Raw genomic sequence first — 57520 nt, 5'->3', positions numbered from 1 at the left:
TCAAAACACTCTTCACTGGAAAGTTGTCCGTCGATGTATGCATGTAACTGATAGGTTTGAATTGATTTACCCATTAATTTCAATTTCTCCGTAATGGAACCACTTTGTGCTTTTGCACATCACTATTCTCTAACAAGGATCGTAACTTCTCGCGCCCCCGAGAAATTCGACTCATTACCGTGCCGATCGGAGTGGAAGTGATATCCGAAATTTCCTGATAACTGAATCCCTGCAAATCCGCTAAGACAATGACCTCTCTCTGGTCAAACGGCAATTTTGCCATCGCTTGATAAAAAGCGTCTTGCGTCTGCTTCTTAATCATTTCCGACTCGCTGCATTCAACCGAATAGTGCTGATCGATTTCCGCTTCTTCGGTCCATTCCCAACGACGATTGAAACGCATGTTATCCAAAAACAGATTTCGCATGATCTTACTCAACCAAGCGTCTAAATGCTCCAAATTGCTAATATCTTTGCGCTTTTCCAACGCTTTCAACATAGTTTCCTGTACAAGATCTTGCGCTAATGCAGGATGATGGCTCCAAGCATAGGCCAGACGATACAGACGCTCATACTTGTTTTCCAACGCTGTATTGAACCGCCTTCTCTCTTGGGATTCGCAAAACAGATCGGCAACCTTGCTCGTAAATTTCATTTACACATCACTTGTTTGAATTAATACCTTTTTTCGATACTAATTCAATTTCAGTTTTTAATGCAACAAATATTTTTTTGTAAACATATTAACAACTTACGAAATAAATAAAACTGTTGTGTAGATAAGAATTACTGGTTTAAAAAAATGGAATAAAACGCTCTACCCATTCGTTTAAGGGTTAAGCGCGCTGAATTTTGATTTACTTTCGAGGATAAAAAAACATGCTAAAAAAACAGGTTTATAAACTTTTTGGATTACTACTGGGACTCCTGGTTACGATCCCCGTCTTTGCGGCTCAAACCGAAGCACCGCTGCCTGACACCTTCGCGGAACACAAAGTCGTTCTACAAATCAGCGACGGCGATCCGTTTAAACAAACCTTGGTGCTTAATGTCGCCGGAAACTTACAGCGCTATTACGGAGCCCAAAACGTCGATATCGAAGTGGTTGCCTTTGGACCGGGCGTTCGCCTTATGTTAGATAAAAACGTCAACGAGCCGCGTATTAAATCTCTAATTGCGGGGGGCGTGCGCTTTACAGCCTGTGCCAATACACTCAAAAACTTCTCTTCTAAACTTGGACATGAACCCAAAGTCATGGAAGGCATTGCCATTGCTCCGGCCGGAGCGGGCAGAATCCTGCAACTTAATGCTGCCGGTTGGCAGATTTTGAAACCTTAACAATCCCCCGAGGTCACTATGAAATCAATAAAACCTTACCTGATCGCTGTTTTCATGTTGCTATCGGCTATCCTGACAATCAACAGCGCCAATGCCAACGAACGCTACGGACATCAAAAAGTGGTGTATCACATTAACTACGACGATATCAAAAAACAGTCTTCAACCCTACGCAACATTCAAAACCATATCAACGCGGTCGGTGTAGACAATATTGATATAAAAGTCGTGCTCCACGGTAACGGACTATCTCTGCTACTCAAACCCGAAGCTTTGAAAAACGTGCCTAAATTCAAAACGGCCAACGCCACTTTGGAAATGGCTCAAAAAATCGACCAACTCAAAATGCAGGGGGTCACTTTCAACGTTTGCGCTAATACCTTAAAAGGTCGAAACGTCGATTTCGAACGCGACCTTTACGATGCCAAGAAAGACGATATCGTTCCTAGCGGCGTTGCCGAACTTGCCTACCTTCAAAGCCAAGGCTTCTTATACCTAAGACCTTAATTTAATCAAACAGACCAAATATAAAATCTCTTAAAAAAGAGAAGAGGATACTTATGCTAAACAAAACCTATAAACTCAAAAAAACCGCGTTATTGATCGCATTAGCCGGCGCCTTGGGCGCTCAATCCGCCCAAGCCGCAAACTGGCTGATGATCCAAGGAACCGAAAAGGATCACCAGGCACCAAGAGCCAAGGTCTGGGGGTTTGTACAAGCGGAATACCAACAAACCGACGATACTAAACTTACCGCCGGTCCTTATGCCGGAAAATCAGCCGCATTCAACCAGATGGCACCTCAATTGGATACCTCTCAAGGCTTCAACGTCCGTCGTGCACGTATCGGAGTCAGAGGCGGAAATTTCCCGCTGGATGAAAAAGTGAATTACTTCCTACTTACCGAATTCGGGAACAATGGTATTACGACCGGTGGTGACGCTTCTCAAGGTCAGTTAACTGATGCCAGCGTCACCCTTAACCACATTCCCGGCGCAAGAATCCGAGTGGGTCTATTCAAAACTCCGGGTGCGGAAGAAGGGCTTCAAGGTATCCCGGTATTCAACTATGTCAATTTCAGTAACGTAACCGATCGCCTATTGTTGGAACGTTATTTCGACAACTCTACCGGCAATACGGGAAGAAGCGCACCGGTCGGTGCGTTCCGAGACACCGGGGTGGAAGTCTTTGACGCTTTCAGAGTCGGTGAGTGGGAGCACAGTTATGCCGTTATGCTAGGTAACGGTAATGGTTTGGCATTAACGGACAATGATAAACATCAGGATCTGTACTTGTATGCCTCTACGGAAAAGATCTTCAACAATACAACCGGTCCAAGAAGACAAGGGTTGAAATTCTTTGCTTGGATGCAGGACGGGAAACGTACCTTGGATGATGTGGGGACCGTAGACCGAAAACGTACCGGACTGGGTACAACCTATTGGGACGGTAAATACCGGTTAGCGGCCGAATACATTACCGCCGACGGTATGATTTACGGTGGAACCAGCGGCGCCGGATTACCTTCCGACGGTGCGACATTCAGTGTCTTTCCCGACCAAAAGGCGGACGGATATTATGTCGATCTAGGGTATCGAGTCATGCCTAATCTGGAATTGAACGTACGCTACGACAAACTCGACAGCGCAACCAAAACCGATGCCGCATCCAATACCAATCAAGACAAACATCGTGAATTCCAGACGACCACATTAGGCGCACAGTACTTCTTCAACAAGAAAACCTCATTGAGAGTCAACTATGAGATTCGTTCGATTGAAGCGCCTGACGCCCCATCTACGGCTCCGGTACACGATATTCTGGACAGTGTGGACAATCGTGTTTCAGCACAAATCAGCTTAGTCTTCTAAGCCGTTAAACCTCTTTTTTGCGTTGTTAGGTTGGTACTCCGAAAATCAACCACCTTGCCCTTGCTTAATCAGCAAGGGCTTTTTTATGCCTAAAAGAATCTAAAAATTACGCTGCTATGCCGCTGTGACGTAACAAAGCTTCAATTTTCGGTTCGCGTCCTCTAAAGGCTTTAAACAAAACCATCGGATCAATCGAACCCCCTGCTGCCAAAATCGTATTCTTAAATTTGGCACCCGTTTCGGGATTCAAAATACCCGTCTCTTCAAATAGGCTAAATGCATCCGCAGACAGCACTTCTGCCCACTTATAACTGAAATAACCGGCCGCATACCCACCCGCAAAAATATGACTGAAACTGTGTAACATACGAGTATATTCAGGCGGTTGAATCACGGAAACTTCCTCTCGAATTCGTTTCGCCAGTTCCAAAATATCTTCTACTTCATCCGGGCGATAGAAGCTATGCAATTCAAAATCCATCAACGCGAATTCAATCTGACGAACCATCATCATCGCAGACTGGAAACCGCGACTGGTTTTCAAAGACTCGAATAACTCATCCGGCAATGTTTCACCGGTTTGAATATGAGAAGAGATCAAATCAAGACCTTCACGCTCCCAACAGAAGTTTTCCATAAACTGGGACGGCAACTCCACCGCATCCCACGGAACGCCGCTGATACCCGAGATATCCAAATGCTCCATTTCCGTCATTAAATGATGAATCCCGTGACCGAACTCATGGAACAGAGTTGTAACTTCATCGTGTGTCAAACAGGCCGGTTTGTCCGCAACCTGCGGCGTGAAGTTGCACACCAAATAAGCGACCGGCTTTTGTAACGCACCCGCAGAATGCTTCCAACGGCTCACCGCAGAATCCATCCAGGCACCACCTCGTTTATTTTCTCGCGCATAAAGATCCAGATAAAACTGACCCACGACCTCATCGCCCGCATCGACTAATTCAAAAAAACGAACGTCTTTATGCCATACCGAAACACCCTCTTTCTCTCGAACACGAATATCAAACAGTGTTTCGGTAATCGTAAATAAACCATTCAATACGGCCTTAACCGGAAAATAGGGACGAAGCACTTCTTGCGACAACGATAAGCTAGCCGCTTTTAATTTTTCGGAAACGTAAGAAACGTCCCACGGCTGAAAATCTTCTATTCCGTATTCATCCTTGGCAAAGGCTTTTAACGTTGCCAATTCCTGTTCTGCCTGGGGTTTGGATTTAACCGCTAAATCGCGTAAAAAACCTAATACCTGATCGGTGCTCTGTGCCATCTTGGTGGCTAACGAGTAGTCGGCATATTGTTCGAATCCAAGCAAATTAGCCAATTCATGACGCAGTTTTCTAATTTTTTCTATATTTTCCGAATTGTCATACTCGGTATTATGAGCCTGATCCGAAGCGCGTGTTCCGAATGCGCGATACACTTCGGAACGCAATTCACGTGAATCGGCATGCATCATCACCGCTATATAGGAAGGAAAATCCAACGTTACCAACCAACCTTCAAGCCCTTTTTGTTCAGCTAATTGTTTCAACAATCCCATGGCGTTTTCAGGCAAACCGGCCAATTCTCGTTCATCAACAATATTTTTTGACCAGGCTTGTGTGGACTTCAAAACGTTATTGCCGAACTGACTGCTTAACTGTGACAACTGTTGTGAAATCGTTTGATACTGAGCCTGCTTTTCAGCAGGTAGATCAATCCCGGAAAGTCGAAAATTTCTTAATGCATTTTCGATAACTTTCTTCTGAGCCAAAGAATAATCTTTGAATTCTTCACTATTAGCGATTAACGTGAATTTCTCGAACAGACCTTTATTCTGCCCCATTTCAGTGTGATAGGCGGTGACCTTTTCAAGACATGCTGTATAAGCTGCATGCCATTCGTCGCTGTTTTTTACCGAATCCAAATGCCCTATCGGTCCCCAGACGCGCTCGAACCGATTATCGATTTTCTCTAAAGGCTCAATGAAGTTTTCCCAAGTCGGTATTTCATCCAAATTAACCAAACACGCCACTTGTGCACGATTCTCTTCCAACAATTGATCTACTGCAGGAACGATATGTTCCACGTGAAACATATCGAATTTTGGTAAATCTGTAATATTAAGTAGCGGGTTTGAATTAACGTTTTGGGACATAATGAATGTTCTTTTGATTGGTTTAAATAGATGCATTATAGCCTAATCGTGGTCACGCCTAAATCCCAACACGAATAAGGGCCGCCTAGTAATCGATTAAATCGAATTAAATTAATAACAAGGAGAACAAAAGATAGAAATATGGGCAATGGCAGAATAGACAGACCACATCAAAAACATAAATTATTTGCTAAACTGGTTTCCATTAAACATCCAAAAAACGATCTATAACGGAACAATATGAAGACTTTTCAGACTGAAATCATCCTCACCAACCCTAACAGAGGAACCTATAACATCACTCAAAAAATTGAAGCCGCTGTTAGAGATTCCTCTATCAATACAGGCTTGTGCCATGTCTTTATTCAACACACTTCGGCATCGTTGATTATTACCGAAAACGCCGATCCTAGCGTTCGACAAGACATTGAATATTGGATGCAAAAAACGGTTCAAGACGGCGACCCCCGCTACCTGCATAACTATGAAGGGGATGACGACATGAGTGCACACATACGCTGCATGATTACCGATATGAGCCAAACCATACCGGTCAGTAACGGACGACTTAACTTAGGAACTTGGCAAGGACTGTTTCTTTACGAACACCGAACCGGTCGTTTTGACCGTAAGCTGATTATTACCATTCAAGGCGAATAAAAAATAACGAAAAGCAATGGGTTATTTAGGTAAATAACCTAAGTTGCGCATACACTCTTCATAAGGAATCAGACGCTCCCCTTCGGTATTGGTCAAGCTTTGTTGACCGGAAGCCAAGCCACGGCAATAGGCTTGATCTTGGATAAATTGTTTCTCGTTTTGGCCGACTTTATTTACAAAATGATGAGAAGTACAAGCTGCTAATGCCAAAGCTATCGAAGCCAATCCTGAAAAAATCACTGTCTGTTTCATACGTCCTTCCCTGTCGAATAAAATCCAATCGGCTCAATCGCCGATTCACATATACATCATAACCAAAATTTAAATTCATCAATGACTGCAATAAACATAGCATAGCAAATTTAAACTATCGATTATCCGAAATACCGAAACACTTAATATTTATAAAATTGATGTCATTAAAATATCTTAAACGCCCCTTAAGTCTTTATGAAAATAATTATCGTTTTCGATTCTTTTTATCCATATAATAACCATAAAATATAAATGGTCGTGTTAAGCAACGGGTTTGCGATTTCACGCTAAAATTTCAAATTATGAAAAAATCCTTAAATAAATGCCTCATAACGGCATTTTTTCTATTTTTCCTGCCAAGTGCATTACTTGGCTCCTGGAAATCGCCTGAAGGCCACTTTAAAGCGGTCGGTTTTTTAGAGAATTGGCCGAATTTTGAAAAAACGGCAGGTGTCGATTCCGAAACCACCCATTTTCTTATGAGTGACTTTCGAGCCAAAACCGAACGTTTTGAAAAAAACTGGAAATTCGAAATCGATTATCAAATTCAAGGGTTAAAAGGTGAAACCATTTCACAACAAAGACAACTGACTTCCGACGATTACGATTTTTTTGATTTGGATCAGAAACAGCTGTTTAATTTAACCGCATCGATTGTTAACCGAGACGATACATTTATTTACCACCGCATCGATCGACTCTCTGCAACCTATCAACAAAGAAATTATTCGGTCAAAATCGGAAGACAAGCAATTCGTTGGGGAAACGGTCAACTATTCAATCCGTTGGATCACTTCAATCCATTTGCGCCCAATAGTATCGATACCGAATATAAACCGGGAACCGACATGGTCAGCGGTCAATACTTAACCGAATCCGGAGATCAATTGGATTGGATAATCGTCCCTAGACGCAACTTGGATAATCGTGAACTCGATATCGACGAAAGCGCCTTCGGCATTAAGTGGTTACACTATACGGATAAACTGGAATTACAGGGGATTCTCAGCAAAGAAGCAAACGAATGGCTATTAGGGGTTGAGCTAACCGGTAATTTATTCAACGGCCTGTGGAACATGGATTGGTTAAGTGCCTACAACACCGATTACCAAGCGTTCAATAACAGTCTAGTCGCCAATTACCATCAAGCCTGGAAATCTTCGGCCACAATACAACCGGCTTCATCGAGTATTTTTACAATGGTTACGGCGAAGCCTCGTCACAACCTTATCTAAACCAAATCAACCCGATTCTATGGAATAAAATCATTAATAATCAATTATTTGTAATCAATCAACACTACATGGACATGGGGATGACCATCGAGATGACGTCTAAATTAAGTTTAGGACCCAACCTCATCGTCAACCTACAGGATCATAGTCAGTTGTGGAGCCTTCACGGTAATTATTTACTCAATAACCGCAGTCAAATTCTATTCGGTTTACAGTTGACTCAAGGCGATACAGGCTCCGAATTTAACGGCTTATATCTGACGGAAGAAAAGCATCAGATCTCGGCTTACAGCCACTATGCATACCTGCAATTCAATACCTATTTCTAACTTAATACATTACTTGAAGTCGTAGTTTCTGGCGTCGGGTTATTCGCTAATTGTAGTCGTGCAATTCGTTTAGACAAAGTATGCAGCTGTTTGAAACCGTCAACCAACTGCATCTCGTAACGAAAAACGGTCAAACGTTCTTCATTGGGCTGAAAACGTTTAATTTGATGAGCCAGCGCTTCTTGAATAAGATGATCAATTGTCGGTTTAATGGCAATAACCGCCATGGCGGCCTCGGAATCTTGTTTATAGATACTTTGCATTGCATTCTCAATCGCTTTCCCGACTTCGGAAGTCAATTGTCCGACCAGGTTAATCATGGTTTCACTCGGTTTTATCTCATTCTCAACCATCTCGTGGATCACGTTCATCATGTTAGACTGCAATGTTTCCAGCATCGATTCCAATATATTCAAAACATTCATCAACTTAAGGTATTCTTTCTGCTCTTCGGCCGACATGGCGCTTTGTCCTGCGCGACCTAAATAACTTAATATTTGGCTTTGATAAGAACGTAATCGACGAATCGTTAAATCTTCCCTCGATAATTTATCGATATTAGGCGACGGGATTAAACCGACCAGACGTTTATAAAATAAGCCTTGCTGCTTTTGATAATGTTCCAGCTCCATAGCGACCGCTTTCATTGCCAGAGCCGGCGTCATAATCAAGGCTTCATCCAAAAACTCCGGTTTGAATTCGGCCGCGCCTTTCTCTTCCGATAAAACGGGAACCAATTTGTTTACAATCCATAAAAAAACCGGGATCATCGGCAGAAAAACGATCAAACTAATTAAATTAAACAACGTATTTGCGTTGGCAATCTCTCGTGGTGTATTTTCGGCCAATAACATCATGACTTCGTTTCCGGCATATTCATGTGCAGAAATCATAGTCGCAAAATACGCCAGCTCAGGAATAAACGGCAACCAGATCAGTACCCCTAAAAGGTTAAATTGCACATGAATCAAAGCGGTACGTAACGCCTCTCTCGACTTGCCTATTGTCGCCAACATCGCCGTTACCGTCGTACCGATATTTGCACCCATCGCCAATGCAATCCCGGCAGGTAAAGTTAAAAACCCGTTACCGGCCATAACAATCACAATGGCAATCGTTGCAGAAGAGGATTGCACCAGCGCCGTAAAAACCAAACCGATCAAAATACCCAAAAAAGGGTTTTGCATTTGCTGCATCAATTCTAAAAACGGTTCGTAGTTTCGCAACGGTGCCATACCGACACCCATCAGATTCATGCCGAAAAACAATAAACCCAATCCCATAATAAATTGCCCGATCGCAATTTTATTTCTTAATTTGGCTAAAAACTCGATCAAAAAACCCACTGAAACCATTAAAAGAGCAAAATTTTCTATTTTAAACGCCACAATTTGTGCCGTTACCGTTGTCCCTAAATTTGCCCCCATAACCACACCGGCCGCCTGTCCTGCCGACATCAAACCTGCGGAAACGAAACCGACCGTTAAAACGCTGGTTACCGATGACGATTGAATTACTGCGGTCACGCCCGCTCCGGTAATCGCCCCCATCACCCTATTGGTCGTCAACTTGGACAGCATCAGTTTCATCTGATCCCCGGCGATAATCAACAAACCTTTGATCATCTTATCCATGCCATATAGAAACAGAGCTAAACCGCCAAACAACTCCATCAACATAGCAAACCAGTTCAAACTTAATGGCGAACCTTCATCTTGAGAAAACGAATTTGTTGAATATAGCCCGACAATCAACAATAAAACCAACAAACCTGTAATTCGTTGAAATAGGGAAAAAGAGGTATGACGTAATTGAATCCAAGACATAACGGACACTCTTGAATGGATGAATCTCCTCATGATAAACCATTAAGTACAAAAGGAAATAGCGTTACCCTGCCAACATCCAAATCAAATGTTTAAAAATGAGAATGTCTTAACCTTAAAATATGATTATTTATTAGCGTTATTCCAAAAAAAAGCCCCGCAAATGCGGGGCTTTTTTATTCTTCCAGCTTAGATAAAAATTAAAAAACGAATGCCGCTTTATTCTTATCCATTTTATATGTCCAAGGAAGACCCGCGTTTTTCCAACCATTTACAACGCGCTGACCTTTATTTTCACCTGACTTGGCTTTATCGCCTTCAAAGCCTTGCCAAGCACTCCATACATTGGTGTAACCATTTTTAGCCATCAAGTCCGTCGCTTTAGCCGAACGGTCTCCTGAACGGCACATCAAGATAATTTTGGTGTTTTTACCATAGTTAATACCGGTCTTTTTCATTAGATCTTCAACTTGTCCAACAAAACCGGAATTGAATTGACGCTTATAAGTTTTTTTCTTGTCATCCCAATCTGAATAATCGTAAGTGATGTAAGGAACGTTACCATCGATCATGTCTGTATAGCCTACAAACTGAATTTCGTAAGGAGTACGGATATCAACAAATAAAACCTTATTCCCCTCTGTTTTTTTAATGTCATACACTTCTTTTGGGCTTAAATAATGGTGAAGGATATCACGCTTTTTTTCAGGTAATTTTGCTTCAATTGAAGAGGAATCCGCCTTCACATCGACAGAAGCATACACTGAAGTGCTTAATAAGCCTGCCGTAATAAATAAAGCCGGTAATAACATACGTTTCATTCTTAGTACTCCTACACTTGATTAAAAGAATATAAAACGATTCGATTATATTAACTAATACTTATTTTTTCTTATTAAAAATTTTATGGACATAATAGAATTATTAATTGTAGGGATATTTCTATAGAAACAGATGTTTTAATTGAAAATAAGACCGCCAATTCGTCCAGGTAATCGGCGGTTTTTGTGTTTCACGTGAAACACAAATAGCGGATTTTATTCATTATTTATCCGGGGACACAAGGGTCATCCCTGCTATGGATTTAATACCGGTCTTTGCAATGCAAACTGGTCTTGAATGGTCGAATAATCATTGCCACCCAATTTTCCAACCGCATTCAAACCTTTGGAATCAATCATTCCATTAGCATAAATATCATCGTCGACGTAAAATCCGACGACATCCAACAACATCATTTTGCCGCCGGCAGGCTGTTCCGAAATCGTAACCACTTCTCTTAAACGACACTCGTAACGGACTTTCGCCTGTTTGACGCTAAGCGGATTCACATGATGACTTTCAATCGGTTCGATACCCACCGCCTCGAATTCACTGATTTGCTGAGGATAATCGGCACAACTGGCATTCATCATCTCCGCTAACTCCGCGCTAACAACGTTAACCACACATTCCGACGTCTGCTTAAGATTCACCAATGTATCTTTGTCGTGCCGATCACCGGGATTGACCTGAGTCACACATAAAACAGGCGGGTTACAACTGACAACGGTAAAGAATGAATAGGGAGCCAAATTATCGACCCCTTCTTCACTGCGGGTACTGATCCAGGCAATCGGCCGGGGAACAACTCCGCCGACCAAAAGAGGATAGATTTGCTGAGTACTCAATTGCGAACTTTCAATAAACATTTAACACCTTCCTAAAATAAATTTTGAATGCTGTTATTTGAGTATAAGTACCTGTTTATTGCAAATCGATTAAGCTTGATATCATAAAAATGTAACAGGCTTCGTCCGGGTTGAAAATTGTTCTTAAAACCCGGCTTTCAAACCTTTTAACAACGCCAATAACATTGCAGTGACAGAGTCTTCCGCCATAGCAACACCGACTGTTTTGGTTTGATTCTGTTGAAGATAAACATAAGCCATCGCACGGGCGTTTTTACCTGCCGAAACATCATCGATCAAATGCAATGCATGCTCGGCATAATCGATAACATCTACCGACTGCCCGGTACGTTTTTGCCAAGCGTCACACAAAGCACTGATGGTACCGTTGCCGATCCCTTCCCACTTCTCGCCATCGATCTCAATGCAAAGTTTTTCCTGGTCACCGACACGGTCCAACTTGTAATGATCCAATTGAATATCAGACTGCTGAAGGCCGTAATGCACTTCAAACGCGGCATAAAGCTCTTTATGGCTAATCACGCCGCCCTGCTCTTCGGCCAATGCCTGAGCCACTGGTGCAAAATCCAACTGCATCCACTTAGGTAGATTCAAACCGTATTCCTGAGCCAATACAAATGCGGAGCCCGCTTTGCCGGACTGACTGTTAACTCGAATAATCGCTTCGTAATCGCGACCGACATCCTTTGGATCGATCGGCAAATAGGCCACATTCCAAGGGGCATCAGGCTGTTGTTTCAACAAACACTTGCGGATTGCATCCTGATGACTACCGGAATATGCGGTATAGACGACATCTCCCACCCAAGGATGACGAGGATGAGTTTTGATTTGAGTCACTTCTTCAACCACCGGAATCCAATCGTTCGGATGCGAAAGATCCAATTGCGGATCGATCCCTTCACTGAACAAATTCATTGCCAAGGTGACGATATCCATATTCCCGGTACGTTCGCCGTTACCTAACAACGTTCCTTCAATACGATCGGCTCCGGCCAATAAAGCCAATTCCCCCGCTGCTACGGCACAACCGCGGTCGTTATGAGTGTGAATCGAAATAATCGCCGACTCTCGATTCGGTAAATGCGTAATAAAATATTCGACCTGATCGGCAAAACGATTCGGAGAAGTGCTTTCTACCGTTGCCGGAAGATTCAAAATGCATTTATTCTCCGGCGTCGGCTGCCAAACATCCATTACCGCCTGACAAACTTCAACAGCATAATCGGTTTCCGTCTGCGAAAAACTTTCCGGCGAATACTGGAAAACCCATTTCGATTCTGGATTGGTCTCGGAAGCTTTGATTGCATATTCCTGAACCCATTTAGCGCCCTGAACCGCCATTGCTTTGATTTCTTCTTTAGACTTCTCAAAAACATTTTCGCGCTGTACGATCGACGTGGTGTTATAGACATGCACCACCGCTTGTTTAACGCCTTGTAACGCTTCATAAGTGCGGGCTATCAAATGCTCACGCGCCTGAACCAAAACTTGAATGGTAACGTCGTCCGGAATTAAATTTTCTTCAATCAAACGACGGGTGAAATCGAATTCAACTTGGCTGGCCGACGGAAAACCGACTTCAATGGTTTTAAACCCCATCGCCACTAACTGTTTCCATAACGCTAATTTTTGGTCGACCGTCATCGGATTGGCCAACGCCTGATTACCGTCGCGCAGATCAACGCTAACCCATATCGGTGCCTGGGTTAAAAAATTGTTCGGCCATTGACGATTTGGTAATTCCGGTGTCGGTGTACGATGGTATTTATTGGCATTCATTGTCGATTTCATTGGTTTAAACTCTTCCGTGCATCATTGCAGTTCTTTATTGCAAATTATTGTACAAATTAGGCCGCCGAATTTTATTGCAAACTATTCTATAAATTTAACTAAATACACAACTTTATGCTTAAATATAATCAAATTAAGCAATATAAATTCAATATGGTGCAATATGTCATTAAATTATTCGAATTCTCTTGATCAATACGATAAAGCCATCCTTAATGCCCTCCAAAACAACGGTCGATTGAGCAACCAGGAAATCGCCGATCAAATAGGCCTGTCTCCTTCTGCTTGTCTGCGACGTTTCAAATCACTTGAAGAATCAGGCATCATTCTCGGCTACCGTACTCTATTGGATGCTAAAAAACTGGGATTGGATTTGATGGCGTTAATCCATATCTCGATGGATAAACACACTAAAGAACGTTTTCAGGAATTTGAAACCAAGGTTCAAGCCCTGCCGAACGTATTGGAATGTCTGTTGTTAACCGGACAGACTGCCGACTATCAACTGAAAGTGGTGGTAAAGGATTTAGAAGCTTACCAAGATTTATTATTGAATCACGTCACTCAGATTGAAGGTGTAAGCGGCGTACACACCAGTTTCGTTTTACGAAAAGTCATCGATAAAACCGCCATCCCGATCTGATATCCAAACCAAACAGGGTTTCCGGTTTTATTTTGGCGTTTTACACCTTATCGATTTTTATATATGATTGAATGAAATCTAAAAACATTTGAAAATCATAATGATAACTTCCAAAAATAGCGCCAAAGCCATTATTTTCAAAGACCGGAATATATTGTTGATCAAAAAACAGTATGAAGACGGACGGGTAATTTATACTCTGCCCGGCGGCACTCAAGAGCCGGGAGAGACCCTTGAAAATACGGTTGTCAGAGAAGTATTTGAAGAAGTGGCCGCGGAAGTCAAAGTAAACGGAATGGTCAACCTATACGAACATAGCCGCCCTTCTAAAAAACAACCTGACGTAACCAAACATAAAGTCGAGTTTGCATTCTTATGCGAGCTTAAAGCACCCTACACGCCACAAAATGGTCATCACCCCGACCCACATCAAGTTTCGGTAGAATGGATCGATCTAGACAGCTTAAAGGCTTTAACGCTTGATCCTAAACAACTACCTGAAGTACTACAACGGATAAAACTGCCGGATAATCCGGTTTATCTCGGTTATATTCAATAAATTCAAACTCAACAAGACTCATCTGATTTATAAAAAATATAAAAAAAGCGGCATTTAAAGCCGCTTTTTTGTTTGCCAAATATCCTAAATTAGAATAATTCGGCATTCAGCATCATATGTACCCAAATACTGGCGAAATATCCCAATGCGATCACCGGCGTCCACTTCAAATGATTGAAGAAAGTGTACTGGCCTTTGGATTGTCCCATCAAAGCCACACCGGCGGCGGAACCGATCGAAAGCAATGATCCCCCGACACCGGCGGTTAACGTTACCAACAACCATTGTCCGTCAGCCATATTCGGATTCATCGTCAATACCGCAAACATCACCGGAATGTTATCGACCACCGCCGATAAGAAACCGACCGCTACGTTGGCATAAGTTGCACCCCATTGGTTATACATAACATCGGAAGCCAACGACAAATAACCTAAAGTACCCAAACCGCCTACAGCCAAAATAACCCCGAAGAAGAACAGCAAGGTATCCCACTCGGCGCGTGCGATTTTGTTGAAAATATCAAACGTAACCGGTCTGGAATTACCGTGAATCGTTCCTTCCCCTTCATTCCCGATTTCATAGGAAACCTCACCGGTTTTCTTAAGGTAATAAGCGAAAAACTGCAGGTAAGCAAGTCCCATCATCATTCCCAATACCGGCGGCATATGCAGGAAGTTATGCATAGAAACCGCAGTCGCGATCGTAACGAAAAACAGGAAAATGATGCGTTTTGCCCCGCGACGCATAGAAATATCTTCTTCTAAAGCTTCCGGTTTTTCTTTTGGAATAAAGAACATCATGAACAAAGCCGGAACCGTAAAGTTAACCAAAGCGGGTAAGAACAGGTCAAAAAACTCATTAAAATGCAGAAGCCCTTTCTGCCAAACCATTAAGGTTGTGATGTCACCAAACGGACTGAAAGCACCGCCGGCATTAGCGGCAATAACCACGTTAATAAAGCCCAGACTAACGAACTTCGGTGAATTGGCGCCAACCGCTAAAATCACCGCCCCCATCAATAATGCGGTTGTCAGGTTATCTGCAACCGGTGAAATGAAGAACGCCAGAAAACCGGTAATCCAAAACAATTGTACGTAAGAAAAACCTTTGGAAACCAACCAACCGCGCAAAGCACCGAATACTTGACGTTCTTCCATCGCGTTGATGTAGGTCATGGCAGCCAAAAGGAATAAAAACAGTTCCGCAAATTCCAGAATATTATGTCTGACCGCCTCTTCTGCAGCGTTTGGCATTCCATTCTGTCCCATTACATAAGCTATGATCGCCCAAATTAACCCCGCGGCCAAAATGACCGGCTTGGATTTACGTAAATGGGTAAACTCCTCGGTCATAACTAAAAAATAAGCAACGATGAAAATTCCCAAACTGACGAAGCCGGCCCAATGAACAGTGAAATCGATAGAATGAGCGGTTTCACTGGAAAAAGCGAAACCTGGCAGGATCATTAACAAACCGGTTAACGCCATTTTGAATACATTAAACATTACTTATCCCTAATCTTAAAATCGGTACAATACAAATCAATTGTTCTTTATTCTATATAAATTAAACTTAATTTAATATTTAAAAAACGATTGATTAGCGCCAGAAATCAACAAGGAAACACAATGAAAGTCAAACTACTTAAAAAAGAGTACGAAATTTTTGCCCCTTGGGAAAAAACCTTCAATAAGGTCGCCACCCCTTTCGAAGAATTTCTACATAACCAAACCACCACCGGTCTGGTTTTAATGGTCATGACCGTCATTGCTTTGATTCTTGCAAACAGTCCGTTTGCAGAAACCTACGCACATATTTTCCATACCCATTTTACGGTCGCTTTAGGCGAATTCGCCATTGATCATACTCTTCACCATTGGATCAACGACGGCTTAATGGCAATCTTCTTCTTTTTAGTCGGCTTGGAAATCAAACGAGAAGTACTTGTAGGAGAACTTTCGGATCCAAAAAACGCCGTATTGCCGATTGTTGCGGCTTTAGGCGGTATGGTCTTCCCTGCCTTGATCTTCTACTCGATTACACAAGGTACTCCGGCCGAAAGCGGTTGGGGAATTCCGATGGCAACCGATATCGCTTTCGCCATTAGTGCTTTAGTACTGCTAGGTAAACGCGTACCGGCGGCTTTAGTCACTTTCTTGGTCGGCTTAGCAATCGTTGACGACTTAGGTGCCGTTACCGTCATTGCATTGTTCTATACCGAACAGATCAACATCCCTTACTTATTAGCCGCTTTCGCATTCTTTGGTGTTTTAATCAGTTTTAACCGTTTCGGTATCCACAGTCCTTTACCTTATTTCATCATCGGCGGGTTAATGTGGGCTTCCATGTTAGAATCCGGCGTGCATGCGACGATTGCCGGGATTCTGACTGCAATGACGATTCCCGCCAAACCTAAATTCAATCCGTCGTTTTTCCACGAACATATGGACACATTGGTTCATGCTTATAAAAACGAGGAAAAGAACGATCCAAACCATCAACTGTGTGACAATCAAAAATCGATCGTCAGACAAATTGAAAAAGGCGCACAACGTGTACAAACTCCTTTAAACCGTTTGGAACACGACCTACACCTTCCGGTCGGTCTAATCATCATTCCATTATTTGCTTTGGCCAATGCCGGTATTGCTTTAAATTTCTCCGAAATGGGTAGTCTTTTGGCGCAACCGGTCACTCTTGGAGTTATGAGTGGTTTGGTTTTAGGTAAAGTGATCGGTATCGCCGGAGTTTCCTGGTTAGCGATTAAATTAGGCTTCGCCAGATTGCCAAGCGGCTCGACTATGAGCCAACTATTTGGCGTTTCCTTCCTGGGAGGAATCGGTTTTACCATGTCGATCTTTATTGCCGAACTGGCTTGGGATACTCCGAACGATATGCTGCTGGGCGCAAAAACCGGGATCCTCGTTGCTTCACTAGTGGCCGGTTTATTCGGTTTTCTTTGGTTGCGTTTCGTAGCTAAATCAGCCGATACGCCAAACTAAAATAAATAATCTTCAATAAAAAACCAGGCATTGCCTGGTTTTTTTATGTCCAAAATATTCAAAATAAAATCGATTTACTCGAAATTGAAATCGTCTAACTTCGGTTGTGGAGGATTTCCGTCGTAAATTAAATTAGTTCGATATTGCAAGTAACTCTCACGCAAGAAAATATAAGGATCCGGCTGACTTTTAAGTTCGTCGATCAACGGCACCGTTTTTGTATAAGAGATGAAAGCATCTCCTAAAAAAATCGCATTGCGGTTAATGTCATCGTGCAATAAATCATAAGCAGGATCATAACTGCTATCGACCACTTTTCCGAAAAGACTGCGGGTGGTGTAAGGTCCTAAAAAAGGCATCATGATAAAGGATGCTTCATCCCAAACGCCCCAAACATAAAGCGTCTGACCCAAATCTTCTTTTTTCAGTTCCAAACCGGCCGGCGTTGCAATGTCCAATAAACCTAAAAGTCCGAAAGTACTGTTTATGGTAAACCGCATCACCCCTTCCAGTCCTTCTTGTACTTTGCCTTGCAGAAAACTATTGGTGAAATTAAGCGGCATGGTGAGGTTACTGAAGAAATTACTGATGCCGGTTTGTGCCGGTTGAGGTACATAATTCAAATACGCTTTGGCAACCGGTTCACCGATCATGTCATGAAATCCCATATTGAAAGCATAAATCTGACGATTAAAAGATTCATAAGGGTCTCTTGAATTCATAGTCGGTGCATTAGTTGATTGGGTTTTTGATGGAATATAAACCAGATCTTCTTCCCAGCCAGCCGAGACGTTTGAACTATTCAATACAGATAAAAAACTGAAAGAAAAAATGAGTAGCTGTCTTTTTATATTATTCATTTGAGTTTGATCTCTAAATGCCTAAGTAAATAAAATAATTTAAAAAATCTTACGGGGAAGAGATTGTACAAGGAATTTGCACTTCCAATAGAGATTGTTTAAAGCGTTCTAATATTTCTTTTCTAGGGAAGCTCTTACGCCACGCTAGGGCAATCTTTCTTTTAGGGACAGGGTCAGATAAGGTTTTAATCGTAAAGAGAGCTTCATCGCGTTCTGAGAGCGAACTACAAGGAAAAATAGAAATACCTGCACCCGAAGCGACCATATAACGAATGGTTTCCAATGAACTGCCTTCAAATGTTCTTTGTAATCGATCACTTTGATAATTCAGATGCATCAGGTTAGGAAACGCTTCGATGACTTGATCCCGAAAACAATGTCCGGCACCCAATAATAGAACCGTTTCATCTTTAATTTTTTGTAAAACGATATGTTCTTTGGTTTTATCTAATGGATGGTGTTTGGGGACGATTAATTTAAAAGGTTCTTCGTAAAGCGGAAACGTTTCAATATTAGGTTCGTCAAAAGGCAAAGAAAGAATAACCATATCCAATTCCCCGCTTTGTAACTTTTCAGCTAAGACATGGGTAAAGTTTTCTTCGATAATCAATGGCACATGCGGTGCGTGTTTATGAAAAATGGGAATTAATTTAGGAAGTAGGTAAGGCGCTATAGTGTAGATAGCCCCAATCTTTAATTCGGATGAAAAATCGCCTTGGGCTTCTTTGGCGAGTTGTTTAATATCTTTGCTATGTTCAATGATTTCTTCTGCAATAGCAATGATTTTTTTACCGATAGGCGTAATTAGAACATCTTGTTTACGTCTTTCAAATAAGATGACTCCCAATTCCTCTTCAAGCTTTTTAATTGCGACACTCAACGTAGGTTGACTGACAAAGCAGGTTTCCGATGCTTTACGAAAATGTTTTTCTTTTGCTACGGCAATGATGTATTTCAATTCATTTAGTGTCATTTTGAATGATTCTTAGTGGATTAAAGTTTACTTATTAAATATATATATTCTTTTTTATATATTCTTTCTTTTTATTCTTCTTATGTTAATAGATACTGTTGATAAAAACGAATTATTAAAAGATATCAATCTATTAGCTTGTTAATAGGGTGTGCGTATACTACCAAATAAGTGACGTGGATAAGTGTGTGCGTTTTGTGGATAAAAATTTAAGTTAAGAAAAAATACACACTTATCCACAAAATATGACAAGTTATTCACTTTGTTATTGGCTTGTGGATTGGTTGGCGATTCTTGATAATAGCCTAATCTAAATTAGATGCCATTTACATAATGATTAGGATTGATAACGGATGCAATATTTTTTACCTCAAGCAGATTTGTTAACGCTTTTTCAATCAAGACGAACCTGTTATCAATTTGCTTCTGTTGACCTTTATCCGGTAGATTCCAAAGCATTGGAAAACTGTTTGGAAGCGGCTCGTTGGGCACCAAATCATAAATTGACCCAACCTTGGCGCTTTTGGCAGGTAGGTACGAACAGCCGAACGGTTTTGGCGGATATTTATGCTGATAATCGAGCTCAAAAGAAATCACATGATCCTGATAGCTATGAAAATGTTTATCAAAAGGCATTAGAAAAGTTCGCCGCTATTCCTGAAATCATTTTAGTCGGTCAGATTTTGGCGGAAGATCCTGTCATTCAAAAAGAAGATTATGCCGCTTGTGCCTGTTCAATTCAGAATTTTCAATTAATGGCTTGGAATCAGAATTTAGGCGTTCAGTGGAGTACAGGACCCATTTTAAAGGATCCTAGAACCTATCAATTGTTAAAGATCGATCCTAATAGGATTGAGCTAATTGGCGCTTTGTATATCGGACAACGTCATCCGGACTGCGGTACGCCGAATCAAAAAAGAAAGCCGCTTGAAGAAATTCTGATTCAATTGGATTGATTAGAAATTTAAAAGTTCTTCATCGTGCAACGGCGAATCTTTGTCTTCTTGTAGAGAGCTTCGGATGCTCTTTTTGAATAAAAGTTTATTTTGAACGGCGTCAGGAAGATCGGTAAAACGAATCAGATCCTTATCAATCAGCAGGTCGATCAAATCCTCGATAACACGTACCATGCTTAAATCAAGATTATCGAGAACGGTTTTGATCATCTCCTCACTGTTAGGAGAATTTTTTAAGAATTCTTTAAGTTGAGGGTCAAATAGGCTGATTTCTTCCAGATTTGGAGCGGGGGCAAAATCGATTTCAATGATTTCACCTTCGGTATTGCGTCTTATGAAGATCATAATAGGATCCTTATTTTTAATAACTCTGGTATTACGACAGCCGGTTTGATTTCAATTATGAATCAGTCTTCAATTTCAGACAATACATTACCCAAAAGTTCGGTTAAACGATCGTTTTGTGAATAGTCGACAGGACAATCGATAACGGTAACGGTATTGGCCTTTAAAGCTTGCTGTAAGGTTGGTAATAATTGTTCCGCCGATTCTATACGTACGCCTTCGGCTCCAAAGGATTTGGCGTAGGCGACAAAATCCGGGTTGGTAAAATCGATGTGGGACGAGCGTCCGAAACGACGATGTTGTTTCCATTCGATTAGTCCGTATTTACTGTCGTTCCAGATTAAAATGACAATCGGAGTATTGCAGCGTAAGGCGGTTTCAATCTCTTGGGAATTCATCATGAATCCGGCATCGCCGGTAACGGCGACCACGGCTTTGTCCGGATAAGCCAGTTTGGCGGAAACGGCGCCGGGTACGGCAATACCCATTCCGGCGAAACCGTTCGAAATAATACACGTATTCGGCAAATCACAACGGAACATGCGCGCCATCCACATTTTGTGCGCCCCAACGTCGCAAATTGCGATATCGGCCTTTTTCATGGCGGTACGCAGATCCCAAATAATTTTTTGAGGTAGCATCGGCCAATCGTCACTGGTTGAGCAACGATTCATCTCATTAATCATGGCATCCCGTAAAGGAAAGTCTATTAAGGTGTTATGTTGCGGTTCCGGAAGCAGTTCGCCTAATGCCGACAGGTTACGACCGATATTTCCGATCAGTTCGACTTCCGGAATGTAGCTGTGGTCGACTTCGGATTTTTTAGTGTCGATATGAATGATTCGATGATTGCGTTTCGGGTTCCAAAGGTGAGGGTGGTATTCAACCATATCGAAACCGACACAAATCACGACATCGGCGCGAGCGAATCCACCGTTTTCGTAATCCCCTTTTTGTAAGCCCGCTGAACCCATCGCCATGCCGTTTTTAAAGAACGGAATAACGCCTTTAGCCATAAACGTGTTTACGACCGGGATGGAGTGTTTTTCGACGAATTCTTGAAGATCATTGCCTGCTCGAGCTCTTACCGCGCCATTACCGACCAGGATTAATGGGTATTTCGCATTTTTAATCAATTCCGCCGCTGTTTGAAGCAGTTCATGGTCGGCTAAGGTCAAACGGTTGGCGCTGGTCGGCAACGGCACTTCATTGGTTTCCATTTCGGTAATATTTTCCGGTAGGTCAATAAATGTGGCTCCCGGTTTTTCAGCTTCGGCTAATTTGAATGCTTTGCGAACGACTTCCGGAATCGTTTCCGGTTCCAATACTTGGGTGGCATATTTGGTGATGGGTTTAAACATGCTGACCAAATCCACTACCTGATGGGATTCTTTGTGCATACGAGTGGTTGCGGCTTGACCTGCAATTGCGACTAGCGGAGCATTGTCCATATTAGCGTCCGCCACACCGGTGACCAGGTTGGTTGCCCCCGGACCCAAAGTGGATAAGCAAACGCCGGCACGTCCGGTTAAACGACCGTAAACGTCAGCCATAAAAGCAGCGCCTTGTTCGTGACGGGTCGTGATGAATTTAATTTTGGAGTCTAATAATGCATCCATGATGTCCAGGTTTTCTTCACCTGGAATTCCAAAAATATATTCAACCCCTTCATTTTCCAGACATTGAACAAATAAATTAGCCGCTTTCATGGCATCACTCGCTTTTTATATTTTAAAAATTATGAATCAGGAGTAAAAATAACAGGAGTTTCATAAATATGAAATTGTTTCTTTCGAGTTGATGTATTTTTACTGTGCTTCAGAAATAAAAAAAGGGGTTATACCCCTTTTTATAATATTGGTATAGGCCGGGTTTAACGTTCGGTTAAATAATCCACGACTTGCCACATTCTGGTTTGACTGTGGGACATAGGAACATCGGTGATATATTTACCGTTGACGATAACGGCAGGAACACCGTCAATACCATAAGATTTAGTTACTTTCATTGCATTACGAACGAGTTGATCAACTTTAAAGCTATTAAACGTCGCTTTAAAATCCTCTTCTTTAACACCGAATTGAGTGAAGAATTTAGCGATTGCTTCAACCGTAAACAGAGGCTTTTTATCTTGATGTAATGCGGTAAAGAATGGAAGGTGAGATTGTTTTAGTACACCCAGTTCTTTAGCGGTGTAATAAACTTTGCCCATAAAGATCCAATTTGGGTTATTCAAAATGGCCGGAACCTGTTCGAAATCGACGTCTTTCGGTTTGGTTTTAAGCCATTCATGAATACTTGGTTCCAAATGAAAACAGTGCGGACAGCCATAGTAAAATACTTCCGTTACCTGTTTTTTATGTGGAGCAATAGAAACAGGCTGAGCCGTTTTTTTATATTCTACGCCTTCTTCAAAACCAAAATCCTCTTGCGCCGATGCGGCACCTGAAAATAGGACGATAAAAGCGCTAGCTGCCAGTGTTTTTAACCAAGTTCTGCGTAACATGTAAACCTCTAAACTAAATGGAATCGTTTTAAACGGTCCTGATTACAGAGTACCGTATGAGTGTAGACCGGATAAGAACATATTAACGCCTAAGAAAGCAAAGGTCGTTACAAGCAATCCTATCAAAGCCCACCAAGCCATTGGCGTTCCACGCCAACCTTTGCTCATGCGGATATGTAACCATGCAGCATAGTTTAACCAAACGATTAATGCCCAGGTTTCTTTAGGGTCCCAAGACCAGTATCCACCCCAAGCTTCGGCTGCCCACATCGCACCTAATACAGTGGCGATGGTGAAGAAAGCAAAACCGAGAGAAATGGCCTTATACATTAGGTCATCCATCAATTCTAAAGAAGGCATGCGTTTAACAAAGCCGCTTTCCGGATTCTTTTGCGCGATTTTTGAGGTAATCAAATAGGCTAATCCGACCATTGCTGCGATCGAGAAAGTACCGTAACCGATAAAGTTGGCTGGAACGTGAATTTTCATCCACCAGCTTTTCAGGGCAGGTACCAAAGGTTGGATGACGTGAGCCTGTTTATCGAAAGTGTACCAAAGGATAAAAGCAACGGCGGCACTGACGACCAGCATGACGAAACCACCTAAAGTACGGGTTTTATATTTTTGTTCGTAGTACAAATAGATCAAAGCGGTAATTACAACGAACAGAATAAATACTTCGTAAAGACTGCTGACCGGAATGTGTCCGTAATCGACGTTAATGATGTACGATTCGCGCCAACGAACCATCATTCCGACCAAGCCAAAAACCGCTGCACTCCATACCATTGACGTCGCGACTTTGCCGGTGAATTCCGACTTTTGGTAAAGAGCGAAAAAGTAGGTAACCGTCGCCAATACAAACAAGGCGTTCATCCACATGATCGCCGATTGGCTGGAGATTAGGTATTTCAGGAAGAAAGCTTGTTCATTAGCACTGATGACATTACCGTGAGATTGATAAGTGTAAATGGCTAACAGACTCAATAGGGCGACGGCAACGGCGGCAGGTTGGAAACTGCGCCAGGTCACGCCCAGCCAGATCAAGCCAATGGTTGCGCCGGCCAATATACTGTCTTCATAGTAGTCCATTAAGGCGCCGTATTGGTTCCAGCCGATTAAACTACTGGCAATGACAAAAATCGCCCACACAATGTTTCTTAAATCAAAGTGCTTTTTTTCTGATGAATTGAATTCATTCGTGACGCTGTTAGTGTGCATGGTTTTTTACCTTTAATCTGTTTGTTTATTAACGGGCTGTCGAATTGCTTCAACTAACGCATTAAATTCAGTTTCGGTTTCCGGTAAAGGCTTTTTATCCCTACCAGCCACAGTGATTTCAGTTGATTTTGCTTCGTTCGAATCGTCGGATTGTTTGCTTCGAATGTTTACCCAAATGCGTTTCTGGCGCACATAGAACAAAAAGAAAACACCGATTATAAGCATTGCACTACCAAAATAAACCACATCTTTACCAGGTGATTTAGTGATTTGGAGGCCGGTTGCTTGAATTTGTTTGAATGATTTCATTTCAAAATACATCGGCGGTCCGAAGTGCGGCAAACTGTTCAAAGCATTTAAAGCATCTTCAAACCAACGTTTGTCGAAATCGGAAATGTCTTGATCTTGAACGACTTTTTTACCTTCTTGTTGTAGAGTGTTCAGGTAAAGACTTTGAAGGGCGAAACTGGTTTGACTGAAGTAGTAGTCGGACACTTTTTCGCGTTCTTCTTTCGGTACGTTTTTATTAACGAATTGAGTAATTCCGTCAAAACCTTTGGATCGGAAAAGACTCAATAATTGTTGCATTAACCTGATCTGCAATTCATAGGTTTTCTCTTCAACCTGATCGGTTTTCGGGAACGATTGAGTCAATATCTTCGCGCTCTCGACCGGATTGTTGACTAGAGCCAGGAATTTGAAGAAACGATCTTTCTGTTTATTACCGTCCGCCGGAATAAACAGGTAACGGAATGGTTCGCTGTTCATGGTGCGCACGCCGGTCATAAAGAACCAACGTCCTTCTTGTAAACTCGGCATCATATAGCTGTCGTATTCCCAAGCCTTACCTTGTTCGTTACGTACTTTGAAGACCATAGAAGGGCCGTTGTTATGGAATTTCTTTCCAGTCGCGGCTTTTTCTTCTTCGGTGGCCGGAACCATGTTAAATAGACGGAAGTCGTTGATTTCAACATTAAAGCGTCCGACAGGCGTTTTTAAAGGTTCGGTTTTGTTAACGGAGGTTTTTAGGTCAATCGCATTTTCAATCGGAGAAAGTAGGGGATGCACTTTTAAGTTTAAGATTGACCCGCCGTCTCCGAAAGAAGATTGGTAAATTGCATAATTTTTATAGTAAAGAGGGTGGTTAACCGCAATGGTTTGGACAATTGGTTTATCCAATTCGGGTGCCGTCAGAATCAAATCGCTTTCGAAAGATTTAGGCATTCCCGTATCGTAATATTCGATGCGGAAATCTTTGACCTCTACCGTGAATGGTAGTTTTTGAACGAGATATCCGTCTTCATAAGGTAAAAACAATACATCGGTTTTTTGTCCTTCAGGGACATTAACCGAACCACGGAAAGAGAGGTTTTCCGGCCCCATCCAAGCGGTTTGCGGTACTTCATCCAAAGAAACCGTACGAGTTTCGGGAATTAAATTTCCGGATAATTCACGGAATTTAAGCAATAAATTACTGTCTAACAAAGCGCCGAGACAAATGACGATTATGGAAATATGAGTAAAGAAATAGCCTAAACGGTTCCATCTTCCTTTCAATCCGGCGACGGTAACACTGCCGTCGTCTCGATGGTGAGTTTTAACTTTATAACCGTTTTTGCTTAACAGCGTTTGGGCGTGTTGCAGTTCGGCTTCCGCACTGTAATTGCTTTCGAAAGTCGTATGATTCGGCTGATGTTGCAGAGCGGTTAGTGAAAGTTTTTCGCTGTATTGTTTGATGTCTTTGATGAAAGTGGGCGTATTGCGGGTGACGCAGACACTGGTTGAAAGCAGTAAAAACAGCAGAACCAGAACAAACCATGCGGCTCCGTAGACGTGAAATAAACCGAGCGAATTAAATACATCCGACCAGAAAGGACCAAACTTGATAATGTAGTCTTGAGTGGTTTCATTCTGTTTTAAAACCGTCCCGATTACCGAAGCGATAGACAACATTACCAATAAGGTAACCGCGAGATTCATCGACCCCAAAAAATCGACAAGAATTTTATTCTTTTTAGGGCTTGGTGGAGGCGTTTTGGAGATTTCTGTTTGAGTCATAAGTTCTGCAATTTTTGATATTTTAAACGGACATGGCAAGCCAATTTAACCGCTAATAAATTATTTAAAAAATAGTGTAGAGTATATACTTATGAAAACCATTGATAAAGTATTAAAGATTCTTCTATGCAACACCCTTTGTATCAAAAAGCTACTTACCTAAAAAGTGTTCCGACTCTTGCTTTATGCCCTGAAGATATCGGGTATGAAGTGGCATTCGCAGGTCGTTCTAATGCGGGTAAATCAAGTGCTTTAAATGTAATTACCTCTCAGAAATCGTTAGCGCGAACCAGTAAAACGCCAGGGCGCACCCAATTAATCAATTTTTTTGAATGTGATCCGGAACGACGTTTAGTCGATTTGCCAGGTTACGGTTTCGCAAAAGTAAATATCAAAATTAAACAAGCTTGGGAAGCCGGGTTGTCGGAGTATATCGAGAAACGTCAGTGTCTTAAGGGGTTGGTTTTGTTGATGGATTGTCGTATGCCGCCGACCGAGATTGATATCGTGATGTTGGACTGGACTCTGGATTTGAAATTGCCGGTGCATATTCTTTTAACTAAATCGGATAAGCTTAAAAAGGGACCGGCCAAGGCCAGTTTGTTGACATTGCAGAAGTTATTGAAAGAAGAGTATCCTCATGCCACGGCACAACTTTTTTCTTCCTTGAAAAAGGAGGGGTTGGTGCAGGCGTGGAATAAATTGGACGAATGGATGGCTTATGAACGTCCGTCTAAAAAAGAGAAAAAAGAGTCGGAATAAGACAAGCGGATTTTTCGATATTAAAAAGGCCTCATAAAGAGGCCTTTTTAATAAATAACGATGGTTAAAGTCGATTTAGAAACGGTAACCGGCTTTGATAGAGTAAGTGCCGTAATCGCCGATTTGGTTATAACCGAGCATAACATCCATAAACAGTAAGTTGACGTTTAAGCCAGCCGACAGTTTCATTAAAGAAAGATTTTCGGTTTTCAGGTTGACGCTCGAGTTGCTATTGGCCACCTCCGGATCAACGCTGGAAAGAACCCAACCGATTCCTGCATAAGGGGTCAAGTTTGCAAAGCCTTTTGATATTCCAAAATCAACGCCGTAGCTATTAAAGTTTAGGGCATCAATACCTGAAGCTTGGGCATAGTTTCCGCTTACGGATACGGCCGGTTGGGTCGTCCCGCCTTCAAGAATGGCGTAACGGACTTCGGCGCTCCAACTTGAAGCGCTACTGTCCGAAAGGATATTGTAGTTAAATCCGATATCAAAACCGCCCGGCAAGCCTTTTAAAGCATGAAGGCTGTACATCGGTAACAGATCTTTATTGCGTTCGGTTTGATTGGAAAGTTTATAGCCGGTTTCTACAAAATTAAGTGACGCGCCGACATCAAATCCCGTAACTCCCATATATTCGGCCGGGAACATGGTTTTATGACCGAAAACATTGGTTACGCTCTCGGCAAACTGTTCAAAATCATTTTGTGAGGCGAAGTTTAACGTTTTAATGTTGTTGTCGGCCAAGCTGTTAAAAGACAGGCCGAATAAAGCGGATGCCAATACAGTTTTATGTAATTTGGAAAGTTGGACGTTCAAAACAGACTCCTAAGTAAAAATTATTATTGGCATAAATATACCGTATCTTTTAAACGATAATGACGATTTTTATTGAAGAATCGTCTCTTGTTTAATAGAAATTAAAAGGGAAATTAATGTGCTTCGTCCCAGTTTTTACCCTGACCGATATCGACGATTAGAGGCACTTTCAACTCTAAAGCCGATTCCATTAATTCCTTAATGTGCGGTTTGACCGCTTCGATCTGGTCTTCCGCGACTTCAAATACCAATTCATCGTGTACCTGCATAATCATTTTGATGTCGAACGGGCAGGTTTTCAGCCAGTTTTCTATGCGAATCATAGCGGTTTTGATGATATCGGCCGCGGTGCCTTGCATCGGTGCGTTGATGGCGGTGCGTTCTGCATACTGGCGGAGTTGGCCGTTACGTGCATTGATGTCGGGCAGGTAAAGGCGACGTCCCATCAGGGTTTCGACGAAACCGTTGGCCTTGGCGTTTTCCTTGGTTGTGTCCATGTAGGTCAAGACGCTGGGATAACGGGCGAAATAAAGGTTGATGTATTCCTGGGCCAGACCTCGGCCGACATTCAGTTGCTTTGCCAGACCGAAAGCGGACATGCCGTAAATCAATCCGAAATTGACTGCTTTTGCGCTACGACGCTGTTCGGAGGTGACCGCATCCAACGGAACGCCGAAAATTTCCGCAGCGGTTGCTTTATGGATGTCTTTACCTTGTGCAAACGCGTTCATTAAACCTTCGTCACCGGAAAGGTGCGCCATGATTCGTAATTCGATCTGCGAGTAGTCGGCAGCGATTAATTGATGGCCGGGTTCAGCAATAAAGGCCTGACGAATACGACGGCCTTCGGTTGAACGAACCGGAATGTTTTGCAGGTTCGGTTCGGTTGAAGACAAACGTCCGGTAGAAGCGACCGCTTGCTGATAGGAAGTATGTACACGACCGGTTTTCGGATTGATCTGTTTAGGCAGAGAATCGGTATAGGTTGATTTAAGCTTGGCCAGACTACGGTATTCGAGAATCAGGTTCGGCATTTCATGGCCTTGTTCAGCCAATTCCGCCAAAACCGGTTCGGCGGTGGAAGGTTGACCTTTAGGGGTCTTTTTGATGGCCGGTAAACCAAGATTTTCAAACAGAATCACCTGTAATTGTTTGGAGGAGTTGAGGTTAAATACTTCTCCTGCAATTAAATGTGCCTGCTGTTCCAGCTGACCGAGTTTTTCGGTGATTTCGACACTCTGGGCAGCCAGCATTTCCGTATCAATTAACACGCCGTTGCGTTCCATGTGCGCAAGAACCGGTAAAAGCGGCATTTCAATATCGGTAAACACCTGTTTTAAGCTGTTTTCTGCTTCCAGTTGCGGCCAAAGTGTTTCATGTAGCTGCAAGGTGATATCGGCATCTTCGGCGGCGTAAGGTGCGGCGGTTTCGATATCGATCTGGTTGAAGGTCAGCTGTTTCTTGCCTTTTCCTGCGATCTCTTCGAAATGAATGGTGCGGTGGTTCAGATATTTCAGCGCCAAATCGTCCATGTTGTGACGGGTGGCGACGCTGTTCAAAGTGTAGGATTCAAGCATGGTATCGAAACGAATACCTTGCAGATCGATATTGTGGTTTTGAAATACATGCCAATCGTACTTGAGGTTTTGACCGCATTTAGCAATATTCGGATTTTCCAGAATCGGTTTGATTTTTTCCAGTACTTTGGCTTGATCAAGTTGTTCGGGAGCCCCTTCGTAATCGTGGGCTAAAGGAATATAGCAGGCATGTCGAACTTCGTTTCCGGTGACCGCAAAGCACAGACCGACGATTGTTGCTTCCATGGTATTAAGCGAGGTGGTTTCCGTATCGACGGCAATTAATTCGGCATTTTGTAAGCGTTCGAGCCATTGATCGAACTGAGCTTGGGTGAATACCGTCTCGTAGGGTTGTGACTCTTTCAGGGAAGATGATGCGGGTTCTGATGACGAAACGGCGGCCTGAACCGGATTCTTTCTAGTTAGGGTTTGGCTGTGCGCTTTGGCTCCGTTCGATTTGGAAAATGGCGCTTCACCCTGCATGACTTGGTTTAGCCAGGTTTTGAACTCGTATTCGGCAAACAGTTCCTGAAGTTTTTCCAGATCCGGCGGCTGACGGTTGATGTCTTGCAGGTGCACCGGTAGATCGCAATCGGTTTTAATGGTGGTCAGCTCACGGGAAAGCGCGAGTTGTTCCAGGTTATTGCGCAGATTTTCACCGATTTTTCCGCCGATGCTGTCGGCGTTTTCAACCAAGCGGTCGATGGTTCCATGAGCGTTTAGCCATTTGACGGCGGTTTTTGGGCCGCATTTTGGAATCCCCGGAATATTGTCCGCGGTATCGCCGACCAAAGCCAAGTAGTCAATAATCTGATCGGCGCGTACACCAAATTTTTCGACGACGGTTTCTGGCGTTGAAAGGCTGTCGTTCATGGTATTGATCAGAGTGACGTGTTCGTTGACCAATTGTGCCATATCCTTATCTCCTGTGGAGATCAGGGTGTCGTGTTTGGCTTCGGTGGCTTGTTGGGCGAGGGTGCCGATGACATCATCGGCCTCGACGCCTTCGATTACCAGAATCGGTAACCCTAATGCCTTGACGATTTCATGCAATGGTGCAATTTGAGAACTGAGTTCTTCCGGCATTGGAGGGCGGTGGGCTTTGTACTCGGTATACAAGTCGAGACGAAAGGTTTTACCTTTGGCGTCAAATACGACCGCCATTTTTTCCGGCTGATATTGGGAGAGTAGTTTTCCCAGCATATTAATAACCCCGAAAATCGCTCCGGTTGCCTGTCCTTTGGAATTGGTCAGTGGCGGCATGGCATGAAAAGCTCGGAACAGATAGGAGGAACCATCCACCAAAATAAAAGGACTCTCCGGATTGGTGATTAGTTGCACATTCGATTGGGTCATTTGTTTGCCTGTTATGGTAAAATTATTGAATCATTTTACCCAATAACGAGACTTTACTCTATGTCTGTCTATACAGTCGTTGAAGAACCCCAGCTTATCGAATTTTTAAAGGATTACGAAGTCGGGACTTTGGAATCCTTTGAAGGCATCAGTGCCGGTATTGAAAACACCAACTATTTTGTGAATACCAGCTTGAATGGGGAAACCAGACGATTTGTACTTACCATCTTTGAACATCACACGTTTGAAGAGTTGCCGTACTTCTTGGATATTATGGCGTTTATGGCGGAACATCAGATTCCTACCGCCCACCCAATCGCAACTCTATCAAACGGTTATTTGAAAGAACTGTACGGTAAACCGGCTGCACTGGTCGAGCGTTTGACCGGTAGCGGCGTGGAAGATCCTTCTGTTGTTCAGTGCGGAGTTATGGGCGAACAGTTGGCCCGTTTTCACCAGGCGGGCGCCGATTTCAAAGAAAATCGTGCCAATGACCGTGATCTGAATTGGATGAAAACCACCTATACGCAAATTGAAAGTTATTTGCCGGAAGACGAAAAGCAAATGATTGCGGAAGAACTGGCTTATCAGTCCGGGATTGATTGGGCACATCTGCCTAAAGGCGTGATTCATGCCGATTTGTTCTGCGATAACGCGTTGTTTGACGGTGATAAGCTGTCGGGCATTATCGATTTGTATTATGCCTGTAATGCGGCATTCCTTTACGATCTGGCGGTCATGGTGAACGATTGGTGTCGTCTGCATACCGAAAATCCGTTAGAGATTCATTTTGACGAAGAACGTGTGGATGCCATGGTCTCGGCGTATCAAAAACAGCGCCCATTAAGCGACGCCGAGCAAAATACTTGGCCGGCGGCATTACGTTTGGCTGCTTTGCGTTTCTTCTTGTCACGTTTGAAAGACAAGCACATTCCTCGAGAAGGTGAGATGACCCAGATTAAGGACCCAAAAGTCTTTAAGCGCGTCTTACGAATTCATCAACAATCCAATTAAATTTAAACCGAGTGAGCCTGCTTAAATTTTAGTCAATTTTTTTGAGTTGCTTAAGAAGGTTTGGTTTAAATGATGTTCAAGCCGATAACAGAAGATGATTATTTAGTGAATAAAAGCAATTTGTTAAAAGCAGTGAGCATTCTGCAGGGTGGTGACGTGGTTGCTTACCCTACCGAAGCGGTCTATGGCTTGGGTTGCGACCCTTTTAATCAGCAAGCAGTGGAAAAACTGTTTCACGTGAAACAGCGCCCGGTGGAGAAAGGGGTGATTCTGGTTGCCGCTTCCGTAGAGCAGATTTTGCCTTATGTGCAGTTGATGCAAATGCCGTGGGAGCAGGAGGTGTTGGCATCTTGGCCGGGCCCTGTGACTTGGGTGTTGCCATTAAAGCAGTCAATGCCGGAGTGGGTTACCGGCGGGCGGGATACCGTGGCGATAAGGGTGTCTGATCATCCAATCGTACAGCAATTGTGTCAGGCGTTTGGGCAGCCGATTGTTTCCACCAGTGCTAATCTCACCAATCAACCTCCGGCCAAGTCGTGTGACGAGGTGGTCGAAATCTTCGGAGAGGAACTGTTTTGTTTGCAAGGCGCACTTGGCGGGTTGGAAAAACCCACCCAGATACGCGATGCGCAAAGCGGGCAGGTTCTTAGATAGCAGAGTGTTTTAGACCGGTTCAGGCCGACGGGTATTAACCCCGTCTGGCTGCAAGATAAAGCGGCTCGACTTTTTTAGCGTATTTTTTCAAGTCCTTGATTCGGGTATCGTGAGACGGATGCGTGCTTAAAATTTCAGGCGTACCGTTACCGTTGGCTTTACTCATTTTTTGCCAGATATCAACCGCTGCATAAGGATTATAGCCGGCACGTGCCGCCAGTTCGACACCCATCCGGTCGGCTTCGGTTTCGTGAGTTCGGCTGTTAGGAAGTGTCAGGGTGACATTTAGAGCCATTGCCGTCAGATCCAAGCTGGGTCCTTGAATGCCGGTGAAAGCTTGCAGAGCGGCTAATCCAACTTGAGTCAATTGAGCCTGAGACGCTCGTTCGCGACCGTGTTCCCGTAATGCGTGTGCCATTTCATGACCCATAATTGCTGCAATTTCATCATCGCTAAGCTTGAGTTTTTGAATGATTCCGGTGTAAAAAGCGATTTTTCCGCCAGGCATACACCAAGCATTTAACTGGTCGGATTTAATCAGGTTAACTTCCCAATCCCAACGGGGTGCATCGCTTCTAAATATACCGGTTTGCGGAATCAAACGATTGGCGACCGACCGAATCCGCTTGAGCATAACCGGATCGGTATTAAGCGTCTTCTTTTCACGCGCTTCTTTCAGGATGGAATCGTAGGCTTGCACCGCACCGGTGTTCATCTCTTGTTCGGAAACCATCATTAATTGCTGGCGCTCGATTCCCACGGCACCTTGTTTGGTGGTTTGAGTACCGACGACACAGGAAGTGAGGGTAAATAAGCTTAAGCTTAGAAAGAGGGGTTTAAGTAATTTCATAGCAATTTATCAGTTTGATCCAAATACTTTTTTAAGCAGTTCCGTGGTTTGTTTAACCGGGTCTTTACGGATACTTTCTTCTTCTTTAGCGAGATATAAAAACATACCGTCCATTCCTTTTTCGGTGACATGGTTCAGTAAGTCGGCTTTTACATCCGGAACAAAAGGCATGCTTTTGTATTGGTCGATGACTTTATCGTAAGCGGCTACGGCACCGACGCTATTAAGTGTATTTTCGATGATCGGACGCATCTTCTGTTTTAAATCATCGCTGGTTTTCGATTTAAGGTACTGGGTTGCCGAGTCTTGCGGACCATTATAGATGGTTTGTACATCGGCAAAAGTCATGCCTTGGATGGCTTTAAGGAAAAGATCCTTGGCTTCCGGGGTAGCGGCTTCGGCTGCACGGTTGAGTTTGAGTTCTAGGTCATCCATTAAGTTTCCCATCCCGACTTGACCGAGCAGGGATTGCACTTTTTTCAGGCTGTCGGGGAGCGGGATATGAATCGCCTTATCGGCATTAAAGCCGTCTTTTAAGCTAAGTTGTTTGACGACCGCTTCCGACCCTTGGCTGAGAGCTTGTTTAAACGCCTTGCTCAACTCTTCACTTGATAAGCTTGAGGTTGCTGTGGTGGTTGTTTCGGCCGGTGTTTCGGTTTGCGTACCTTTTAACAGTTCCAAACCTTGCTCCCACCAACTGCTTTGGGCAACGGTACAGTAGCTTAATAATAGAACCGCAAAAGTTGCACTATAGGTTTTTTGTAGCGTCATTGCATTACCTCAAAATGGACGGGTCAAGAAAAGTTCTGACACCATAAGCGATAATCATAGTTTTTCGAATGCTTGAATACAAGTTAAGTTGATCGCTTTGTGGGTTTTTACGCTGCCGGGAATTCCTTATGAATATGCCTGTTTTCAGGTTAAAATAAACCTTAATTGTAACGAATAAAACGATGGAAGAAGAGTCATGGCAGACACTCAAGTGAATATTGAAGCGGTTAAGAAGTACCTTTTAAGCCTACAGGATGATATTTGTCAGCAGTTGGCGGAAGAGGACGGGTCTGCCGAGTTTATCGTTGACGAATGGCAGCGAGAAGAAGACGAAGGGATAATGGGATTGACCGGTGGCGGTCGCACACGCGTTCTTGAAGGCGGCGAAGTGATCGAGAAGGGCGGCGTCAACTTCTCTCATGTGCGCGGTAAAACATTGCCCGCTTCGGCAACGGCACACCGTCCTGAATTGGCCGGTCGTTCCTTTCAAGCATTAGGTGTTTCTTTGGTGATTCACCCGCGTAATCCTTATGTACCGACTTCACATGCGAATGTACGTTTGTTTATTGCCGAGAAAGAGGGTGAAGCACCGGTTTGGTGGTTTGGCGGCGGATTCGATTTGACGCCTTATTATCCATACGAAGAAGATGTGGTCTATTGGCATTCACAGTCAAAAGACGCTTGCGATCCATTTGGAGAAGAGATTTATCCCAAGTATAAGAAATGGTGCGACGAGTATTTTTATTTGAAACATCGTAACGAGACCCGCGGTGTTGGAGGATTGTTTTTCGACGATTTGAATTCGGATACGTTTGGTTGGGATTTTGAAAAATGTTTCGCTTTTATGCAGTCGGTCGGAGACCACTTCATTAAAGCTTACCGTCCGATTGTCGGTCGTCGCAAGTCGGTTGAATACGGCGAACGTCAACGTGATTTCCAATTGTATCGACGCGGTCGTTATGCCGAATTCAATTTGGCGTTTGACCGCGGAACGATCTTCGGGCTTCAGACGGGCGGACGCACCGAATCGATTTTGATGTCGATGCCGCCAATGGCGACCTGGAAATATAACTATCAGCCTGAGCCGGGAACCGAAGAGGCAAAACTTTATGCTTATTTGACTCCGAAAGACTGGCTGGCATAACGTTTCGATATGGATAAGTTACGAGTTGATAAATGGCTGTGGGCAGCCCGGTTTTTCAAAACCCGGGGAGTGGCTCTGGATGCCGTTAAAGGCGGAAAGATCGAGTTGAACGGCCATAAGCCGAAACCGAGTAAAACCTTGTCGGAAGGGGATAAGCTTAAGATCACTCAGCCGCACAGGCAGGTTGAAGTCACGGTGTTAATCGTCAGTGATAAGCGCGGTTCGGCCGAACAGGCGCAGGCGCTTTATCAAGTGGATAATGAAGTGCTCAATCAGCGTAAACCGACGGCCGATATGGCATTGGTCGGTTATCGTGAAAAAGGTTCTGGACGACCGACCAAGCGCGATCGCCGTAAGATCGATTCATTGGACTTTTAAACCATTCTTTTTTCAGTATAAACGCTTATTCATATTTGGCCGATATTTCCACATAATGGGCATTCGATATTTTCAAACCAATGGAATGATGAAATGAAAAAAGCGATTCGAGTTTCTTTGTTAGCGGCAACCACGCTAGCGTTATCCGTCGATGCCCAGGCATCCGGTGTAGACGGAGTAGGTGTGGGTGTTAATTACGGTTTATTCGCAGGTCCGACATTCGAATTGAATTATGCGATCAACAACCAATTACAGATTCGCGGTGCTTTATCATCCGGTATGACTTTGAGTGAAACCACCAAGGATACCGATATTGAATATGATGTCGAATCCGATGGCGGCATTAACCGTTTGGCATTGGATTATCATCCGTTTGGCGGTTCGTTTTTCTTATCGGCAGGTTATGCGGTGAACAACTTTAAATTGTCGGCTTTAGGGACCACCTCTGCAGGTCAGTCGGTCACAATCGGTGATACCACTTATGACGTCGATGCCAATGTCGCTCTTAACGGCCAGCTTGATTGGGATAACGGAGCGACATTGAGTCTGGGCTGGGGCCATTCTCCTGCTAAAGGCTGGGGTGCTATGGTAGAAATCGGTGCCATCTTTACCGGAACGCCAACAGTTTCTTTAAGCGGTACCGGTACGGTTGACGCCAACGACGGAAACGGTCCTCAGGATGTCTCTTCGAGTCAGTTGGTTCAGGACGCTTTAAATAAGGAAGCGGATAAAATTCAAAAAGACGTGGGTGACTATACCTTTCTGCCTATATTGCAAGCCGGTGTGACTTATCGTTTTTAAGCAACCGAATTGATTCAAGTCTTTATTTAAAACCCCGCTTTTAAGTCGGGGTTTTTTTATGTCATTCATTTAATGGTTTTGGTGATTATCAGTAAAAATGTGTAAACTGGATTCCATGTTGTGCGTCCGGTCTACAAAGGAGTGATAATGGTCACATATACGGTTGTCTATGATGCCGGGAAAACCGAAATTTTTGAACAGGAAATCAAGCCGTTTTTAGCGGAAATGGACTGTAATTTTGTCGCTTTCGATCTTAAATCATTTCCGGAGTTAGATCCTCAAACCCGGGTTCTGGTTTGGTTGGGTGATGAAGATTTGTATCGATTTCTTCCGCACGCTTCAGAGCAACAGTGGTGGATCGGGTTTTTGCCTCATCCCGATATGAATCGGGTTTATCGTTCGTTTGATGTTCCTCAAAAGGCCGCAGATGCGATTGCCGATATTGTGGCTTCGGAAGCGCCAGTCAGCGCCGATTTGATGTATTGTAACGGGCAATTGGTTCTTAGTTCCGTGATGCTGGGCAACCCGGTGACGATGATTCCCGCGGCACGGGTGGATGAAAGTATCTGGAGTAAATTAACCCAATTGGTGGTGCTCGCTTTCAATTTGAGTAAAACCTGCCTTCTTCCTTATAAACTCGAAACCGCCAAACAGAGTGTGATCAGTACGGCCGCTCTGGGTATCACCATTGTGTATCGTCCCAGCAACAGCAGTTTTACCAAGCGTGTCGTGGGAGAAACCACGGAAGACGAGGCGAGTTTGAATGCGGTTATTCTAGCGCCGCGAAGTATTTCAGAAGTGGTGCATTTTTTATTGACCCGCGTGTTGCCCAAAACGGTCCGTAAAGCGTCGCTCTCGGATTATTTGGGGCACGTTAAAACCACCGACTTGACGGTCAGCAGCCAAACCAATATCGATTACAGTGTGGACGGAAATTTTTTGAGTGCGGAAAAAATCGAGGTTTCCGTACAGAGCGACGCTTTATCGGTTTTAAGCAGCCGTTTGCCTAAGAAACTCGATATTTGCGAACATAAAGAGTCCATTAGAGTCAGCGGCTTGCCAAAAGGCCAAGCGATCAATGAGGTGATCAACCGCCCGCTTCACTGGATTCATCACACCGATCAGGAAGAGGTTAAGGAGACTTTCGTTTCCTTAAAGGAAAATGCCCGAATTTCCGAATCTTATCTGGTTTTGATGGTGTTAGCGACGATGTTGGCGACGTTCGGACTGTTTGCCAATTCCGCACCGGTGATTATCGGGGCGATGATTTTAGCGCCTTTGATGTCGCCGATCATTTCACTTTCGATGGGGGTGTTACGGCAAAATGCCGAATTAGTCACCGTCAGTGCCAAGACGTTGTCTACAGGGGTATTATTGGCGCTGTTTTTCGGTACGTTGCTGACGTTGTTCACGCCCTTACATACCATCAATCATGAAATCGGCGCGCGTTTAAGTCCGACGATTCTGGATTTAGGTGTCGCAATCATTTCGGGTATTGCCGGAGCTTACGCGAGCGCCCGTTCCGAGGTGGCAAAAAGCTTGGCTGGTGTGGCAATTGCCGTTGCTTTGGTTCCGCCTTTGGCGGTTTCCGGGATCGGAATCGGCTGGATGGATTTAGATGTCTTCTGGGGCGCTTTTTTATTGTTTATGACTAACCTGGTCGGTATTGTCCTGGCCGGATCGGCAACCTTTTTGATTATGGGGTACAGCCCGTTCCATTTAGCTAAAAAGGGAATTCTGCTGTCTTTGGCGTTCGTTGTATTGGTGAGTATGCCTTTGGTGCTGTCGTTCACAAAAATGGTTGAAGAGCAGGGTGTGGTCTATGCTTTGGAAGGCTGGAAAACAGAAGGAATAGAGGTTAAGGACGTCAAGATTCGTAGCGGTGATCCGATGTATGTATCGGTCAAGCTGCTTTCCGATAGGTCTCTTCAGGGAGATCAGATCGATAGGGTAAAACGAAAAATGGAAGACTTATTGGGACATGAAATTCGTCTGGAAGCGACGGTTGCGGTGGTACGTTGATTCTGGCCGAAGATAAAGAAGATAAACTTTAGGCAATAAAAAACCCGCTTTATGCGGGTTTTTTTAAGCTTAATACAAGGGGTTGTAATTAAGCTTGTCCTAGCGCCGCCATAGCTGCACGTTTTTTAGCGATCAGGTTCTGGATGATTGGAGTCATCATTAGATCCATTGCTTGAACCATGTGAGAACCGTTACAAACTAAAGTATCAGGTCTCTGTAGGAAAGCACCAGGAATCTGTTCCTTGACGGCTTCAAGATCGACGTCTTGGTGGCGTACGTGACAGATGATCAAGGAATCTTCCGGTGCAGGTCCCATTGGTGCGTCAGGAGACATGGTTGAGAACGGATCCGACGTATCGATCAACGGTACACGGTGGAAATTGATGTGTGTACGGTGGAACTGAGGAACGATTGTTTCGATGTAGTCAGGCATACGCTCAAGAATGACGTCACGAACCTGCTGAACGGAATATGGACGCTCTGAAGTGTCGCGGTAGATTTTCTGCATCCATTCGATGTTGATGGACGGAGCTACACCGATACCCAAGTCGACATACTGAGCGACGTTGTGCATACCTTCTTCCGGACCGTGATCCATACGCTTAACCATACCGTGAAGACCTTCGTAGAATAAAACGTCAGTTCCTTCAGGAATTGGTTCCCAAGGTGTGAATTCACCGGATGAGAAGTTGGTGCCTAGACGAGCATTATGTTCTGCAGCTTCTTCGTCGCTGTGGATATAGTAACGACGTTTACCTGTACCGTTTTCTTTATATTCTTTGAAAAGCGCTTCAAGTTCACCGAATTCATTGGCATATTCCGAGAAGTGAGTCAGAACCGGACCACCGTTCTCTTTGGATTCAGCCACTTTCTCTTTCATTTCCGCACGGTTGTACTTGTGGTAGCTGTCACCTTCGATGATCGCAACGTTTAAGTTTTCACGATCGAAGATTTTTTCTACGGCACGTTTTACGAAAGACGTACCAGCACCGGATGAACCTGTAACGGTTACAATTGGATGTTCTACTGACATAACACAGTCTCCTAAATTAACGAAAATGACCGGGCTTGGTCATTTAAAAGTATTAATATTTTTATAGCTTTAGACTAATAGCTGGGTATTAGAAACTAAAAGCCGTTGTTTTTCAAAATTAAATTTTTGCTACGCTGACATTTTTTTAAGTCGATAAGCCGCTCTTTTAACCCGAAAATTCGCATTTTCGGATTTGGAAAATAAACGGCTGACTTAATTTAAAGCGATACTTAAACGTCCAGGTTTTCAACCTGCAAAGCATTTGATTCGATGAAATCGCGTCGAGGTTCAACTTCATCCCCCATCAGGGTTGTGAACACGCGATCGGCCTGAATGGCGTCATTAATCGTGACTTGTAACAGACGTCTTGCTTCGGCATTCATCGTGGTTTCCCAAAGCTGTTCCGGGTTCATTTCCCCCAAACCTTTATAGCGCTGGATATTCTGACCACGTTTGGCTTCATTGAACAACCAGTCGATCGCTTCTTTAAAGCTTTGAACTTCTTCGGTTTTTTCGCCGCGTTGGATGTAAGCTGATTCGGTTAATAAGCCTTGCAGTGCATTACCCAGTTCGACAATCTGTTGGTATTCTTTAGAGATAAAGAACTCGGCATCGTAAACTTGCGAGCTTAAAGTTCCGTGTTCGCGTTGTTGTAGGCGAATTTGGAATTTGGCGCCGCTGTCCATGTCGCTGGCTGGCTCGACACTGATCTGGTATTCGATCTTGTCTTTTTCGCCAACCGCTTTAAGACGAGGCAGGATTTCGCTTGTCCACTTGCCGGCTTGATCGAAGTCGTTTAACAAATCCGCATTCACGGTCGGTGATTCGATCATCAATTCCAGGAAGTTACGATTATAACGGCGCGATAAGCGGTTAATTGTGTGTACGGTTTTAAAGTACAGTTTAGACAAGTTTTCCAATGCCACACCTGTAATGCTCGGACCTTCTTTGGAAACCCACAGTGCTGCGCTGTCAATAGCGGTCTGTAACAAGTAGCTTTCCAGTTCCGCATCGTCTTTCAGATAAGCTTCCTGCTTACCTTTTTTGACTTTGTAAAGTGGTGGTTGGGCGATGTAGATGTAGCCTTTTTCAACCAACTCAGGATATTGACGGTAGAAGAAGGTCAATAACAGAGTACGGATGTGAGAACCATCCACGTCGGCATCCGCCATGATGATGATTCGGTGATAACGCAGTTTTTCGATGTTGTATTCTTCGGCTCCGATTCCGCAGCCTAATGCGGTGATCAGCGTACCGACTTCAGCGGAAGCCAGCATCTTGTCGAAACGGGCCTTTTCGACGTTCAGGATTTTACCTTTTAGAGGTAGAATCGCTTGGGTACGACGGTCACGCCCCTGTTTGGCGGAACCACCGGCGGAGTCACCCTCCACCAGGTACAGTTCTGAAAGCGCAGGGTCTTTTTCCTGACAGTCAGCCAGCTTACCTGGTAGACCGGCAATATCCAAAGCGCCTTTACGACGTGTCATTTCACGTGCTTTACGCGCCGCTTCACGTGCACGCGCGGCATCGACGATCTTGGCGAAGACCGCTTGCGCGTCTTTTGGGTTTTCCAACAGGAATTCGGCCAGTTTTTCGTTCATTGCGGTTTCAACCGCCGTTTTCACTTCCGAAGAAACCAGTTTGTCTTTAGTCTGGGATGAGAACTTAGGATCCGGTACTTTGACCGAGATAACCGCCGCTAACCCTTCACGGGCATCGTCACCCGAGATGGTCATTTTATATTTTTTGTTCAGGCCTTCCGATTCTGCATAGCTGTTCAAAGTACGCGTCAATGCCGCGCGGAAACCGGATAAGTGAGTACCGCCATCACGCTGAGGAATGTTGTTGGTGAAGCAGAAGATCGATTCTTGATAGGCTTCAGACCATTGCATCGCTACTTCAACAGTGATGTCGTCTTTTACGGTTGTAAAGTAAAAGGCCTTTTCGTGAATGACCGGCTTGTTGGTGTTAATGTAATCAACAAACGCTTTGATACCGCCTTCGAATTCAAAAATTTCATGACGGCCGTCACGCTTATCAAGCAATTCAATGTGTACGCCGGAATTCAGGAAGGAAAGTTCACGCAAACGCTTCAACAAGTAATCGAAGCTGAATTCGGTAACGTTGGTAAACGTCTCTTTACTTGGCAGGAAGCGGATTTCGGTTCCGGTTTCATCGGTGTCGCCGACCGCTGCAAGTGGAGCATCCGGTACGCCGTGCGTGTAGCTTTGTTTCCAGATATGACCTTCACGCTTAATCGTTAAAGTCAGCGTTTCGGACAGGGCGTTTACGACCGAAACACCTACCCCGTGCAAACCACCGGAGACTTTATAGGAGTTGTCGTCGAATTTACCGCCGGCGTGGAGCACGGTCATAATGACTTCAGCGGCAGATACGCCTTCTTCTTCGTGGATGCCGACCGGAATTCCTCGACCGTTATCCGAAACCGATACAGAGCCGTCTGTATGGATGGTAACGATTACTTTGTCACAGTGGCCCGCTAAGGCCTCATCGATTCCGTTATCGACTACTTCGAAAACCATGTGGTGTAAACCACTGCCATCATCGGTGTCGCCGATATACATCCCGGGACGTTTACGAACGGCATCTAGCCCTTTTAAAACCTTGATGGAGGAGGAGTCGTATTGCGTTTCTTCAGTCATAGAATTTTGTGTCTTCTTAGAGTTATTTTAAATACAAAAATATCCGGTGAATTATAGCATAGTTGACGTCTAAAGGTATGGCCTAAAAATGATCATTATTTTCCTTTTAAATCAACTAGTTATGTATCTATAAAATACGTTTATTGGTTTATTGATAACAAGAGGGTGAATTTGGCTTTTATTAAGGGGGATTTTAATAATAAAAACCAATTAAAAAACATTAGGTTATAAAAGGTTTTAATTTGATTTGAGATACGACAATCGTTTGAATATTGAGTCTAAATACTTGTCAGTATTTAAGGATTTTGTTTGTAGTCATGTTTGAATGGAGGGTAAGGGCATGAGTATGCTATTGAAGAGAAGGGATCCTTTTAAAGAGTTTAGAGAGCTGGAGCAGCGTTTTCAGGGTCTGTTTCCAAGTATTGAAAAGGCGGATGCGAATCTCGCCGGATTTTCTCCGTCGGTTAATACTCGCGAAGGCGATTACGCTTATCATATCGAAGTCGATCTTCCCGGGGTCAAAAAAGAAGATATCAAGGTTGAAGTAAAAGATAACCGGGTAACGATTTCCGGAGAGCGCAAGACCAAGGAAGAGGTTAAGGAAGAAGAGTACTACCGGATGGAAAGCAGTTACGGTAAGTTCGAGCGTAGTTTCACGTTGCCTGATAACGTGGATGCGGAAAACGTCAGCGCCTCTTCCAATGACGGCGTACTGGAAGTGGTTTTGCCCAAAAAAGAACGTAATGGCACTTCCAAACAAGTAGAGGTGAAGTAACTCTATTACTGCTTAAGGGATGTCGAAAAAGGCCGATAAAATCGGCCTTTTTTATAATTTTGAATATCGAACATCAGGCGGTTTGGGTAAATTTTCCCAAGTCGATATGCCAGATTTTAGTGGTTTCCGGGTTGAGTACCGGGATCAGCGATTCCGACGTACTGGTGATGATGTGCTGTATGTTGAGTATCTGTAAGAGCTCCAGCAGTTTCAGACGATGGGTTTCGTCGAGTTCGGCCGGAAGATCGTCGATCAACATAATCACCGGTTCGTTAACGACTTTTTCATGCAAACTCGCTTGAGCCAACAACAAAGCGCAGACAAATAATTTTTGCTGGCCTCGTGACAGGGTGTTGATGGCTTCCAACGAACCGAATTTAAAGCGGATATCGGCTCGGTGAGCACCATATTGGGTGTGCCCCATTTGCATATCCTTGTCGAAGTTCTGTTCCAACAGTTGCAGTAAGTCCGGCGCGTTTTTAGGCCAACCGGCGCGATATTGGCAAACCACTTCCTGGTGCATTTCCGGCATCAGTGCTTGGCAAAAGGTGACCAAATAGGGGGTAAGGGCTTCCAGATAATCCTGGCGAATTTGATCGATTTTAATTGCCGTATCCACCAGTTGAAAATCCCACAATTGAATCTGAGCTTTGGGTAAACGTCTTTTTAGCGCATGATTGCGTTGCTTGAGGATTCTTTGGTGGTGGCGCCATAACTGGATAAATTCCGGACTCTGGTAAAAACAGCCCCAATCCATGAATTGGCGGCGGGCTTTCGGACCTTCTTCCAATAGGCGGTGGCTTTCCGGTGTGAGTAGCTGTACCGGGAGCAAACTGGCCATTTGGATTTGGCCTTTAACGGATTCACCGTCAATTCTTAACAAGGTATTGGTGACACTTTTTTGTACCCCGAGCCTATGAATTTGATGTCGGTCATGGCTGGAAGACACTTCGGTAAAAATAGTGCTGTATTCATGGTTGTGTTCGATCAAGTGCTGGATCTTACTGCTACGAAACGAACGTCCGGTGGCCAACAACCAAATTGCCTCAATAAGTGAAGTCTTGCCCGCAGCGTTATCACCGACAAACAGGTTTAGCCCTGTGCTTAATTGGCATAAAGCATCCTGGCAGTTTCGGAAGTGCTGGATGTGCAGTTGGTTGATTTTGGTCATGCGTGGAACATTACTCTTCTCCCCAGGTGTGGTGCTGGGGATCGTTTCTTAAACTCACCGGTTCCTGATGAATCATGACGTCGATGTTGTCAAATTCATCAATCAGCGCTTTAGTGACCTGTTCGGCGATGCGGTGACTTTCTTTCAAACTAAGGTAATCGTCCAGTTCCAAGTCGAGTTGCACGAAAAAATTGGGTCCTGACTGATAAGTACGCAGATCGTTAAACCCTTTTACATTGGGGATTCCGAGAATGATCTGTTGGATTTGTTGGCGCATTTCTTCCGGCAGTTCTCGGTCAAGCAGTTGGTTGCTGGCTTCTTTGGCGATAGTGATTGCGCTGCGTAAAATCCATAGGGCGATACCGAGGGCTAAAAGCGGGTCGAGCCATTGAATGTGGCTTAACCATAAGCTCAAAATAACCAGAATGTTCGCCATGACGTCGGTTAGATAGTGGAGCGAGTCGGCTTTAATGGCGGTCGATTGGGTTTTATGAATCACATAACGCTGGAAGGCGATGAGCCCGAGCGTCATCAGCAGAGATATCAGCATGAAAATTAATCCGGTCTCCGGCGTTTTGAGCACGGAATCGGAAAGCATTCGATCTATAGAATAGAGGATCAAGTAGCCGGCCGACCCGGCGATAAAAACGCTTTGCGCCAACGATGCCAGAGGTTCGGCTTTACCGTGACCGAAACGATGTTCTTTATCCGGTGGGGTTTGCGCGATATGTACTGCCACGGCAATCATGATGGATGCCGCGATATCCAACGTGGAATCCAGCAAAGAGGCGAGAATACTGACCGATTCTGTTTGCCACCAAGCATAAATTTTAATCAGCACGAGTGTGACGGCAACGGCGACCGAGACATAGGTGGCGATTCGGACAAGGCGAGACTTATTCATAAAAATTGACGTTCGCTGGTTGGTAGTGAAACTGTATTCTAAGCCAAAACATGTGTGAGTTGGATAGAGTTCGAGCCGCTTACGGGGTTTTGAAAAGGATAAAATATTGCCGAAATAAAAGTGCGGGCGGCTCCTTGGGTCAAACGTAAGTTTGACTCAAGAAGATTGGAACGGATTGAATCAAATCAATCCGTTCTACAGACGCATCGGCATGATAACGTGCTGGCAGTGGCAGACGTCGGAATTGGATTCAATCAGGCAGCTGCTGTTGGAGTCTTTCAGCTGAATGGTCACGCAGTCTTCCTGCATCGAGTTCAGCACGTCGAGAATATAGCTGACGTTGAAACCGATTTCCATATCCGGTCCGGTGTAATCGATCGCCATATCTTCGTGGGATTCGTCCTGTTCGCTGTTGGAGGCATTAACCGCCAATAAGTTGTTATTCAGGATGAAGCGGATTCCTTTAAATTTGTCGTTAGACAGAATTGAGGCACGCTGCAACAGACTGCGAAGCAATTCGCGATCGGTTTGCACAACTTGATCGTTATGTTGCGGAATGACTCGGCGGTAATCCGGGAAACGTCCGTCAACCAGTTTACAGGTGAAAACAGTTTCTTCAAATTGAACCGTCAGGTAGTTCTTAGCCAACGAGAACTGGATCAACGAATCGTCGTCGCCGATCAGTTTCGACAGCTCCATGACTCCTTTACGCGGTAAAATTGCCTGAGTCGGATTCAAGCCGTCGATTGCCAATTCGGTCGAGCAGGTTGAAAGACGGTGTCCATCGGTCGCAACGACACGCAATGACTGGTTGTTGATGTCGAAAAGCATACCGTTCAGGTAAAAACGAACATCCTGGCTGGCCATGGCGAAGCTTGAATGTTGGATAAGCTGTTTTAACTGGTGCTGAGACATTGAGAACGACAACTCGGTCTGGGTCAGATCGATCGTTGGGAAGTCGTCTGCCGGCAGAGTCGAAAGTTTAAAACGCGAACGTCCCGCCGAAAGCGTACAGCGCGACCCTTCAAAATCAAGTACGATCGTCAGACCGTCCGGCAAAGAGCGTACGATATTGATCAGCTTGATCGCAGGAAGCGTGATCGAAAACTGTTCCACTTCGCAACTTTCCAATTCGGTCTGTGCACGTGTTTCGATTTCCAGGTCGGAAGCCGTCACCGTCAGGGTGTTTTGGAAGACGTCGAATAATACGTTGCCAAGAATCGGCATGGTTTGACGCTTTTCGACCACACCGCCGACGGTTTGCAATACTTTTAGAAGGTTTTCACGAGAAAGACTGATTTTCATCTTAAGCACTCTTTACGTTAATTTTAATTAGTTTGTGATGATTCGAATTAGGCTGTTAAAGTCTTCATCCATGCGGTGATCAGTTTCGCGCAGTTCTTTGATCTTGCGAACCGCATGTAAAACCGTCGTGTGGTCTCGACCGCCAAAGGCGTCGCCAATTTCAGGCAGGCTGTGATTGGTCAACTCTTTGGCGATCGCCATCGACATCTGTCTTGGTCGCGCAATGTTACGCGAACGTCTCTTGGACAAAATATCCGCTACACGGATTTTATAATAGTCTGCAACGGTCTTTTGGATATTTTCCAAAGTGACCATTTTCTGTTGCAAGGCCAATAAATCTTTTAAGGCTTCTTTGACCAGATCAACCGTCAGGGTTTGCTGGGTAAACTGGGCAAACGCTCCGACCCTCTTTAAAGCACCTTCCAAGTCACGTACATTACCGCGTAGACGTTTAGCAATAAAGAAAGCGACCTCATCCGGCAAAATAAAGCCGAATTCAGAAGCTTTCTTCAACAAGATGGCGACACGCATCTCGAATTCAGGCGGTTCGACGGCAATGGTCAATCCCCAGCCGAAACGGGACTTTAAGCGGTCTTCCAGTCCGTCCACTTCTTTAGGGAAACGGTCACTGGTGAGAATTACCTGCTTGTTGCCTTCCAACAGGGTGTTGAAAGTATGGAAAAACTCTTCTTGAGATTGTTCTTTATTGGCAAAGAACTGAATATCATCGATCAGCAGTGCATCCAAAGAGCGGTAAAAGCGTTTGAATTCGTCAATTTTATTGTGGCGAAGGGCGTTAACCATATCAGCCACAAAACGTTCGGAGTGCAGATAGACGACGCGCGCATTCGGATTGTCTTTCATCATCTGGTTACCGATGGCGTGCATCAAGTGGGTTTTACCCAGACCGACGCCGCCATAGATGAAGAACGGGTTGTAGGCGCCGCCTGGGTTTTCTGAAACCTGACGGGCTGCCGCAGCGGCCAGTTGGTTGGCTTTACCTTCTACAAAGGTGTCAAAGGTAAAGTTGGAGTTCAATCCGTGCTTAATCGTATTCTTGCTGCCGGTTTGGCTTGAAGCAGAGGATTGAGGTTTGTTTTTAGCTGTTGTCTTCGGACGCTCTTCCTTAATCTGTAAAGGTTGTGGTACGGTCTGTTCAGGTGATTCAATCGTTTCAATCGCGTAATCGCCGATTTCCAGTTTGACTTCCGGCGTGTTGATCGGTGCGGCGATGGCGACGGCCTGACGGATGTTGTCCATCAACTTCTTGTTGACCCAGTCCAGGATAAATGACGAGGGTGCCAGTAAACGAATAACCGAATCCTCTTCAATGGCTTGAAGGGGACGAATCCAGGTATGAAACTGTTGATCGTTCAAATCGTTTTCTAAGTGCTTAAGACTTTGGGCCCACAGTGATGACAAGAGCGTATCCTTTGTTTAAATTTTGGAACAAAACTTCCCTCACAAAATTGTGCTAAGCCGTTTTTTATATGGGGAATTTTGCTTGTTTAAACCGCTTAATCAGCAGGTTTAAAAACGTAAGGAGAAGTATAACTGTGAATAACTTTAATTCATAGCCTGATTTTGTGGATAAGTCTGTGAATCGGCTATGTGGATAACCCGTTTTTTTGTTCTGTAATTATTTGTTTTTACAAGGTATTTTGCACTTATTCAAAAATTATGAAAAAAACAGCATTTTAGCAGCGAGTATCAGAAGAAATATACCGAATCCTCGCTTTAATAGACTGACCGGAAGTTGGTGGGCCAGTTTCGCTCCGAGGGGGGCGGTAAAGACGCTGGCGATAACAATGCCGATAAAGGCCGGCCAATATATATAACCGGTGGCATAGGCAGGCAGGTCTGCTGCATTCAGTCCTCCAATCAGAAATCCGAAAGTACCGGCAAAGGCAACGGGTAAACTGACCGCCGATGAAGTAGCGATGGCCTGGTGCATCGAGACATTGTTCCAGACTAAATAAGGCGTGGTTAGGGTGCCTCCGCCGATTCCTACTAAAGAGGATAGGCTGCCGATGCCGATGCCGGCAAAGGTGTTACCTGCCAATCCCGGTATTTCCCGATGCGGACTGGGTTTCATCGCCAACAACATGTTCAGGGCGATCAACACTTCCATGGTTGCAAAGAGATATCCAAGGATATTGGAAGCGACAAACTGCGAACTCCAGCCTCCCAAAAAAGCGCCGATTAGAACGCCTATCACCAGTTGTTTGACCAGATCCCAGCGAACGGCTTCGTGACCGTGATGTGCTTTGACCGATGAGAGCGAGGTAATCAGGATGGTGGCCAAAGAGGTTCCGATGGCCAGATGGATGATCTGTTCGGTCTCTAAAAAGTAGGCGAATACGCTAGTCAGTACCGGAACGATAATCAGGCCGCCGCCGATTCCGAGCAGCCCTGCCGCAAAACCGACAAAAGCGCCGGTGATGATATAAATACTGAATTCTAGGAGAAATGTTTCTGGCATAGTCTGAATTTATTCGGTGTTTAGTTTGGTGAAAAGACAGTTATCTTATTTATTATATTGGTATAGATTTCATGGAGTATGAATTTATGGTTAAGATGGATGACGTTAACTTGTTTTTGCCGAAAAAATATTTTTTTAAAGATTCGGGTTGGCGGCACATAAAGAAATGTTCGTACTTATTGGGTAAGCGCTTCATTTTGTTAAAGGAATTATCTTGAAATGAATTTGTCTAATTTGCTAAAAATATTTGTTTTCTCTTTGATAACTCTATATAATTCCCGTTTTTTCCGCTTTCGGAATTAGAAATTAAGGACAACTGACATGAAACGTACATTCCAACCTAGCGTTATCAAGCGTGCGCGTACTCACGGTTTCCGTGCTCGTATGGCGACTAAAAACGGTCGTAAAGTTATTGCAGCTCGTCGTGCAAAAGGACGTAAACGCTTAACTGTATAATTCTGGGTGTGCTGCGATGGTACACACAGAAACCAAGTCTGGTGGGTTTATGAATTCAAATGACGAGTTTAAAGCTCACCGGGACTTATCCTCCCCTTCCCAAGAATCCAAATTCGGTTTCTCAAAATCTTCACGATTACTCTCTCCCAAAGATTTTCAACACGTCTTTAGTGATGCAGAAAAATTTGCCAATCGTCACTGGACTTTAATTGTTCGTCCAAACCAAAAAGCCTATTCAAGACTGGGTTTAGCGATTAGTAAAAAGCAATTACAGCGTGCGGTGTGGCGTAATCGAATAAAAAGAATGGCTAGAGAAGCATTTAGGTTACATAAGCAGGACCTAAATGGGTATGATATTGTGGTTTTGGGTCGCAAGGGGACGCAAGACATCGATAATAAGACCCTGCATAACAGCTTTTTGCATTTGGTTAGAAAAATTCGAAAAAGTGGTTTAAAAGACCGAATTAAAGAAGCAAAAAAAGAAGAATTAAAGGTTTAAATCATGAATATGAGATCGTTCTGGTGGTTAGCTTTAGCCTTTACGCTAACTTGGATTTGGCTTCAATGGATGCAATTCAATGCACCGACCGTTGAACAAAATGCAGCATCTGCTCAGGTAGAAAGCTCAACGAATGCTTCTGTTGCAGCGCCTACGGATGTTCCAGGAGTTAATGCGACGGCGACGCCGCATAGTACTGCGGTTCCAACTGCAAAAACGGCCATGCAGCAAGGTCAGCGAGTTCATGTCACGACCGATACGCTTGATTTAATCATTGATACCGCCGGTGGTGATATTCGCGATGCCAAGCTAATGGATTACGGCGCTTCCCACGATCCAAGTCAGCCGTTCCACATTATGAGCGATACGGGATCTTTGTTGTATATTGCCCAGAACGGGATTGCGACTCAAGCTGCGGCAAAATTACCGGCGCCGAACCATAAAGCTGTTTACCAAGTCAGTCAGGATCGTTTCGAAATGACCGGCGATACCTTGGTCGTACCGATGACCTGGGAGCAGGACGGCGTGAAAGTGACTAAGGCATATACCTTTAAGAAGGGTAGCCATGTGGTCGAGTTGACTTATAAGGTTGAGAACGCTACTGAAACGGCTTGGTCCGGTAGTTTGTATTCGCAATTGGTGCGCAACAGCTTCAACCCTGAAAGCAATTTCATGATGCATACTTATACCGGTCCGGTGTTATACGACGGAAATGCGGAAGAGAAATACGTCAAACATTCGTTCGATGATTTGAATACCCAAGCGGTTACCGGTAAAGCGGTCACAGGCGGTTGGGGTGCGATGATTCAGCAATACTTCCTGACGGCGATTATTCCGGATCAGCAGGCACAGAACTCTTTCTACGCGAAAGCGTTAGGAGATGATCGCTATGCAGTCGGTGTGGTAGAACCTTTAGTGACGGTTGAACCGGGCAGCAGCGGCGAATTGAGTTCCAGAATTTATATCGGTCCGGAAAAGCAGGACGTGCTTGCGAATATCGCACCGGGTCTGGAGTTGACGATCGATTACGGTATCTTGACGTTCCTGGCCGAGCCGATCTTCTGGTTGCTGAACCATATTCATAGTCTGGTCGGTAACTGGGGTGTGGCGATCATCCTTCTAACCTTGTTGATCAAGTTGGTCTTCTATAAGTTGTCTGAAACTTCTTACCGTTCTATGGCGCGTTTGAAGAAGTTCCAGCCTAAGCTTCAGCAGCTTAAAGAAAACTACGGTGACGACAAGGCGATCTTCCAGCAAAAAATGATGAAGCTGTATAAAGAAGAGAAGATCAACCCGCTGGGTGGTTGTTTGCCGATCTTCATTCAGATGCCGGTGTTCATCGCACTGTACTGGGTATTGTTGTACTCGGTAGAAATGCGTCAGGCTCCGTTCATGTTATGGATTGAAGACTTGTCGGTACAGGATCCGTATTACATTCTGCCGGTCATCATGGGGATCACCATGTATATACAGCAGAAGTTGAATCCTTCGGCGATGATGGACGAGATGCAGCAGAAGGTCATGAAAGCGTTACCGTTTATTTTCACTTTCTTCTTCTTGTGGTTCCCGGCCGGTTTGGTTCTATACTGGGTTGTGAACAACATTCTTTCAGTGAGCCAGCAGTGGTACATCACTAAGAAGATTGAAGCCGGTGAAGAGAAATAAGCGCGCTCAGCGCATCTAGATAGAAAAAGGGATAGAGAATGCAATTATCTTATCAGAAACCGGGTACCGACCATCCGATGTACGGCAAGGTGGAATACATCGTTGCCGACGGTATGCAACCGATTTGCTACAAGACCAAAGACGGTTATATGCCTTTGGAGAACGGATCGGCTCCTGCTATTCAAGCCTCTGCGCCTCAGAGCGACGTCGAGACCAAGCCGTTATACGTTTTGTCTTTCAGCATTAACGGCGAAGCGGAAGAGATGACCTTCACGTCCAAGAAGAAATTGGATAAGACGATCGAAGAGTTTTCTCAAAAGGGTTATGTGACGGATTTGAAAACCACGGTTTATCAAACGGTCGCCTAAGAGTCGGCTTTGACCGAACCCTATTACCAAAGCGCCCGTAAGGGCGTTTTTTGTTTGTATTATTTGTTTGGAACCCATTATGGATTTTGAAAATCACGACACGATTGCCGCAATTGCGACCGCCCCGGGAAGAGGCGGTGTAGGGATTGTCCGTGTTTCGGGCAAGCATGCCCTGCAGATTGCCGAGACCGTCCTGAAGCGGACACCTAAGCCGCGTTACGCGCATTACGGTCCTTTTTACGGTAGTCGGAATGAGGTTTTGGACCAGGGGATTGCACTGTTTTTCCCCGGCCCCCACTCGTTTACCGGAGAGGATGTGCTTGAACTGCAAGCCCACGGCGGTCCGGTCGTATTGGAATGGATTTTAAACCGAGTGGTCGAGTTAGGCGCCCGCCTGGCAGAGCCGGGCGAATTTTCCAAGCAAGCATTTATGAACGACAAACTCGATTTGGCGCAGGCCGAAGCGATTGCCGACTTAATCGAAGCATCGTCCGACCAGGCGGCACGTTCGGCATTGCGATCTTTGCAAGGGGAATTTTCGGCGCAGGTAGATCAGTTGGTTGAAGAGATGACGCAATTGAGAATCTACGTCGAAGCCGCCATCGATTTTCCCGAGGAAGAGATCGACTTTCTGTCCGACGGCAAGGTTGCCGGACAATTACGTCATATTTTAGACCGTTTGCATGCCGTCTTTGCATCCGCCCAGCAGGGTGCGCTCTTGCGAGAAGGAATGTCCGTGGTGATTCTAGGACGTCCTAATGCCGGTAAGTCCAGTTTGTTGAACGCCTTGTCGGGGCGTGAAAGCGCCATCGTTACCGACATCGCCGGTACGACGCGCGACATCGTTAAAGAAGAGATCAATATAGACGGTATGCCGTTGCACATCCTCGACACCGCCGGAGTGCGTGAGGCGACCGATCAAGTAGAACAGATCGGGATCGAGCGTGCTTGGCGGGCGTTGGATGATGCGGATCGTGTATTGGTGATGCTGCAAGCCGGCGAACAGATTCATCCGGAAGATCAGGTTATTTTAGATAAGCTACCCGGCCACATTCCCGTGACGTTGATTCGCAATAAAATTGATCTGATTAATCATGAACCGATGGTGGAACAGCAGGGTGAACGCACGGTAATCTGGTTGTCTGCAAAGCAAAAGCAGGGTTTGAATTTGCTGACCGAGCATTTGAAAACCGTTATGGGTTACCAGCAGACCAGTGAAGGTGTGTTTATGGCGCGTAAACGTCATTTGGATGCTTTGCAAACCGCTTTACAGTGGACCGAGAACGGTATGCATCAGTTGGAAGCGTTTGCCGCCGGCGAGTTGTTGGCCGAGGATCTTCGCCTTGCCCAGGAAGCCCTTTCGGAAATCACCGGGCGTTTCAGTTCCGATGATTTGTTGGGACGGATTTTCACGTCGTTCTGTATCGGAAAATAAGTAGGCAATCTCGTTTTGAGCAACCAACCTAACTGTAAATTGAACTTCTAGAGAACTCTATGTCCTATCCGATTCCAGAGCAACAAGCTGTCGCTGAAATTGAGATCAAAAAGAGCCGTTTCATCGCCTATGCCCGACATATTGTTTCACGTGAAACCGGAATGGCCTGGCTGGAAGAGATTAAGGCGGAATATCCGGATGCCCGTCATCACTGTTGGGCGTATCAATTAGGTAATCCGCATTGCGCGACCAATGCAGGCATGGGGGATGACGGCGAACCATCGGGAACGGCCGGCAAACCGATTTTGAATGTGTTGCAACATAAAGGCATCGGTGATGTCATGATTATTGTGGTACGTTATTTCGGAGGCATCAAGTTGGGTGCCGGTGGTTTGACTCGCGCATACGGTCAGGCGGCGCAAGCTGTAATGGAAATTTTGCCGACCATGGAGCGGATTCCGATGACCGAGATGCAGGTGACTTGCGACTTTGCCTTGGAGCAGAATGTCAGGCATTGGTTGAATCAGTCGAATGGCGAATTGAAGCAGGTCGATTATCGGCAACAGGTCACCTTGACGCTCGAAATCCCGGACTCCGAAGTGGAGACGTTCTGTACCACGTTACGCGCGAACCGCTGCGATTATGGGTTATTGGAAGACATCACCTAAAATTCGCCTTAAGCTTCATCAAACTGTCAAAATTCGTGGTTACCATGAACTGATATACAGTCAATTGCTCTGGCAAGGAGTCGGTGATGAAAAGTTCTACAACGGATGAATGGGTTGAACAGCATCTAGACGGTTTGGATTATGTTGGCTTGGCGCCGCTGATACAGCAGCATGTGATTGAAATGTTGGATCGGGCTTTGCAGTTGAGCCAGTCGGCGCAACGTGAAGACAAAGAAGCAATTCACGATTTACGGGTTGTTTTCAAGCGCTTGAGAGCCTATTGGCGATTGGTTCGTTTAATCGTCGGCAAGCCGGAATTTGAAGCCGCCGATCGGCGCATTAAACTCGTCGCCAAATTGCTTGGCGGTCAGCGCGATCAACAAGTTCTATTAGATTCTTTATCTTTAATCAGTGTTCAACTCACGGGGGCTGAAAAAGCAACTGCAGAGCAGTTATTGCAACAGTTGAACCGTTCTTTGAAAGAAAGCCGGAAAGCGCTTTCGATCCATTGGCCAACCGTTATTTCGATGTTGCAGCTCGAGCGTTCGGCCTGGCAAAATCTGAATTGCGAACCCCTTAAAAACAACCCGCTACAAAAAGGGTTGCGCAAGAGTTTTAAACGCCAAATCGAGTTGTCGGAAAAAGCGACTAAAAAACAAGCGGGATCGGTATTACGTCATCAATGGCGTAAGTGGGTTAAACACGTTTATTATCAACTCAATTTGTTAAAGAATTTGGGCGTTAAGAGGCAAAAAAAGACGGTTAAACGTTTTGATGAACTCGGCGAGTTGCTTGGTCTGGAGCATGATTTAGAGGTCTTGAAAGACTTTTTGGAGCACGCCTCTTTTCAGCAAGACAGTGGTGCGGGCATCGATCATCTCATCCTGGCGTGCGACCATTATAAAGAAGATTTGTATAAGCGGATCAACCGCTTGGCAGGACGGATTAATAAGGTTTTTTGAAGGATAATTGCTGCGCGTGAAAAGTCTATTAGAGGATTTTATTGCGGTGTGATGATGCATAGAAAAAATTCATTACTTTAATTATAGAATTGAGCATAAACTTAGCTTCACTTATTAGCGTGATGCTAAAAGTGAAACGGTTATTTTTGACCAGAATTTAATATTTATGAGGTAAAGTTATGTCGAGATTTTCAGTTGTAAAATCTTTGTGTTTAGTTGCGCTATTTGCTTTGCCGATGGCATCAATGGCAATGGAAGAAGAGCCGGTTTACGGCAGCCAGTTGATGACACCGCAGGAACGTCAGGAATATCAAATGAAAATGCGTGAAGCGGAATCTGCCGAAGAGCGTGCCCAAATTCGTGAAGAACATCATGAAGAGATGAAAATTCGTGCTGAAGAAAAGGGCGTTGAGTTGCCGGACGAGCCACCTGCAGAAAGAGGCCACATGAATCAGAAAGACCGTCCTGGAATGGGATACGGCCGCGACAATTAATCACCCTAATTCCGGTCTGATTGACCGGTATGTCTTGATTACATTGCCATCATGCTTATGGTGGCAGTGATTCCGATGAAATAAATCAAAAGCGTCAGTTGTAACATGCGCTTATTGGCCATGCGGCTATTCAACGATTCGGCGAATCGAGGCTGCTTCTGTAAAACTTTGTAACCACCCCACAATAGACCTAAAGCCAAAGCGGTTAGAATCATTCCCGAAATCAGTATGCTTAACATCGATTGTTTATCTCTTGAGTTAGGTGTTTAAAATGGTGTGATTATCTTATTCCAATTATTTGATCGTTTCAGATTTTCTCTTTTCCCGTTGCGGAACCGAATAGCATTTTCTCCAAATGATAGCTGATCCGATAAAGGTGTTTGCTGATGCGTTCCATCCAGCGAATGGCCTCAAGAGAGTCTCGACACTCATCGGCGCTGATTTCTCCCTGTCCCATTTTTTGTACCATTTTGTGACGATAGCCTTCGGTATCCTGGCGAATAAAGTAGTAGAGTTGACGGCTTAGTTTAAGTGCATTATCCCATTGGTTTTGTTGAAACTGCGTTTGCAGGTTGACGATGTCGTTTTCGAGGCGACGACTAAATTTCTGCAAAATGGTGAATTGTTTAGAAGCTTGGGCGCGGTCGGATTCTTCCTCGCAGCGTTCGTGCAAACGTTGTAGATGATCCAGCATGTGAATCATCGAAACCAAGCGTTTCCAGAGATGGCTTTGGGATTGTGTCAGGTGAATTCGATCCAGATAGATTTGGGTTTCGTCCAGCTCTTGTTGTAATTGTTGTAGGTGCGAAGGTAAAGACGGATCGTTGGGATTTTGCATTAATGCATGTAACTGTCGTAACAACGCCTTGGTCAAGTCGATCAGTGTCTGTTGTACTGCGTTCAAAGCCAGTTCCGGCGTTTGTAGAAGCTGGGGGTCAAGTTGCTCGGTGTGAGAACCGACGGCTTGAGGAATAATCCTTCTAATCAAGCGAGCGAAGGGTTTACTGAATGGCAAAATCAGCAAGACACCAAGAAAGTTGAACAAGGTATGAAATCCGACTAGAGCGATTTCCGCATTGTCGTAGAGTGCATTTTCCCCGAAATAGGCCCATGCTTCGGTATAAGGCGTAATCAGGAACAGCGCCATTACCGCGGTCATCAAGTTATAAACCACGTGGGAGAGGCCGGTGCGTTTTGCACCTACGGTGCCGCCGATAGCCGCCATTAACGATTTAACCGTGGTACCGATATCCATGCCGATGACCAAAGCCACCGCCTGTTCAAATTCGACGATTCCGCTAAACAGAGCAGTTAGGGTCAAAGCGACGCCGGCACTGGACGATTGGGTAATAGTCGTGAATACCATCCCCATCACGACCAGTTGCAGTAGACCGATCCAATTATTGGATGGAATGCGGCTGAAATCGATTAAATTCACCAATCCCGCCATCGCGGCCTGCATAGTATCGATGCCGATAAACAGCAGACCGAATCCGGCAAGCGCCAGGCCGATGTGTTTCCACTTGCCGTGAGCGAATAACCGTAACAGTACGCCGACCAGAAGAATGGCGGAGGCGATGGTGCCGATGGAGAATTTGAATCCGAGCAAGACTACCATCCAGCCGGTGATGGTGGTGCCGACGTTTGCACCGAAGATGATGCCCAGAGCATTGCTGAAACTCATCAGTCCGGCACCGACGAAGCCCACCGCAGCCAAAGTGGTGGCACTGGAGGATTGAACGATAGCGGTGCCGATAGCGCCGGTAATGGCACCGGTGGTCGGCGTTCGGGTAAAACGCAACAGGGCAGCGCGAATACGATCTCCCGCCAGGTTTTTCAGGCTTTCCGTCATAACGATCATGCCCAATAGAAACAGGCCGAGCCCGCCAGCGGTTAGCATGATCGTGTTCAGTTCCTGCATAAGAACGCTCCGATTGAAGAGAAACTTAGATTAATCCGATTATAGCGGATTTATAGATGAGTATTTCGAGCATGAGGCTCGATAAACTTGTTGTATAAAGTGGGCAATGTTAAATTTACTCACCTAACTGATGCAAACGGTCTGTGTTTGCGATACAAAGAGGTTCATGTATACATGAAGATAGAGAATTCCGTTCAATCCGCCATTCTGAAACCCATTCCGCACCAAGCTTGCTATTTAAGTTTTTCCTTGAAGCCGGAATCCGATTATAGAAGTGCTTTGAAG

Annotated in this window: 56 protein-coding genes (2 of these 56 only partly in view); 27 read left to right on the top strand and 29 right to left on the bottom strand. The window is 44.5% G+C overall.

The window, feature by feature from the left end:
* Both ABY044_RS04455 and ABY044_RS04450 read right to left on the bottom strand, forming a co-directional pair.
* On the bottom strand, positions 1–74 hold the start of the coding sequence (locus ABY044_RS04455; RefSeq protein ID WP_373018584.1) for a hypothetical protein. 622 nt of this gene lie to the left of the window's left edge; only the first 74 of its 696 coding nucleotides appear in the window; it begins with the start codon at positions 72–74; the stop codon falls past the left edge of the window.
* 5 nt (positions 75–79) lie between these two features.
* Positions 80–655, bottom strand: coding sequence for an RNA polymerase sigma factor (locus ABY044_RS04450; RefSeq protein WP_373018582.1), 576 nt, complete (start codon positions 653–655; stop codon positions 80–82).
* A 224-nt stretch (positions 656–879) separates the two neighbouring features.
* Between ABY044_RS04450 and ABY044_RS04445 the strand changes: the two genes are divergently transcribed.
* The 3 genes from ABY044_RS04445 to ABY044_RS04435 are packed head-to-tail and all read left to right on the top strand — an operon-like array spanning position 880 to position 3209.
* Positions 880–1338 (top strand): DsrE family protein, encoded by a 459-nt coding sequence (locus ABY044_RS04445; RefSeq protein ID WP_373018580.1) that lies wholly within the window; start codon positions 880–882, stop codon positions 1336–1338.
* An 18-nt stretch (positions 1339–1356) separates the two neighbouring features.
* Positions 1357–1845 carry a DsrE family protein gene (locus tag ABY044_RS04440; RefSeq protein WP_373018578.1) on the top strand — a complete coding sequence of 163 codons (489 nt, stop codon included), beginning with the start codon at positions 1357–1359 and terminating at the stop codon, positions 1843–1845.
* Positions 1846–1898: 53 nt separating this feature from the next.
* Positions 1899–3209: a porin gene (locus ABY044_RS04435; RefSeq protein WP_373018576.1), complete on the top strand. Its 1311-nt coding sequence runs from the start codon at positions 1899–1901 to the stop codon at positions 3207–3209.
* 106 nt (positions 3210–3315) lie between these two features.
* Here the strand turns inward: ABY044_RS04435 and ABY044_RS04430 are convergent, their stop codons facing one another.
* A complete protein-coding gene (locus tag ABY044_RS04430) occupies positions 3316–5370 on the bottom strand; it encodes a M3 family metallopeptidase (protein WP_373018574.1) in 2055 nt (684 codons plus the stop codon).
* A 240-nt stretch (positions 5371–5610) separates the two neighbouring features.
* Between ABY044_RS04430 and ABY044_RS04425 the strand changes: the two genes are divergently transcribed.
* Positions 5611–6030 (top strand): secondary thiamine-phosphate synthase enzyme YjbQ, encoded by a 420-nt coding sequence (locus ABY044_RS04425; RefSeq protein ID WP_373018572.1) that lies wholly within the window; start codon positions 5611–5613, stop codon positions 6028–6030.
* 21 nt (positions 6031–6051) lie between these two features.
* Here ABY044_RS04425 and ABY044_RS04420 read toward each other — a convergent pair whose 3' ends face one another.
* Positions 6052–6282, bottom strand: coding sequence for a hypothetical protein (locus tag ABY044_RS04420; RefSeq protein ID WP_373018570.1), 231 nt, complete (start codon positions 6280–6282; stop codon positions 6052–6054).
* Positions 6283–6587: 305 nt separating this feature from the next.
* Between ABY044_RS04420 and ABY044_RS04415 the strand changes: the two genes are divergently transcribed.
* Together ABY044_RS04415 and ABY044_RS04410 are read left to right on the top strand one after the other, a co-directional pair.
* Positions 6588–7520, top strand: a complete 933-nt coding sequence (locus ABY044_RS04415; protein ID WP_373018568.1) for a hypothetical protein — start codon at positions 6588–6590, stop codon at positions 7518–7520.
* Between the two features lie 80 nt (positions 7521–7600).
* The gene (locus tag ABY044_RS04410; RefSeq protein WP_373018566.1) at positions 7601–7849 is read left to right on the top strand and encodes a hypothetical protein; all 249 of its coding nucleotides are present in this window, start codon (positions 7601–7603) and stop codon (positions 7847–7849) included.
* On the opposite strand, the gene ABY044_RS04405 is transcribed toward ABY044_RS04410, so the two are convergent.
* The 4 genes from ABY044_RS04405 to ABY044_RS04390 all read right to left on the bottom strand — a co-directional run bounded on the left by ABY044_RS04405 (position 7846) and on the right by ABY044_RS04390 (position 13160).
* Complete coding sequence (locus ABY044_RS04405; RefSeq protein WP_373018564.1) at positions 7846–9675, bottom strand: Na/Pi cotransporter family protein; 1830 nt, start codon at positions 9673–9675, stop codon at positions 7846–7848. The genes ABY044_RS04410 and ABY044_RS04405 overlap by 4 nt on opposite strands.
* Before the next feature lie 200 nt (positions 9676–9875).
* Positions 9876–10496, bottom strand: coding sequence for a rhodanese-like domain-containing protein (locus ABY044_RS04400; RefSeq protein ID WP_373018562.1), 621 nt, complete (start codon positions 10494–10496; stop codon positions 9876–9878).
* 255 nt (positions 10497–10751) lie between these two features.
* The gene (locus tag ABY044_RS04395) at positions 10752–11366 is read right to left on the bottom strand and encodes a flavin reductase family protein (RefSeq protein WP_373018560.1); all 615 of its coding nucleotides are present in this window, start codon (positions 11364–11366) and stop codon (positions 10752–10754) included.
* 123 nt (positions 11367–11489) lie between these two features.
* The gene (locus ABY044_RS04390; protein ID WP_373018558.1) at positions 11490–13160 is read right to left on the bottom strand and encodes a 2-isopropylmalate synthase; all 1671 of its coding nucleotides are present in this window, start codon (positions 13158–13160) and stop codon (positions 11490–11492) included.
* A gap of 163 nt (positions 13161–13323) precedes the next feature.
* On the opposite strand from ABY044_RS04390, the gene ABY044_RS04385 reads away from it, so the two are divergent.
* Together ABY044_RS04385 and ABY044_RS04380 are read left to right on the top strand one after the other, a co-directional pair.
* On the top strand, positions 13324–13803 hold the full coding sequence (locus ABY044_RS04385) for an Lrp/AsnC family transcriptional regulator (RefSeq protein WP_373018556.1): 480 nt from the start codon (positions 13324–13326) through the stop codon (positions 13801–13803).
* Between the two features lie 100 nt (positions 13804–13903).
* Positions 13904–14362: an NUDIX domain-containing protein gene (locus ABY044_RS04380; protein WP_373018554.1), complete on the top strand. Its 459-nt coding sequence runs from the start codon at positions 13904–13906 to the stop codon at positions 14360–14362.
* 89 nt (positions 14363–14451) lie between these two features.
* Here the strand turns inward: ABY044_RS04380 and nhaD are convergent, their stop codons facing one another.
* Complete coding sequence (gene nhaD, locus ABY044_RS04375) at positions 14452–15870, bottom strand: sodium:proton antiporter NhaD (RefSeq protein ID WP_373018552.1); 1419 nt, start codon at positions 15868–15870, stop codon at positions 14452–14454.
* A 123-nt stretch (positions 15871–15993) separates the two neighbouring features.
* Here nhaD and nhaA point away from each other — a divergent pair, with 123 nt between their 5' ends.
* Positions 15994–17367, top strand: coding sequence for a Na+/H+ antiporter NhaA (gene nhaA, locus ABY044_RS04370; RefSeq protein WP_373018550.1), 1374 nt, complete (start codon positions 15994–15996; stop codon positions 17365–17367).
* 74 nt (positions 17368–17441) lie between these two features.
* On the opposite strand, the gene ABY044_RS04365 is transcribed toward nhaA, so the two are convergent.
* Both ABY044_RS04365 and ABY044_RS04360 read right to left on the bottom strand, forming a co-directional pair.
* Positions 17442–18227, bottom strand: a complete 786-nt coding sequence (locus ABY044_RS04365) for a VacJ family lipoprotein (protein WP_373018548.1) — start codon at positions 18225–18227, stop codon at positions 17442–17444.
* A 49-nt stretch (positions 18228–18276) separates the two neighbouring features.
* Positions 18277–19200, bottom strand: a complete 924-nt coding sequence (locus ABY044_RS04360; RefSeq protein WP_373018546.1) for a hydrogen peroxide-inducible genes activator — start codon at positions 19198–19200, stop codon at positions 18277–18279.
* Positions 19201–19553: 353 nt separating this feature from the next.
* On the opposite strand from ABY044_RS04360, the gene ABY044_RS04355 reads away from it, so the two are divergent.
* The gene (locus tag ABY044_RS04355) at positions 19554–20156 is read left to right on the top strand and encodes a nitroreductase (protein WP_373018544.1); all 603 of its coding nucleotides are present in this window, start codon (positions 19554–19556) and stop codon (positions 20154–20156) included.
* Here the strand turns inward: ABY044_RS04355 and ABY044_RS04350 are convergent, their stop codons facing one another.
* From ABY044_RS04350 to ABY044_RS04330, 5 genes are all read right to left on the bottom strand, one after another.
* Positions 20157–20501 (bottom strand): hypothetical protein, encoded by a 345-nt coding sequence (locus tag ABY044_RS04350; protein ID WP_373018542.1) that lies wholly within the window; start codon positions 20499–20501, stop codon positions 20157–20159.
* A 62-nt stretch (positions 20502–20563) separates the two neighbouring features.
* Positions 20564–22210, bottom strand: a complete 1647-nt coding sequence (locus ABY044_RS04345) for an acetolactate synthase large subunit (protein WP_373018540.1) — start codon at positions 22208–22210, stop codon at positions 20564–20566.
* A 164-nt stretch (positions 22211–22374) separates the two neighbouring features.
* Positions 22375–23007 (bottom strand): thiol:disulfide interchange protein DsbA/DsbL, encoded by a 633-nt coding sequence (locus ABY044_RS04340; protein ID WP_373018538.1) that lies wholly within the window; start codon positions 23005–23007, stop codon positions 22375–22377.
* Between the two features lie 42 nt (positions 23008–23049).
* Positions 23050–24228 carry a c-type cytochrome biogenesis protein CcsB gene (ccsB, locus tag ABY044_RS04335; RefSeq protein ID WP_373018536.1) on the bottom strand — a complete coding sequence of 393 codons (1179 nt, stop codon included), beginning with the start codon at positions 24226–24228 and terminating at the stop codon, positions 23050–23052.
* A 12-nt stretch (positions 24229–24240) separates the two neighbouring features.
* Positions 24241–26286 carry a cytochrome c biogenesis protein ResB gene (locus tag ABY044_RS04330; protein ID WP_373018534.1) on the bottom strand — a complete coding sequence of 682 codons (2046 nt, stop codon included), beginning with the start codon at positions 26284–26286 and terminating at the stop codon, positions 24241–24243.
* A gap of 126 nt (positions 26287–26412) precedes the next feature.
* On the opposite strand from ABY044_RS04330, the gene yihA reads away from it, so the two are divergent.
* Complete coding sequence (gene yihA, locus ABY044_RS04325) at positions 26413–27048, top strand: ribosome biogenesis GTP-binding protein YihA/YsxC (RefSeq protein WP_373018532.1); 636 nt, start codon at positions 26413–26415, stop codon at positions 27046–27048.
* A 75-nt stretch (positions 27049–27123) separates the two neighbouring features.
* Here yihA and ABY044_RS04320 read toward each other — a convergent pair whose 3' ends face one another.
* Complete coding sequence (locus ABY044_RS04320) at positions 27124–27867, bottom strand: hypothetical protein (protein WP_373018530.1); 744 nt, start codon at positions 27865–27867, stop codon at positions 27124–27126.
* 113 nt (positions 27868–27980) lie between these two features.
* Entirely contained in the window at positions 27981–30800 is a 2820-nt protein-coding gene (polA, locus tag ABY044_RS04315; protein ID WP_373018528.1) for a DNA polymerase I, read from the bottom strand.
* A gap of 60 nt (positions 30801–30860) precedes the next feature.
* On the opposite strand from polA, the gene ABY044_RS04310 reads away from it, so the two are divergent.
* Entirely contained in the window at positions 30861–31814 is a 954-nt protein-coding gene (locus ABY044_RS04310) for a homoserine kinase (protein ID WP_373018526.1), read from the top strand.
* Between the two features lie 105 nt (positions 31815–31919).
* Positions 31920–32468, top strand: coding sequence for an L-threonylcarbamoyladenylate synthase (locus ABY044_RS04305; RefSeq protein ID WP_373018524.1), 549 nt, complete (start codon positions 31920–31922; stop codon positions 32466–32468).
* Between the two features lie 34 nt (positions 32469–32502).
* Here the strand turns inward: ABY044_RS04305 and ABY044_RS04300 are convergent, their stop codons facing one another.
* Positions 32503–33318, bottom strand: coding sequence for a M48 family metallopeptidase (locus tag ABY044_RS04300; protein WP_373018522.1), 816 nt, complete (start codon positions 33316–33318; stop codon positions 32503–32505).
* Positions 33319–33327: 9 nt separating this feature from the next.
* Positions 33328–34089, bottom strand: coding sequence for a DUF4197 domain-containing protein (locus tag ABY044_RS04295; RefSeq protein WP_373018520.1), 762 nt, complete (start codon positions 34087–34089; stop codon positions 33328–33330).
* Positions 34090–34285: 196 nt separating this feature from the next.
* On the opposite strand from ABY044_RS04295, the gene hemF reads away from it, so the two are divergent.
* The 4 genes from hemF to ABY044_RS04275 all read left to right on the top strand — a co-directional run bounded on the left by hemF (position 34286) and on the right by ABY044_RS04275 (position 38434).
* Positions 34286–35233, top strand: a complete 948-nt coding sequence (gene hemF / locus ABY044_RS04290) for an oxygen-dependent coproporphyrinogen oxidase (RefSeq protein ID WP_373018518.1) — start codon at positions 34286–34288, stop codon at positions 35231–35233.
* Between the two features lie 9 nt (positions 35234–35242).
* On the top strand, positions 35243–35611 hold the full coding sequence (locus ABY044_RS04285; RefSeq protein ID WP_373018516.1) for an RNA-binding S4 domain-containing protein: 369 nt from the start codon (positions 35243–35245) through the stop codon (positions 35609–35611).
* A gap of 93 nt (positions 35612–35704) precedes the next feature.
* Positions 35705–36412, top strand: coding sequence for a hypothetical protein (locus ABY044_RS04280; protein WP_373018514.1), 708 nt, complete (start codon positions 35705–35707; stop codon positions 36410–36412).
* A 147-nt stretch (positions 36413–36559) separates the two neighbouring features.
* A complete protein-coding gene (locus ABY044_RS04275) occupies positions 36560–38434 on the top strand; it encodes a TIGR00341 family protein (protein ID WP_373018512.1) in 1875 nt (624 codons plus the stop codon).
* An 88-nt stretch (positions 38435–38522) separates the two neighbouring features.
* On the opposite strand, the gene ABY044_RS04270 is transcribed toward ABY044_RS04275, so the two are convergent.
* A complete protein-coding gene (locus ABY044_RS04270) occupies positions 38523–39467 on the bottom strand; it encodes a phosphoribulokinase (protein WP_373018510.1) in 945 nt (314 codons plus the stop codon).
* 230 nt (positions 39468–39697) lie between these two features.
* A complete protein-coding gene (gene gyrB, locus ABY044_RS04265) occupies positions 39698–42130 on the bottom strand; it encodes a DNA topoisomerase (ATP-hydrolyzing) subunit B (protein WP_373018508.1) in 2433 nt (810 codons plus the stop codon).
* A 340-nt stretch (positions 42131–42470) separates the two neighbouring features.
* On the opposite strand from gyrB, the gene ABY044_RS04260 reads away from it, so the two are divergent.
* Positions 42471–42905, top strand: a complete 435-nt coding sequence (locus ABY044_RS04260; protein ID WP_373018506.1) for an Hsp20/alpha crystallin family protein — start codon at positions 42471–42473, stop codon at positions 42903–42905.
* 73 nt (positions 42906–42978) lie between these two features.
* Here the strand turns inward: ABY044_RS04260 and recF are convergent, their stop codons facing one another.
* The 5 genes from recF to ABY044_RS04235 all read right to left on the bottom strand — a co-directional run bounded on the left by recF (position 42979) and on the right by ABY044_RS04235 (position 48767).
* Positions 42979–44076, bottom strand: coding sequence for a DNA replication/repair protein RecF (gene recF / locus ABY044_RS04255; protein ID WP_373018504.1), 1098 nt, complete (start codon positions 44074–44076; stop codon positions 42979–42981).
* Positions 44077–44086: 10 nt separating this feature from the next.
* Positions 44087–44980, bottom strand: a complete 894-nt coding sequence (locus ABY044_RS04250) for a cation diffusion facilitator family transporter (protein ID WP_373018502.1) — start codon at positions 44978–44980, stop codon at positions 44087–44089.
* Positions 44981–45175: 195 nt separating this feature from the next.
* Entirely contained in the window at positions 45176–46285 is a 1110-nt protein-coding gene (dnaN, locus tag ABY044_RS04245; protein WP_373018500.1) for a DNA polymerase III subunit beta, read from the bottom strand.
* 27 nt (positions 46286–46312) lie between these two features.
* Positions 46313–47707 carry a chromosomal replication initiator protein DnaA gene (gene dnaA / locus ABY044_RS04240; RefSeq protein WP_373018498.1) on the bottom strand — a complete coding sequence of 465 codons (1395 nt, stop codon included), beginning with the start codon at positions 47705–47707 and terminating at the stop codon, positions 46313–46315.
* A 256-nt stretch (positions 47708–47963) separates the two neighbouring features.
* Complete coding sequence (locus ABY044_RS04235; RefSeq protein ID WP_373018496.1) at positions 47964–48767, bottom strand: sulfite exporter TauE/SafE family protein; 804 nt, start codon at positions 48765–48767, stop codon at positions 47964–47966.
* Between the two features lie 321 nt (positions 48768–49088).
* Here ABY044_RS04235 and rpmH point away from each other — a divergent pair, with 321 nt between their 5' ends.
* The 8 genes from rpmH (at position 49089) to ABY044_RS04195 (ending at position 55314) form a co-directional block, all read left to right on the top strand.
* The gene (gene rpmH, locus ABY044_RS04230) at positions 49089–49223 is read left to right on the top strand and encodes a 50S ribosomal protein L34 (RefSeq protein WP_279420377.1); all 135 of its coding nucleotides are present in this window, start codon (positions 49089–49091) and stop codon (positions 49221–49223) included.
* Between the two features lie 16 nt (positions 49224–49239).
* A complete protein-coding gene (gene rnpA, locus ABY044_RS04225; protein WP_373018494.1) occupies positions 49240–49722 on the top strand; it encodes a ribonuclease P protein component in 483 nt (160 codons plus the stop codon).
* 3 nt (positions 49723–49725) lie between these two features.
* Positions 49726–51387, top strand: a complete 1662-nt coding sequence (gene yidC, locus ABY044_RS04220) for a membrane protein insertase YidC (protein ID WP_373018492.1) — start codon at positions 49726–49728, stop codon at positions 51385–51387.
* 38 nt (positions 51388–51425) lie between these two features.
* On the top strand, positions 51426–51755 hold the full coding sequence (locus ABY044_RS04215) for a hypothetical protein (protein WP_373018490.1): 330 nt from the start codon (positions 51426–51428) through the stop codon (positions 51753–51755).
* A 79-nt stretch (positions 51756–51834) separates the two neighbouring features.
* The gene (mnmE, locus tag ABY044_RS04210) at positions 51835–53190 is read left to right on the top strand and encodes a tRNA uridine-5-carboxymethylaminomethyl(34) synthesis GTPase MnmE (protein WP_373018488.1); all 1356 of its coding nucleotides are present in this window, start codon (positions 51835–51837) and stop codon (positions 53188–53190) included.
* Positions 53191–53249: 59 nt separating this feature from the next.
* Positions 53250–53858, top strand: a complete 609-nt coding sequence (locus ABY044_RS04205; protein WP_373018486.1) for a YigZ family protein — start codon at positions 53250–53252, stop codon at positions 53856–53858.
* Between the two features lie 86 nt (positions 53859–53944).
* Positions 53945–54820: a CHAD domain-containing protein gene (locus tag ABY044_RS04200; RefSeq protein WP_373018484.1), complete on the top strand. Its 876-nt coding sequence runs from the start codon at positions 53945–53947 to the stop codon at positions 54818–54820.
* A 179-nt stretch (positions 54821–54999) separates the two neighbouring features.
* On the top strand, positions 55000–55314 hold the full coding sequence (locus ABY044_RS04195; protein WP_373018482.1) for a hypothetical protein: 315 nt from the start codon (positions 55000–55002) through the stop codon (positions 55312–55314).
* Positions 55315–55352: 38 nt separating this feature from the next.
* Here the strand turns inward: ABY044_RS04195 and ABY044_RS04190 are convergent, their stop codons facing one another.
* Both ABY044_RS04190 and ABY044_RS04185 read right to left on the bottom strand, forming a co-directional pair.
* A complete protein-coding gene (locus ABY044_RS04190) occupies positions 55353–55553 on the bottom strand; it encodes a hypothetical protein (RefSeq protein WP_373018480.1) in 201 nt (66 codons plus the stop codon).
* A gap of 68 nt (positions 55554–55621) precedes the next feature.
* Complete coding sequence (locus ABY044_RS04185; RefSeq protein ID WP_373018478.1) at positions 55622–57235, bottom strand: Na/Pi cotransporter family protein; 1614 nt, start codon at positions 57233–57235, stop codon at positions 55622–55624.
* Between the two features lie 174 nt (positions 57236–57409).
* Here ABY044_RS04185 and ABY044_RS04180 point away from each other — a divergent pair, with 174 nt between their 5' ends.
* On the top strand, positions 57410–57520 hold the 5' portion of the coding sequence (locus ABY044_RS04180) for a Dyp-type peroxidase (protein ID WP_373018476.1). The gene runs 777 nt beyond the window's last position; only the first 111 of its 888 coding nucleotides appear in the window; its start codon is at positions 57410–57412; its stop codon lies off the right edge, out of view.

It is taken from the genome of Thiomicrorhabdus sp., from assembly GCF_041583835.1.
Classification (GTDB): Bacteria; Pseudomonadota; Gammaproteobacteria; order Thiomicrospirales; family Thiomicrospiraceae; genus Thiomicrorhabdus.
The sequence above is the reverse complement of the archived record's forward strand: the minus strand, read 5'-3'. Positions and strand labels throughout refer to the sequence as shown.

Excerpts from the sequence above, each read along its gene's own strand:
- ABY044_RS04450 (WP_373018582.1), bottom strand. The coding sequence starts at position 655 with ATGAAATTTACGAGCAAGGTTGCCGATCTGTTTTGCGAATCCCAAGAG.
- ABY044_RS04445 (WP_373018580.1), top strand. The coding sequence starts at position 880 with ATGCTAAAAAAACAGGTTTATAAACTTTTTGGATTACTACTGGGACTC.
- ABY044_RS04440 (WP_373018578.1), top strand. The coding sequence starts at position 1,357 with ATGAAATCAATAAAACCTTACCTGATCGCTGTTTTCATGTTGCTATCG.
- ABY044_RS04435 (WP_373018576.1), top strand. The coding sequence starts at position 1,899 with ATGCTAAACAAAACCTATAAACTCAAAAAAACCGCGTTATTGATCGCA.
- ABY044_RS04430 (WP_373018574.1), bottom strand. The coding sequence starts at position 5,370 with ATGTCCCAAAACGTTAATTCAAACCCGCTACTTAATATTACAGATTTA.
- ABY044_RS04425 (WP_373018572.1), top strand. The coding sequence starts at position 5,611 with ATGAAGACTTTTCAGACTGAAATCATCCTCACCAACCCTAACAGAGGA.
- ABY044_RS04420 (WP_373018570.1), bottom strand. The coding sequence starts at position 6,282 with ATGAAACAGACAGTGATTTTTTCAGGATTGGCTTCGATAGCTTTGGCA.
- ABY044_RS04415 (WP_373018568.1), top strand. The coding sequence starts at position 6,588 with ATGAAAAAATCCTTAAATAAATGCCTCATAACGGCATTTTTTCTATTT.
- ABY044_RS04410 (WP_373018566.1), top strand. The coding sequence starts at position 7,601 with ATGACCATCGAGATGACGTCTAAATTAAGTTTAGGACCCAACCTCATC.
- ABY044_RS04405 (WP_373018564.1), bottom strand. The coding sequence starts at position 9,675 with ATGTCTTGGATTCAATTACGTCATACCTCTTTTTCCCTATTTCAACGA.
- ABY044_RS04400 (WP_373018562.1), bottom strand. The coding sequence starts at position 10,496 with ATGAAACGTATGTTATTACCGGCTTTATTTATTACGGCAGGCTTATTA.
- ABY044_RS04395 (WP_373018560.1), bottom strand. The coding sequence starts at position 11,366 with ATGTTTATTGAAAGTTCGCAATTGAGTACTCAGCAAATCTATCCTCTT.
- ABY044_RS04390 (WP_373018558.1), bottom strand. The coding sequence starts at position 13,160 with ATGAAATCGACAATGAATGCCAATAAATACCATCGTACACCGACACCG.
- ABY044_RS04385 (WP_373018556.1), top strand. The coding sequence starts at position 13,324 with ATGTCATTAAATTATTCGAATTCTCTTGATCAATACGATAAAGCCATC.
- ABY044_RS04380 (WP_373018554.1), top strand. The coding sequence starts at position 13,904 with ATGATAACTTCCAAAAATAGCGCCAAAGCCATTATTTTCAAAGACCGG.
- nhaD (WP_373018552.1), bottom strand. The coding sequence starts at position 15,870 with ATGTTTAATGTATTCAAAATGGCGTTAACCGGTTTGTTAATGATCCTG.
- nhaA (WP_373018550.1), top strand. The coding sequence starts at position 15,994 with ATGAAAGTCAAACTACTTAAAAAAGAGTACGAAATTTTTGCCCCTTGG.
- ABY044_RS04365 (WP_373018548.1), bottom strand. The coding sequence starts at position 18,227 with ATGAATAATATAAAAAGACAGCTACTCATTTTTTCTTTCAGTTTTTTA.
- ABY044_RS04360 (WP_373018546.1), bottom strand. The coding sequence starts at position 19,200 with ATGACACTAAATGAATTGAAATACATCATTGCCGTAGCAAAAGAAAAA.
- ABY044_RS04355 (WP_373018544.1), top strand. The coding sequence starts at position 19,554 with ATGCAATATTTTTTACCTCAAGCAGATTTGTTAACGCTTTTTCAATCA.
- ABY044_RS04350 (WP_373018542.1), bottom strand. The coding sequence starts at position 20,501 with ATGATCTTCATAAGACGCAATACCGAAGGTGAAATCATTGAAATCGAT.
- ABY044_RS04345 (WP_373018540.1), bottom strand. The coding sequence starts at position 22,210 with ATGAAAGCGGCTAATTTATTTGTTCAATGTCTGGAAAATGAAGGGGTT.
- ABY044_RS04340 (WP_373018538.1), bottom strand. The coding sequence starts at position 23,007 with ATGTTACGCAGAACTTGGTTAAAAACACTGGCAGCTAGCGCTTTTATC.
- ccsB (WP_373018536.1), bottom strand. The coding sequence starts at position 24,228 with ATGCACACTAACAGCGTCACGAATGAATTCAATTCATCAGAAAAAAAG.
- ABY044_RS04330 (WP_373018534.1), bottom strand. The coding sequence starts at position 26,286 with ATGACTCAAACAGAAATCTCCAAAACGCCTCCACCAAGCCCTAAAAAG.
- yihA (WP_373018532.1), top strand. The coding sequence starts at position 26,413 with ATGCAACACCCTTTGTATCAAAAAGCTACTTACCTAAAAAGTGTTCCG.
- polA (WP_373018528.1), bottom strand. The coding sequence starts at position 30,800 with ATGACCCAATCGAATGTGCAACTAATCACCAATCCGGAGAGTCCTTTT.
- ABY044_RS04310 (WP_373018526.1), top strand. The coding sequence starts at position 30,861 with ATGTCTGTCTATACAGTCGTTGAAGAACCCCAGCTTATCGAATTTTTA.
- ABY044_RS04300 (WP_373018522.1), bottom strand. The coding sequence starts at position 33,318 with ATGAAATTACTTAAACCCCTCTTTCTAAGCTTAAGCTTATTTACCCTC.
- ABY044_RS04295 (WP_373018520.1), bottom strand. The coding sequence starts at position 34,089 with ATGACGCTACAAAAAACCTATAGTGCAACTTTTGCGGTTCTATTATTA.
- hemF (WP_373018518.1), top strand. The coding sequence starts at position 34,286 with ATGGCAGACACTCAAGTGAATATTGAAGCGGTTAAGAAGTACCTTTTA.
- ABY044_RS04285 (WP_373018516.1), top strand. The coding sequence starts at position 35,243 with ATGGATAAGTTACGAGTTGATAAATGGCTGTGGGCAGCCCGGTTTTTC.
- ABY044_RS04280 (WP_373018514.1), top strand. The coding sequence starts at position 35,705 with ATGAAAAAAGCGATTCGAGTTTCTTTGTTAGCGGCAACCACGCTAGCG.
- ABY044_RS04275 (WP_373018512.1), top strand. The coding sequence starts at position 36,560 with ATGGTCACATATACGGTTGTCTATGATGCCGGGAAAACCGAAATTTTT.
- ABY044_RS04270 (WP_373018510.1), bottom strand. The coding sequence starts at position 39,467 with ATGTCAGTAGAACATCCAATTGTAACCGTTACAGGTTCATCCGGTGCT.
- gyrB (WP_373018508.1), bottom strand. The coding sequence starts at position 42,130 with ATGACTGAAGAAACGCAATACGACTCCTCCTCCATCAAGGTTTTAAAA.
- ABY044_RS04260 (WP_373018506.1), top strand. The coding sequence starts at position 42,471 with ATGAGTATGCTATTGAAGAGAAGGGATCCTTTTAAAGAGTTTAGAGAG.
- recF (WP_373018504.1), bottom strand. The coding sequence starts at position 44,076 with ATGACCAAAATCAACCAACTGCACATCCAGCACTTCCGAAACTGCCAG.
- ABY044_RS04250 (WP_373018502.1), bottom strand. The coding sequence starts at position 44,980 with ATGAATAAGTCTCGCCTTGTCCGAATCGCCACCTATGTCTCGGTCGCC.
- dnaN (WP_373018500.1), bottom strand. The coding sequence starts at position 46,285 with ATGAAAATCAGTCTTTCTCGTGAAAACCTTCTAAAAGTATTGCAAACC.
- ABY044_RS04235 (WP_373018496.1), bottom strand. The coding sequence starts at position 48,767 with ATGCCAGAAACATTTCTCCTAGAATTCAGTATTTATATCATCACCGGC.
- rpmH (WP_279420377.1), top strand. The coding sequence starts at position 49,089 with ATGAAACGTACATTCCAACCTAGCGTTATCAAGCGTGCGCGTACTCAC.
- rnpA (WP_373018494.1), top strand. The coding sequence starts at position 49,240 with ATGGTACACACAGAAACCAAGTCTGGTGGGTTTATGAATTCAAATGAC.
- yidC (WP_373018492.1), top strand. The coding sequence starts at position 49,726 with ATGAATATGAGATCGTTCTGGTGGTTAGCTTTAGCCTTTACGCTAACT.
- ABY044_RS04215 (WP_373018490.1), top strand. The coding sequence starts at position 51,426 with ATGCAATTATCTTATCAGAAACCGGGTACCGACCATCCGATGTACGGC.
- mnmE (WP_373018488.1), top strand. The coding sequence starts at position 51,835 with ATGGATTTTGAAAATCACGACACGATTGCCGCAATTGCGACCGCCCCG.
- ABY044_RS04205 (WP_373018486.1), top strand. The coding sequence starts at position 53,250 with ATGTCCTATCCGATTCCAGAGCAACAAGCTGTCGCTGAAATTGAGATC.
- ABY044_RS04200 (WP_373018484.1), top strand. The coding sequence starts at position 53,945 with ATGAAAAGTTCTACAACGGATGAATGGGTTGAACAGCATCTAGACGGT.
- ABY044_RS04195 (WP_373018482.1), top strand. The coding sequence starts at position 55,000 with ATGTCGAGATTTTCAGTTGTAAAATCTTTGTGTTTAGTTGCGCTATTT.
- ABY044_RS04190 (WP_373018480.1), bottom strand. The coding sequence starts at position 55,553 with ATGTTAAGCATACTGATTTCGGGAATGATTCTAACCGCTTTGGCTTTA.
- ABY044_RS04185 (WP_373018478.1), bottom strand. The coding sequence starts at position 57,235 with ATGCAGGAACTGAACACGATCATGCTAACCGCTGGCGGGCTCGGCCTG.